52 protein-coding genes and 1 pseudogene (2 of these 53 only partly in view) are annotated in these 57,671 nt (G+C 53.8%); 22 read left to right on the top strand and 31 right to left on the bottom strand.

What is annotated here, in order from left to right:
* The 3 genes in view from IM313_RS11470 to IM313_RS11480 are tightly spaced (at most 16 nt apart) and all read right to left on the bottom strand, a layout consistent with a single transcriptional unit that may run on beyond the window.
* Positions 1–17: the 5' end (the start) of a DEAD/DEAH box helicase family protein gene (locus IM313_RS11470; RefSeq protein ID WP_192971150.1), read on the bottom strand. The gene continues 3,442 nt to the left of window position 1, outside the view; 17 of the gene's 3,459 nt are visible here — the first part of the coding sequence; it begins with the start codon at positions 15–17; the stop codon falls past the left edge of the window.
* Positions 18–33: 16 nt separating this feature from the next.
* Entirely contained in the window at positions 34–1,260 is a 1,227-nt protein-coding gene (locus IM313_RS11475) for a restriction endonuclease subunit S (protein ID WP_192971151.1), read from the bottom strand.
* Positions 1,257–2,888, bottom strand: a complete 1,632-nt coding sequence (locus IM313_RS11480) for a class I SAM-dependent DNA methyltransferase (protein WP_192971152.1) — start codon at positions 2,886–2,888, stop codon at positions 1,257–1,259. The genes IM313_RS11475 and IM313_RS11480 overlap by 4 nt, the downstream gene beginning before the upstream one ends.
* A gap of 267 nt (positions 2,889–3,155) precedes the next feature.
* Between IM313_RS11480 and IM313_RS11485 the strand changes: the two genes are divergently transcribed.
* On the top strand, positions 3,156–3,968 hold the full coding sequence (locus IM313_RS11485; RefSeq protein ID WP_192971153.1) for a LysR family transcriptional regulator: 813 nt from the start codon (positions 3,156–3,158) through the stop codon (positions 3,966–3,968).
* A gap of 301 nt (positions 3,969–4,269) precedes the next feature.
* On the opposite strand, the gene IM313_RS11490 is transcribed toward IM313_RS11485, so the two are convergent.
* Positions 4,270–5,886, bottom strand: a complete 1,617-nt coding sequence (locus IM313_RS11490) for an ABC transporter substrate-binding protein (RefSeq protein ID WP_192971154.1) — start codon at positions 5,884–5,886, stop codon at positions 4,270–4,272.
* Positions 5,887–6,071: 185 nt separating this feature from the next.
* On the opposite strand from IM313_RS11490, the gene mpaA reads away from it, so the two are divergent.
* Positions 6,072–6,785: a murein tripeptide amidase MpaA gene (gene mpaA / locus IM313_RS11495; RefSeq protein ID WP_047364989.1), complete on the top strand. Its 714-nt coding sequence runs from the start codon at positions 6,072–6,074 to the stop codon at positions 6,783–6,785.
* On the opposite strand, the gene ycjG is transcribed toward mpaA, so the two are convergent.
* Positions 6,776–7,741, bottom strand: coding sequence for an L-Ala-D/L-Glu epimerase (gene ycjG / locus IM313_RS11500; RefSeq protein WP_192971155.1), 966 nt, complete (start codon positions 7,739–7,741; stop codon positions 6,776–6,778). The genes mpaA and ycjG overlap by 10 nt on opposite strands.
* A 108-nt stretch (positions 7,742–7,849) precedes the next feature.
* On the opposite strand from ycjG, the gene tpx reads away from it, so the two are divergent.
* Both tpx and IM313_RS11510 read left to right on the top strand, forming a co-directional pair.
* Positions 7,850–8,356 (top strand): thiol peroxidase, encoded by a 507-nt coding sequence (gene tpx, locus IM313_RS11505; RefSeq protein ID WP_028013359.1) that lies wholly within the window; start codon positions 7,850–7,852, stop codon positions 8,354–8,356.
* A 275-nt stretch (positions 8,357–8,631) separates the two neighbouring features.
* The gene (locus IM313_RS11510; RefSeq protein ID WP_048959060.1) at positions 8,632–9,840 is read left to right on the top strand and encodes an aldose 1-epimerase family protein; all 1,209 of its coding nucleotides are present in this window, start codon (positions 8,632–8,634) and stop codon (positions 9,838–9,840) included.
* A 33-nt stretch (positions 9,841–9,873) separates the two neighbouring features.
* Here the strand turns inward: IM313_RS11510 and tyrR are convergent, their stop codons facing one another.
* From tyrR to IM313_RS11525, 3 genes are all read right to left on the bottom strand, one after another.
* Positions 9,874–11,415 (bottom strand): transcriptional regulator TyrR, encoded by a 1,542-nt coding sequence (gene tyrR / locus IM313_RS11515; protein ID WP_192971156.1) that lies wholly within the window; start codon positions 11,413–11,415, stop codon positions 9,874–9,876.
* A 112-nt stretch (positions 11,416–11,527) separates the two neighbouring features.
* Positions 11,528–12,580 (bottom strand): YcjF family protein, encoded by a 1,053-nt coding sequence (locus IM313_RS11520; protein WP_192971157.1) that lies wholly within the window; start codon positions 12,578–12,580, stop codon positions 11,528–11,530.
* Entirely contained in the window at positions 12,577–13,974 is a 1,398-nt protein-coding gene (locus IM313_RS11525) for a YcjX family protein (protein WP_045260646.1), read from the bottom strand. Before IM313_RS11525 ends, IM313_RS11520 begins: the two co-directional genes overlap by 4 nt.
* 155 nt (positions 13,975–14,129) lie before the next feature.
* Between IM313_RS11525 and IM313_RS11530 the strand changes: the two genes are divergently transcribed.
* Positions 14,130–15,140: a LacI family DNA-binding transcriptional regulator gene (locus IM313_RS11530; RefSeq protein WP_028013364.1), complete on the top strand. Its 1,011-nt coding sequence runs from the start codon at positions 14,130–14,132 to the stop codon at positions 15,138–15,140.
* A 33-nt stretch (positions 15,141–15,173) separates the two neighbouring features.
* Here IM313_RS11530 and IM313_RS11535 read toward each other — a convergent pair whose 3' ends face one another.
* The 15 genes and pseudogenes from IM313_RS11535 to pspA form a co-directional block, all read right to left on the bottom strand.
* Complete coding sequence (locus IM313_RS11535) at positions 15,174–16,088, bottom strand: OmpG family monomeric porin (RefSeq protein WP_192971158.1); 915 nt, start codon at positions 16,086–16,088, stop codon at positions 15,174–15,176.
* Between the two features lie 67 nt (positions 16,089–16,155).
* Positions 16,156–17,238 (bottom strand): ABC transporter ATP-binding protein, encoded by a 1,083-nt coding sequence (locus IM313_RS11540; RefSeq protein ID WP_041909689.1) that lies wholly within the window; start codon positions 17,236–17,238, stop codon positions 16,156–16,158.
* Positions 17,239–17,251: 13 nt separating this feature from the next.
* Positions 17,252–17,917, bottom strand: a complete 666-nt coding sequence (gene pgmB, locus IM313_RS11545) for a beta-phosphoglucomutase (protein ID WP_045260648.1) — start codon at positions 17,915–17,917, stop codon at positions 17,252–17,254.
* Positions 17,907–20,186 (bottom strand): glycoside hydrolase family 65 protein, encoded by a 2,280-nt coding sequence (locus tag IM313_RS11550; RefSeq protein WP_192971159.1) that lies wholly within the window; start codon positions 20,184–20,186, stop codon positions 17,907–17,909. The genes pgmB and IM313_RS11550 overlap by 11 nt, the downstream gene beginning before the upstream one ends.
* Positions 20,180–21,238 carry a Gfo/Idh/MocA family protein gene (locus tag IM313_RS11555; RefSeq protein ID WP_192971160.1) on the bottom strand — a complete coding sequence of 353 codons (1,059 nt, stop codon included), beginning with the start codon at positions 21,236–21,238 and terminating at the stop codon, positions 20,180–20,182. The genes IM313_RS11550 and IM313_RS11555 overlap by 7 nt, the downstream gene beginning before the upstream one ends.
* A gap of 11 nt (positions 21,239–21,249) precedes the next feature.
* Positions 21,250–22,038 (bottom strand): sugar phosphate isomerase/epimerase, encoded by a 789-nt coding sequence (locus IM313_RS11560; RefSeq protein WP_192971161.1) that lies wholly within the window; start codon positions 22,036–22,038, stop codon positions 21,250–21,252.
* A gap of 17 nt (positions 22,039–22,055) precedes the next feature.
* Positions 22,056–23,108, bottom strand: coding sequence for a zinc-binding alcohol dehydrogenase (locus tag IM313_RS11565; RefSeq protein ID WP_041909681.1), 1,053 nt, complete (start codon positions 23,106–23,108; stop codon positions 22,056–22,058).
* A 29-nt stretch (positions 23,109–23,137) separates the two neighbouring features.
* Positions 23,138–23,980: pseudogene (locus IM313_RS11570) on the bottom strand (carbohydrate ABC transporter permease).
* On the bottom strand, positions 23,967–24,848 hold the full coding sequence (locus IM313_RS11575; RefSeq protein WP_028013373.1) for a carbohydrate ABC transporter permease: 882 nt from the start codon (positions 24,846–24,848) through the stop codon (positions 23,967–23,969). Before IM313_RS11575 ends, IM313_RS11570 begins: the two are co-directional and overlap by 14 nt.
* A gap of 22 nt (positions 24,849–24,870) precedes the next feature.
* Positions 24,871–26,163 (bottom strand): ABC transporter substrate-binding protein, encoded by a 1,293-nt coding sequence (locus IM313_RS11580; RefSeq protein WP_041909679.1) that lies wholly within the window; start codon positions 26,161–26,163, stop codon positions 24,871–24,873.
* Between the two features lie 13 nt (positions 26,164–26,176).
* Positions 26,177–27,874, bottom strand: a complete 1,698-nt coding sequence (locus IM313_RS11585; RefSeq protein ID WP_028013375.1) for a sugar phosphorylase — start codon at positions 27,872–27,874, stop codon at positions 26,177–26,179.
* Between the two features lie 184 nt (positions 27,875–28,058).
* The gene (gene pspD, locus IM313_RS11590; protein ID WP_028013376.1) at positions 28,059–28,283 is read right to left on the bottom strand and encodes a phage shock protein PspD; all 225 of its coding nucleotides are present in this window, start codon (positions 28,281–28,283) and stop codon (positions 28,059–28,061) included.
* Between the two features lie 12 nt (positions 28,284–28,295).
* Positions 28,296–28,655 carry an envelope stress response membrane protein PspC gene (pspC, locus tag IM313_RS11595; protein WP_049001098.1) on the bottom strand — a complete coding sequence of 120 codons (360 nt, stop codon included), beginning with the start codon at positions 28,653–28,655 and terminating at the stop codon, positions 28,296–28,298.
* Positions 28,655–28,879 carry an envelope stress response membrane protein PspB gene (gene pspB / locus IM313_RS11600; protein ID WP_028013378.1) on the bottom strand — a complete coding sequence of 75 codons (225 nt, stop codon included), beginning with the start codon at positions 28,877–28,879 and terminating at the stop codon, positions 28,655–28,657. The genes pspC and pspB overlap by 1 nt, the downstream gene beginning before the upstream one ends.
* A gap of 53 nt (positions 28,880–28,932) precedes the next feature.
* Complete coding sequence (gene pspA, locus IM313_RS11605) at positions 28,933–29,601, bottom strand: phage shock protein PspA (RefSeq protein WP_028013379.1); 669 nt, start codon at positions 29,599–29,601, stop codon at positions 28,933–28,935.
* A gap of 151 nt (positions 29,602–29,752) precedes the next feature.
* Here pspA and pspF point away from each other — a divergent pair, with 151 nt between their 5' ends.
* The 7 genes from pspF to IM313_RS11640 all read left to right on the top strand — a co-directional run bounded on the left by pspF (position 29,753) and on the right by IM313_RS11640 (position 37,189).
* On the top strand, positions 29,753–30,745 hold the full coding sequence (pspF, locus tag IM313_RS11610) for a phage shock protein operon transcriptional activator (RefSeq protein ID WP_162497080.1): 993 nt from the start codon (positions 29,753–29,755) through the stop codon (positions 30,743–30,745).
* Positions 30,746–30,833: 88 nt separating this feature from the next.
* Positions 30,834–32,474: an ABC transporter substrate-binding protein SapA gene (sapA, locus tag IM313_RS11615; RefSeq protein ID WP_192971162.1), complete on the top strand. Its 1,641-nt coding sequence runs from the start codon at positions 30,834–30,836 to the stop codon at positions 32,472–32,474.
* Positions 32,471–33,436 (top strand): putrescine export ABC transporter permease SapB, encoded by a 966-nt coding sequence (gene sapB, locus IM313_RS11620; protein ID WP_028013382.1) that lies wholly within the window; start codon positions 32,471–32,473, stop codon positions 33,434–33,436. Before sapA ends, sapB begins: the two co-directional genes overlap by 4 nt.
* Entirely contained in the window at positions 33,423–34,313 is an 891-nt protein-coding gene (gene sapC, locus IM313_RS11625; RefSeq protein WP_028013383.1) for a putrescine export ABC transporter permease SapC, read from the top strand. The genes sapB and sapC overlap by 14 nt, the downstream gene beginning before the upstream one ends.
* Positions 34,313–35,305: a putrescine export ABC transporter ATP-binding protein SapD gene (gene sapD, locus IM313_RS11630; RefSeq protein ID WP_028013384.1), complete on the top strand. Its 993-nt coding sequence runs from the start codon at positions 34,313–34,315 to the stop codon at positions 35,303–35,305. The genes sapC and sapD overlap by 1 nt, the downstream gene beginning before the upstream one ends.
* 1 nt (position 35,306) lies before the next feature.
* The gene (sapF, locus tag IM313_RS11635; RefSeq protein ID WP_028013385.1) at positions 35,307–36,113 is read left to right on the top strand and encodes a putrescine export ABC transporter ATP-binding protein SapF; all 807 of its coding nucleotides are present in this window, start codon (positions 35,307–35,309) and stop codon (positions 36,111–36,113) included.
* Positions 36,114–36,274: 161 nt separating this feature from the next.
* Positions 36,275–37,189, top strand: a complete 915-nt coding sequence (locus IM313_RS11640; RefSeq protein ID WP_028013386.1) for an ATP-grasp fold amidoligase family protein — start codon at positions 36,275–36,277, stop codon at positions 37,187–37,189.
* Positions 37,190–37,203: 14 nt separating this feature from the next.
* On the opposite strand, the gene IM313_RS11645 is transcribed toward IM313_RS11640, so the two are convergent.
* Positions 37,204–38,268 (bottom strand): ATP-binding protein, encoded by a 1,065-nt coding sequence (locus tag IM313_RS11645; RefSeq protein ID WP_192971163.1) that lies wholly within the window; start codon positions 38,266–38,268, stop codon positions 37,204–37,206.
* The gene (locus IM313_RS11650; RefSeq protein WP_028013388.1) at positions 38,265–38,969 is read right to left on the bottom strand and encodes a response regulator; all 705 of its coding nucleotides are present in this window, start codon (positions 38,967–38,969) and stop codon (positions 38,265–38,267) included. The genes IM313_RS11645 and IM313_RS11650 overlap by 4 nt, the downstream gene beginning before the upstream one ends.
* A gap of 271 nt (positions 38,970–39,240) precedes the next feature.
* Between IM313_RS11650 and IM313_RS11655 the strand changes: the two genes are divergently transcribed.
* The 9 genes from IM313_RS11655 to osmB all read left to right on the top strand — a co-directional run bounded on the left by IM313_RS11655 (position 39,241) and on the right by osmB (position 50,971).
* Positions 39,241–39,627, top strand: a complete 387-nt coding sequence (locus IM313_RS11655) for a transporter (RefSeq protein ID WP_192971164.1) — start codon at positions 39,241–39,243, stop codon at positions 39,625–39,627.
* Between the two features lie 136 nt (positions 39,628–39,763).
* Positions 39,764–42,859, top strand: a complete 3,096-nt coding sequence (locus IM313_RS11660) for a multidrug efflux RND transporter permease subunit (protein WP_192971165.1) — start codon at positions 39,764–39,766, stop codon at positions 42,857–42,859.
* Positions 42,860–43,129: 270 nt separating this feature from the next.
* On the top strand, positions 43,130–43,918 hold the full coding sequence (gene fabI, locus IM313_RS11665; protein WP_003856831.1) for an enoyl-ACP reductase FabI: 789 nt from the start codon (positions 43,130–43,132) through the stop codon (positions 43,916–43,918).
* Positions 43,919–44,072: 154 nt separating this feature from the next.
* A complete protein-coding gene (locus IM313_RS11670) occupies positions 44,073–45,059 on the top strand; it encodes an oxidoreductase (RefSeq protein WP_049001084.1) in 987 nt (328 codons plus the stop codon).
* An 88-nt stretch (positions 45,060–45,147) separates the two neighbouring features.
* Complete coding sequence (locus IM313_RS11675; RefSeq protein ID WP_192971166.1) at positions 45,148–47,082, top strand: exoribonuclease II; 1,935 nt, start codon at positions 45,148–45,150, stop codon at positions 47,080–47,082.
* A gap of 320 nt (positions 47,083–47,402) precedes the next feature.
* Positions 47,403–49,394 (top strand): cyclic di-GMP phosphodiesterase, encoded by a 1,992-nt coding sequence (gene pdeR / locus IM313_RS11680; protein WP_192971167.1) that lies wholly within the window; start codon positions 47,403–47,405, stop codon positions 49,392–49,394.
* Positions 49,395–49,512: 118 nt separating this feature from the next.
* Entirely contained in the window at positions 49,513–49,695 is a 183-nt protein-coding gene (locus tag IM313_RS11685) for a hypothetical protein (protein ID WP_041909652.1), read from the top strand.
* Between the two features lie 43 nt (positions 49,696–49,738).
* A complete protein-coding gene (locus IM313_RS11690) occupies positions 49,739–50,491 on the top strand; it encodes a DNA-binding transcriptional regulator YciT (RefSeq protein ID WP_041909650.1) in 753 nt (250 codons plus the stop codon).
* Positions 50,492–50,752: 261 nt separating this feature from the next.
* Positions 50,753–50,971 (top strand): osmotically-inducible lipoprotein OsmB, encoded by a 219-nt coding sequence (gene osmB, locus IM313_RS11695; protein ID WP_008501216.1) that lies wholly within the window; start codon positions 50,753–50,755, stop codon positions 50,969–50,971.
* A gap of 104 nt (positions 50,972–51,075) precedes the next feature.
* Here osmB and yciH read toward each other — a convergent pair whose 3' ends face one another.
* From yciH to pgpB, 5 genes are all read right to left on the bottom strand, one after another.
* On the bottom strand, positions 51,076–51,402 hold the full coding sequence (yciH, locus tag IM313_RS11700) for a stress response translation initiation inhibitor YciH (protein WP_028013396.1): 327 nt from the start codon (positions 51,400–51,402) through the stop codon (positions 51,076–51,078).
* Positions 51,399–52,139 (bottom strand): orotidine-5'-phosphate decarboxylase, encoded by a 741-nt coding sequence (gene pyrF, locus IM313_RS11705; protein ID WP_028013397.1) that lies wholly within the window; start codon positions 52,137–52,139, stop codon positions 51,399–51,401. The genes yciH and pyrF overlap by 4 nt, the downstream gene beginning before the upstream one ends.
* Positions 52,140–52,324: 185 nt before the next feature.
* Entirely contained in the window at positions 52,325–53,494 is a 1,170-nt protein-coding gene (gene lapB / locus IM313_RS11710; protein ID WP_041909646.1) for a lipopolysaccharide assembly protein LapB, read from the bottom strand.
* A gap of 6 nt (positions 53,495–53,500) precedes the next feature.
* Complete coding sequence (locus IM313_RS11715) at positions 53,501–53,809, bottom strand: LapA family protein (protein WP_028013399.1); 309 nt, start codon at positions 53,807–53,809, stop codon at positions 53,501–53,503.
* A 148-nt stretch (positions 53,810–53,957) separates the two neighbouring features.
* The gene (gene pgpB, locus IM313_RS11720; protein ID WP_028013400.1) at positions 53,958–54,725 is read right to left on the bottom strand and encodes a phosphatidylglycerophosphatase B; all 768 of its coding nucleotides are present in this window, start codon (positions 54,723–54,725) and stop codon (positions 53,958–53,960) included.
* A gap of 197 nt (positions 54,726–54,922) precedes the next feature.
* Between pgpB and ribA the strand changes: the two genes are divergently transcribed.
* Entirely contained in the window at positions 54,923–55,513 is a 591-nt protein-coding gene (ribA, locus tag IM313_RS11725) for a GTP cyclohydrolase II (protein ID WP_028013401.1), read from the top strand.
* Positions 55,514–55,551: 38 nt separating this feature from the next.
* Here the strand turns inward: ribA and acnA are convergent, their stop codons facing one another.
* On the bottom strand, positions 55,552–57,671 hold the 3' portion of the coding sequence (gene acnA, locus IM313_RS11730; protein ID WP_028013402.1) for an aconitate hydratase AcnA. The gene runs 556 nt beyond the window's last position; only the last 2,120 of its 2,676 coding nucleotides appear in the window; the start codon falls outside the window, past its right edge — the gene reads right to left on this strand; the stop codon is at positions 55,552–55,554.

Here is a 57,671-nt window from a genome sequence, read left to right on the forward strand (position 1 = left end):
AAAGCAAAATTCGACATTGGGTTTCCTTGCTGATTAGGATGCTTTTTTCAGGTCTAGTTTTCCAGAGAAGGCATTTTGCATTAATGATTCAAAAATCATTTTATTTTGTTCTTTGATCTCCAGATTTTTTCTCGCTTGTAAATTTAATACATTAAGAAAAGATATAAACTTACTCTGCATTTGAATTGGAGGTAATGGAATTTCAAGTGAACGAACATTATTCGCCGAGATCGTATTCAGCCCTGAGGTTGTATTGCATATTTTATTTATCTGAACACGACCACCTTCTGAATTTATAAAGCGACTAACAAATTCAGGAACAGCTACAGCTTGATCAAAACGTACTCTAATGAGATGGTTTTGGTGGGTGCAATTCATGATGCTACCGTCCCATACGGCAGTACGACCAATCTCATCTTTATTCCCATGCCCCTCTACAACTAACATATCTCCAACTTTCAAACTAGTTCGCTCAAGTTCGACTTGAGTAACTCGTATTTTCTTAATTTCATCGAGTTTCAATTCATTTTTGTAGATATTGGCCACACGTAAATAATCAACCTCCAACGGTAAGGTTGAACGCTTGCCTGTAACCTGGAGCCCGCCTTGAACTTCGGCGATATCACCAAGGGTAACTTTAGGCCACGCCAATGGATTAGTAATAGGATCCCCAAACATTTCCAAAAATACAGCTTGTGCCATTGCGGTAAGTTCAGATTCCATTTGAATTGATTGCTTAAGCAAACCCCTCCCCTGCATGAGTATTGCAGCTATTCTCTCTTGAATTGAAACCGGAGGTAACGGGATTTCTAGTTCAAGAAATCGTTTACGATCCAAATTTGAAATATTAGTTGTCTGTTTCCCAAGCAATCGAATATCATGCTGAACCTGCCCTGAGTTAATAAATAAATATAAATAATCTGGCAAAACTTTATCCCAAACGGGTCTCAATATAGAAATGAACCCTCCAGCAGTGGCCTGGTAGTCAAGCTTTGGTACCTGCACGACTTTACCTACTAAGTTCCAACTATTGGCACTAGATATTAAGATATCACCATGTCTTAGAAAGAGTTCTTCTCTTTTAACAAGAGCCTTTGGAACAGCGATTAAATCTGATTCGTCCAGTTCCTCCTGGATATTTTTTGTTCTCATACAAACAACAGCATCAGGGTCAGATGCTTCTATCTTTTCTTCAGGTTTGAAAGTGATTCCTCTTATAAATGTAAGGACCTCACCCAACTTCACCATCGGCCAACTCACAGCATCTTCTCCAAATCTGCAATCCCCTGCTCCATCGCCTTTTGCAGGGTTTTAATCCGCTGCAAAATCACCGCCGGTGAGTCATATGTCATTTCATCGTACACCACTTCTTTATAACGGTTGATGCTGAGATCGTACTCTTTCTCTACAATCTCGCTTTTCGGTACAAAGAAGCTTTGTTCGGTACGCTGCCGGGTTAGTTCTTTATGAGCGTTTTGCCAACGCCAAAGAACATCTGGGATGTTGTTCAATTTATGGTTCAGCAATTCTGAAGGTGCCAGTGGGCCTTCAGCAACCTTTTCGTCTACCGTGTCGGCTTCGGTGATCAGCAACTGGTCTTTGACTAATGGCGTTCTCTTGTCATCCAGTGAGAAACCATCAGCCTGCATGTCATAAAACCAGACGTCATCGGTACCGCCACTGTTGGTTTTGGTAAAGAACAGTATTGCAGTGGAAACGCCCGTATAGGGTTTGAAGACGCCTGACGGCAAAGACACCACCGCTTCCAGCTTATGTTGTTCAACCAATGTTTTGCGGATTTCACGGTGTGATTTCGTCGAACCAAACAAAACACCATCCGGAACAATTACAGCAGCGCGGCCACCCGGCTGCAGCATACGCAGGATCAGCGCCAGGAACAGCAGTTCGGTTTTCTCACTTGGTTCCTTTTTCTTCTTCTCTTCGCCGTCAACTGTTTTAGCAGTTTTCTTCTCTGCCTTTTTCGGTGATTTACCCAGTGCACTCAGCAAATCCGGCGATAATTCATCATAAGCTACACTCCCCTTAAACGGTGGATTAGCCAGGATCAGAGTGAATTTGTCTTTGATATTGTCTTCGCCATAATCCATCAGACTGTCACGATATTCGACGGTCGGATTCTCAACACCATGCTGCATCAGGTTCATCGCGCCGATACGCAACATCGCCTGATCAAAGTCGTAGGCATTGAACATCTGATTATGGAAATGGCGAGCATTTTCTGGTTTTAACAGCGCATTCTTATGATGCGTTCGCACATACTCTTCTGCCGCCATCAAAAAACCGCAGGTACCAGAGGCTGGGTCACAAATCACGTCGCTCCACTCACCACCGAGTTTCGGCTCTACCATATTCACCATCATTTTGATGATATGGCGCGGTGTACGAAACTGCCCGTTAGTCCCCGCATTTTGCAGCTTACTCAACATATATTCGTAGAGATCGCCTTTAGTGTCTTGGTCATCCATCTCCAGCTTATCTACCAGATTGACCACCTTATCCAGCAACGGGGCGCTGGGGATCATAAAGATGGCATCCTTCATATGACGGGCAAAGGTACTTTGCTCACCATTAATGGTTTTGATGAACGGAAAGACCTCATCCCTTACTAAGGTAAGCATATCCTCGGGATCAATATTCTTGAATTTACTCCAGCGATAATGCTGCTTATCAGGACCAAAAATAGACTCTTGCACACCATCGCTACGTAGTATTGCTTGCCTCTCACGCTGAGTTTCAAGCTCGTCGAGACGTCTGATGAACAGCAGATAGGTGAACTGTTCAATTACCGAAATGGGATTAGCGATTCCGCCGGTCCAAAAGGTGGTCCAGATCTCATCAACCTGATTACGTAGCTTACCTGTTAACATATGATTCCCAGTGATTTTTACTTCCCCGATTCGACAATCAGGGATAACAAATAGGGTTTGGCCAAGGCCAGAGAAAGTTGACGTATTGTACCAATGAAAAGAGTTCCTTTGGCATTTTTTCCTCCGGAGCATCGAGACAGATGTAAAAATGAACTATGCGAATAACTCGCATTTTGCCGGTCAGTACGCTACTTTTACATCTACAATGATATAGTAACCAAAAGAAACTAAATTCACAGAATCTCACGCACCAAAGGACACCCCGCCATGCGTCTGAGACAACTGCGCCATTTTATAGTCGTCGCGGAAGAGAAAAGCATCAGTCGGGCAGCAGCACGCCTTTGCATTGAGCCCTCACCACTTTCACATTCAATCATAAAGCTTGAAGAACAGTTAGGAATGACGTTATTTCACAGAAACGGCGCATTACGTCTGACCCGTGCCGGAGAATCCTTTGCCCTTGAAGTTAGTAAGATGCTCCATGCTTTTGAAGAAGCCAAAACCCAGGCGCTGGCAATTGCTAATGGTTATGGCGACGTTCTGCATATCGGACTCGCCGATGGACTGACTCATCCCGTACTCATTAATCTGTTGCGTTTGTGCCGGGAACAGACACCAGATATCAGCATCGATATCATGGAAGCCAATACGCCACATCTGGTTCAGGAGCTCCTCGGCAATAATCTGGATGCCCTTTTCACTCTACATCCGGATACCCCTGCGGGCTGTCTGAGGCGACTGGCGTGGCGCGATCGCCCCTGTGTACTCCTTCCCTCCGGACATCCCCTTGTTGGATGTTGCCAGGTAAACCCAGAATTACTACAGTCATATCCGCTGATTTTGCATCATCCTGCGTGGTGCCCCGGCCCCTACACATTGCTTAATCGCTGGCTGGATGGCTTATCAGGTCCCCATCAGATTGCTGGCTATGCCGCCACGCTCGAGTCCCTGTTTTCGATGGTTTCCGCAGGTTACGGCATCGGGTTTGCGTTACAAACACGCGCTGAGCAGTTTCAAATCAAAAAATTAATCCTCCGCCCGCTGGATACCACCAGCCACGTCCCGGTCTGGTTTTACTGAGACGGAATAGTCCCGAACCTGCGGCACTTAAGCGATTTATTCATCTGGTGAGAAAAGCGCGCATCTGTGGTGCATAATGGAAATATTAATGTCTTGCAACGGATATTAATTACCGATAGTAGCGACATTCAGAGTATCAATCGCCTGATTTATATCGCAATGATATCCATTGTCCGCACAGCGACTTAATTCTGACATTTATTGTCCTTTCGGCTTCTTTATTTACCTGGCAATAATTTTTTCATCCGTATCTGTAATCGGGAGCGATGGTTACCTTGCGTTAACAGGCAACCGGTACTGATTAGTACCTTTCAATATATATCGTCCGGCTATATGCCACGTCTTCCGGGTTATTGATTGGGTAGCCCTTCACCCAAGGCTTAATCAGGCGACCGTTAGTGTACTGATAAATTGGCGCGATGGGCGCTTTCTCCATAAGGATTTTCTCCGCCATGTTGTAGTCCGCATTGCGCGCCTTCGCGGTGGTTTCCAGCGTCGCCTGCTGGACGATCTTATCGTAGGCAGGGTCATTAAAGCGGGAGATGTTGCCGCTGTGAGTGGAGGTCAGCAATGACAGGAACGTTGATGGCTCGTTGTAATCACCCACCCATGAGGCGCGGATCACATCAAAGTTGCCGGTGTTACGGCTATCAATGTAGGTTTTCCACTCCTGGTTTTGCAGTTTGACATCCACACCGAGATTTTTCTTCCACATGGAGGCCACCGCAATCGCGATTTTCTGGTGGTTTTCCGAAGTATTATACAGCAGGTTCAGCTTTAGCGGGCGCTGAGGACCGTATCCTGCAGCCTGCAGCAAGGTTTTGGCCTGGGCGTTCAGCTCCTGCTGCGACATCTGCTCAAACGGCGAGGCGTCCGGAGTGAACCCTGCCGTCACGTCTGGGGTGAAGTGCCAGGCGGGCTTCTCCCCCGTCCCTAACACCTTTTCTGCCATGATACGACGGTCGATGCTCATACTCAGCGCCAGACGAACCCGTGCATCCGCCGTCGGGCCTTTTTGGGTGTTAAAGGCATAGTAATACGTTCCCAACTGAGGCGGCGTATAAACCTGCCCCGGAATGTCCTTCATGAGCTTCTGATACATGTTTTTTGGGAACGATTCGGTAATATCAATATCCCCTGCCAGGTAGCGTTTGGTCGCCGACGATTCCTGATTAATCGGCACGAAGGTCACCTTCTGCAGTACCGTTTTGGCATTGTCCCAGTAGTGCGTATTGGGCACCACAACCAGTTTTTCATTCACCACGCGGTCCTTCAGAACGTAAGCCCCGTTCCCCACCAGCGCGCCCGGCCGCGTCCACTCTTTACCGCTTTCGACGTTAGCTTTTTGTACTGGATAAAAAGCAAAGTTCGCCGTCAGGTTGCTGAACCACGGCAGCGGTTTGTCCAGCTGAACGCGTAACGTTCTGGCGTCCACCGCCGTCACACCCAGCGTATCGGGCGCGGCTTTGCCGTCAATAATGGCCTGCGCGTTATTAATTCCCGCCAGCGCGGCAAACCAGGCAAACGGAGAGGTGGTTTTCGGGTCAACCAGACGCTGCCAGCTGTAGACAAAATCCTGGGCGGTGACAGGGGAGCCGTCGGACCATTTCGCGTCATCGCGTAAGGTAAACATCCAGACGCGGTTATCGTTGCTCTGCCAGCGTGTCGCCACGCCCGGCGTCAGCTCCCCTTTCTCATTCTGATTAACCAGGCCTTCAAAGAGATCGCGAATCACCTGAATCTCTGGCAACCCCACGGCTTTCGCCGGGTCCAGCGAAGCCGGCTCGTCTTTAATATGCCTGACCAGCTCTTGTTTTTGCGCCAGCGCAGTGCCCTGCGGCACGTCAGCTGCGAAAGAAAGTGAAGAGAGCCCGCACAGGCACAGTGCGGCAAAAAGACGCGAAACAGGATGCTTCATAAGATCCCCTTTAATGAATTCAGGTATTAAGCAGATGCGTAATTATTTGTTTCGACAAAGAGAAATGCAAATAACTTACGCCTGAATAGTGATTTAAGGCAATTCTTAGCCATTACGGAAACTATTTGATTAACAGCGGGTTTTGCACAACACTGCCAGTAGTGACTTCTTTATCAGGATTTCGTATGGCAACCACCCGACCAAGAGCGGAACGCGGCGCCTTTCCGCCGGGCGCTGAGCAATATGGCCGCTCCTTTTTAGGCGCATCGCTGATCTGGTTCCCCGCCCCCGACGCAGACCGCGAAAGCGGCTTGATTCTTGCCGGCACGCACGGGGATGAAAACTCCTCCATCGTGACGCTTTCATGTGCGCTGCGGACGCTGACGCCGTCATTACGGCGTCATCACGTGATTCTGGCGGTTAACCCGGACGGCTGCCAGCTGGGTCTTCGCGCCAATGCGCGAGGCGTTGACTTAAACCGTAATTTTCCGGCAGCAAACTGGCGCGCAGGGGAAACGGTGTATCGCTGGAACAGCTCCGCCGAGGAGCGTGATGTGGTTCTGCTAACGGGAGATAAGCCGGGCTCAGAGCCGGAAACCCAGGCGCTGTGCCAGCTAATCCATAAGATCCATCCCGCGTGGGTGGTCTCCTTCCACGATCCGCTGGCCTGTATTGAAGATCCGCGTCACTCCGAGCTTGGCGCGTGGCTGGCAGACGCTTTCGCTCTGCCGCTCGTGACCAGCGTGGGCTATGAAACGCCAGGCTCGTTCGGTAGCTGGTGCGCCGATTTGAGCCTGCCCTGCATAACCGCTGAATTCCCGCCGATCTCCTCCGACGAGGCCAGCGAAAAATACTTAAAAGCCATGGTGGATCTTTTACGCTGGCAGCCTCAGAGATGAAGCACGCCGCTGGTAAAATGGAGCGCGGGAGAGACGTCAACCGCCAGCCACGTCGGGCCGTCCAGATCGGCGAAACGGACCTGATTGACCAGCGGTAGCGCCGCGCCGATTGCCCGGGACGTACAGAGCATACAGCCCAGCATCAGTGAAAAACCTTGCGCCCGGGCTTCTGCCGCCAGGGCCAGCGCCTCTGTCAGCCCGCCGGTCTTGTCGAGCTTAATATTAATCATCTCGTAGCGGCCCTGCAGCTCGCTCAAGCTCGCGCGGGTGTGACAGCTTTCATCCGCACAAACGGGCAACGGATGGATAAAGTTCTTCAGCGCCACGTCATCTTTTGCTGGCAGAGGCTGCTCCAGCATGGCTACCCCCAGGTCGGCCAGCAGCTGACAGCGGGCGGCCAGCCCTTCAGGATGCCATGATTCATTGGCATCAACAATCAGCGTGGCTGAGGGTACCGCCGCGCGAATGGCGACCATCCGCTCGCTAATCAGACGATCGTCGAGCTTCACCTTCAGCAGCCGGGCCCCGGCGTCATAAAGCGCTTTGGCGCTGGCGGCCATCTGTTCCGGCTCGCCAATCACTACCGTTTGCGCGGTAGCCACCGATTCCGGCAGCGCCACGCCCAGCAATGCTGTCAGGGGTTGCTGCTGTTTCGCCGCCTCGAGACTCCAGAGTGCACTATCAATGGCGTTACGTGCGGCCCCGGCGGGCAAACGCTGCTGTAATGCCTCGCGCGTGAGCCCGGTTTGCAGGTCTGGCACCAGCGTCATGATATGCGCCATCACTGACGCGAGGCTTTCACCATAGCGCGGGTAAGGCGTGCACTCCCCTACGCCTTTAAAACCGTCCTCTTCGATTTCAACGACCACCACGCTGGCTTCGCTTCGGCTGCCGCGGGAGATCACAAACGGGGTATGCAATGGCCAGGCTTCTTCATAGACCTTAACACTTCTCATCACTGACTCCTTGCAGCCCGGAAAGGCGAAAAAATTTGGTTTGCCGTGTTATCCGCGGATGACATACACTAGCCCCGACGTTAACTATATGTAAACAGGAAGATATCTATGTCACAACTCGTTCATTTCCAGGGCAACCCGGTTGCTGTTGCAGGTTCCATTCCGCAGGCTGGCAGCAAAGCGCAGGCTTTTACTCTGGTGGCTAAAGATCTGTCTGACGTCACACTGGCTCAGTTTGCGGGCAAACGCAAAGTGCTGAACATTTTCCCGAGCATTGATACCGGTGTTTGCGCCGCATCCGTGCGTAAGTTCAACCAGCTGGCAACTGAAATGGACAACACCGTTGTGCTGTGCATTTCTGCTGACCTGCCGTTCGCCCAGTCTCGCTTCTGCGGTGCTGAAGGCCTGAGCAACGTTATCACCCTCTCCACCCTGCGCAGCCCGGATTTCCTCGAAAACTACGGCGTCAGCATCGCCGAAGGCCCTCTGAAAGGCCTGGCAGCACGCGCGGTACTGGTTCTTGATGAAAACGACACTGTCATCTTCAGCGAACTGGTTAATGAAATCACTACCGAGCCGGATTACACCGCCGCGCTGGAAAAGCTGAAAGCATAATCATTACTTAGCATTCTATACCGCTTTTTTAAAACCTCGCTATGGCGGGGTTTTTTATTAATTACTCGCTGAATCGTTAAAGCAACAATGAGCTTGCGTCACAAAATTAACGCAATTAAGTTTCTGGAATTCAGCAAAATAGCGATCACACCCGCATATTGATCGTTAAACAACCCTGAATTTACCCTCAGTGAGGCGCATCACATTTCCCTTATCGCCAAAACATTAGATTTGCTTACGAAGTTAAATAATCGTTTCAGCAACAAGGGATAAATATGAAAATAAAACTGGCTTTAACGCTCCTTTCGGTACTGGTTTCGGGCCATGCCGCAGCAAAAACCTGGGTGCTGACAAGCGCTGAAAGCAGCGTGGAAAAAGGAAACTGGAAGATATCCAGCGATGAGCTGAAAATTAACGATCGAACGTTCAGCATTGAGCAAAAAGTGTTGCACGGAGGCAAGCAGGAAGGCAGTAAAGTGATCGTTATTAGCAGTAAAAACGGCCTGACCATCACCTTAAGCCCGACGCGCGGGATGAACCTTCTGCATGTGGAGGGCTTTGGCACCAGGCTGGGCTGGAACTCCCCCGTTAAAGAGGTCGTTAACCCGGCGTATATTAATCTGGAAAGCCGAAACGGACTTGGCTGGCTGGAAGGTTTCAACGAGATGATGGTCCGCTGTGGCTACGAATGGACGGGGCACCCGGTCACCGCTGACGGCCAGATTTACACCCTGCATGGCAAGGCGGGGAATACACCGGCATCCCAGGTGGAGGTAGAAATTGCGGATGCTGCCCCGCATGAAATTCGTATTCGCGGTCTCATCAAAGAAAGCACCTTTAAAAAAGCGGATCTGCAAACCATGACCGAACTGCGTTACGTTCCAGGAACCAACCAGTTCAGCCTGCATGACGTTCTGACGAACCATGCCGATTACCCTCATGACTATCAGATCATCTACCATAGCAACTTCGGGGCGCCTGTCCTCGAAGAAGGCGCGCGCTTCCTTGCCCCGGCGGCAAGCGTGAGCCCGTTCAATGATTACGCGAAAGCGGGCGTTAACGACTGGCAAACCTACGCCGGGCCGACAAAAGGCTTTGATGAGATGGTCTTTAACATCAAACCGCTTGCGGACAGCAATCATGAAACCCTCGCGGCGGTGGTGAATAAAGCCGGTGACAAAGGCGCGTCAATTCAGTTTGATACCCGCCAGCTGCCCGTGCTAACCCTGTGGAAAAACACCGATACGCCAAAACAGGGCTATGTCACGGGGATTGAGCCAGGCACCAGCTACGCCTACCCCGTCACCATTGAACGCGAGCAGAAGCGGGTTAAGCAGCTGCAACCAGGTGCCAGCGCTCAGTTTGACCTGACCTATACCCTGCTACACAGCGCGCAGCAGGTGAAGGACGTCGAAAGCAGGATTGCGTCGATTCAGGGCGAGACAAAAACAGAGATCGTGACCACGCCGCTGGCGAAGGAATAAGCATTAAAAAAGCCTCTTTACAGAGGCTTTTTGTTATTCGTCACCTTTCTTATGATTCAATCCATACTCACGTAGCTTATTCGCAATCGCGGTATGCGAGACGCCAAGCCGTTTTGCCAGTTTGCGGGTGCTGGGGTAGCTGCGGTACAGCTGCGTCAGCACGGAGCGCTCGAAGCGGCTGGTGATATCATCCAGCGAGCCTTCCATCGCTTCTTCGCCTACCGATACCGTTCCGGCGTCGTAATCCGGCAACAGGATATCTTGCGGGCGCAGTTCATACCCTTCCAGCTGGGTCAGCGCGCGATAAACGGCGTTTTTAAGCTGACGAATGTTGCCCGGCCAGCCGTATCGCATTAACACCGTGCCGAGATCTGCAGACAGTTTCGGACGCGGAACGCCCTGCTCGTCGGCAAAGCGGGCCACAAACAGCTCCGTTAGCGGCATGATGTCCTGCGGACAATCGCGCAGCGGTGGAATGTTCAGCGTCAGGACGTTGAGGCGGTAATAGAGATCTTCGCGGAAAATCCCCTTTTGCACCAGTTCCACCAGGTTCTTCTGGGTGGCGCAAATGACGCGCACGTCCACATGCACTTCGTGATCCTCACCGACGCGGCGGAAGGTGCCGTCGTTCAGGAAACGCAGCAGTTTAGCCTGCATACGCGGCGACATTTCGCCGATCTCGTCCAGCAGCACGGAGCCGCCGTTGGCCTGCTCGAAGAACCCTTTCTTGCCTTCCGGCGCGTGTCCAAACAGCTCGCTTTCGACGGCATCTTCTGGAATAGAGGCACAGTTAAGCGCCAGATACGGTTTAGCCGCACGCGGGCTTGCCAGATGCACGGCGTGCGCCAGCAGATCTTTCCCGGTGCCGGTATCGCCGGTAATCAGCAGCGGCGCGGTCAGGCTGGCAAGCTTGCGCGCCTGATCAACCACGTGGCGCATTTTCGGGCTGACGGCAATAATCTGGCTGAATGCGCCAACGTCCTGGCTGGAGAGGTTTTGCAGCTGGCGCCCCATGCGTAGAGTCGAGCGCAGCATGATCACCGCCCCGGTCAATACGCGACTATTTCCTTCTCCTTTCAGATAGACCGGTGTGATCTCCATCAGGAAATTCTGCCCGTTAATCACCACATGCTCGCTGTGCGTATTCTGCGGGTTGCTGTCCAGCCAGCGCTGGAAGTTAAAACCGGGAATCAGCTGCGCGGCGTGGTGGCTGCTGAGCTTCTCCTGGTTCTGCGCGAAAAGCTGGCAGCTCGCGTGGTTAACGCGCTCGACTTTACTTTTCAGATCCAAAGAGAGGAACGGTTCGGGCATCGCTTCAAGCAGCGCGCTCAGGGCGAGGTGCTCACGTTCGGAGGGCATCCAGGGGATGGTGCGTACATCCGTAACGCCAGCGATACGGCGGATTTCCGCCATCAGGCTGCTGAAGGTGTTAAATTCAATTTCGGCAAAATTGAGGTAAATTCGCCCGACAGGATCGATCTCAATGCCACGTAAATCAATGCTACGTAAAACAAGAAGATCGAGTAATTCGCGGGTAAGACCGAGACGGTCTTCACAGAAGACTTCAAGACGCATGGGAAATTCACCGTTTTAAGCCAATAACGTTAAAATGATATGTCAGAACTCGGTGAACCGGAAGATGGCTGTCAACAAATATTGACAGCCAGCACGATTAGTGAACAATGCCTCAAGGAGACGGTTTTTTATTGAGCGTCTCTTTCAGCTGACCGATCAATTCACGCCTGAAATCCCCCAGCCGCGGCTTATCGCCATCAATCCACGGCAGCGGACGGCACACCTCCATCGCTTTGATACCCAAACGCGCCGTCAGCAAGCCCGCGCCAATGCCCTGGGCTGCACGGGCTGAAAGACGCGCCGCCAGATCCTGCGACATCCAGTCCATTCCCACTTCGCGCACCAGCTCGCTCGCGCCCGCAAAGGCGATATTGAGCAGGACCAGTTTGAACAGCCTGAGCCGGCTGTAGTAACCCAGCTCTATGCCGTAAAGGTTCGCGATACGGTTGATGAGGCGCAGGTTACGCCAGGCGATAAAGGCCATATCCACCAGCGCCAGCGGGCTGACGGCAATCATCAGCGTGGATTCCGCCGCCGAGCGGCTAATCTCACGCCGCGCCTGGGCATCCAGCACCGGCTGAACCATATGGGAATAGAGCGTGACCACCTCCCGGTCGTTCTGGGTTTCATGGATGGCGGCGTACCAGCGCTGGAGCGCCGGATGCGACTGATCGATACCGGCCTGGCTGGCCAGTTTTTCACAGAAGGCGCGGCCTTTGCCAGTGCCGTGGCTGTGGAGGAGATCCCGCGCTTCATCGCGCTCGTGCGCACGCTGTCGCAAACGCCAGAGGCGGCGCCACTCGGTGGCAACCGACCCGACGCCCGCCCCCACGATGAGCGCGCCCGCGGCACATCCTCCCAGCGCAACCCAGTCCTGGGTTTGCCAGGCGTTCATCGCCCACTGCACGCCCTGCCCGACCACGCTGACGCCAAACAGCGCCAGACCAGCGGTGACCATCTTGCGCCACAGGCTGCGTTTAGGACGTAGAGCGGCTTCCACGACCGCCTCCGCCGGACCGTCTTCGACGGTGGGATCGTCCGGCAGCGCCGGGGCGAAGTTCTGCGCCTGCGCGCCGCTGAACGTCTGCGCCGTTTTAAAGGCGTCCTGACGCTCGGGCTCAAGCGTTCCGGTAAAGTCTATGCGCGGTTTTAAGGGTTCCGTCATCGCAGTTTATCTCCAATCAAAAACTCCAGCGCCGCATCCAGACGGATGTGCGGTAACGGCCGATCGACGCTCATGGTCTGAGGGCGGAAGGCTTCAAACTGGAAGCCCTGACTCTGCCAGAAGGCCTGACCCGGCAGCCGCGCGGGGACTTCGCCGGGATAGACGGTAAGCGGCTCGCCGTCACTGAGTCGATTCCCGCGTAATGCCGGTATTTTCTCGCCGTTAAGGTCAATCAGGCCGCTTTGGGTCGCCTGCACCGATGCGAGCCCAAGACAATCCATACTGATGCCTTCAAACGCGGCGTTTTGCCAGGCGTCCTGCACCAGCTGCTGCAGCAGAGAAACCATGTTGGCGTGCTGATCGACCGTAACGTGATCGGCTTTTGTGGCCGCAAACAGCAGCTTGTCGATCACCGGTGAGAACAGACGACGAAACAGCGTCCGCTGCCCATAGTGGAAACTCTGCATCAGCTGCGTCAGCGCGAGACGCATATCGTTAAATGCCTGCGGCCCGCTGTTGAGCGGCTGCAGGCAATCCACCAGCACAATCTGGCGGTCGAAACGTAAAAAGTGGTTTTTATAAAAACCTTTGACCACCTTTTCGCAGTAGTAATTGTAACGCTCGCGCAGCATGCCGGCATTCGTGTGTTTGTCGGCCTGTGCCAGCTTCGACTCGCCTGCGCCGTCCACATCCGGCCACGGGAAGAACTGCAGCGCGGGCGCGCCTGCTAAATCACCCGGCAAGACAAAACGGCCCGGCTGGATGAAGTGCAGCCCTTCCTGTTTGCACTGATGCAGATAGTCCGTCCAGGCTTCAGCAATGGTCGCCAGACGGTTTTCATCCGCAGGTGCCAGCGGATCAAGGCCCTCGCACAGCTGTCGCCATTTCGTTGACCACTCTGCGCGTTGCCCTTGCAACAAGCCCGTCATCTGGCGGGACCAGCTGAGGTAGTCCTGCGCCAGCATCGGCAGGTCGAGCAGCCATTCGCCGGGATAATCGACGATTTCCAGATACAGGGTTGAGGTATCCTTAAAGTGACGTATCAGCGATTCATTAGAACGAAAGCGCAGCGCAAGGCGAATTTCACTGACGCCTCGCGTTGGCGTCGGCCACGCGGGCGGATCGCCGTAAAGCTGCGCCAGCCCTTCGTCGTAGGTGAAACGCGGTATGCCAAAATCACGCTGAGGAACGCGCTTAACGCCCAGCAGACGCTCCTCGCGCACGGCGCTGAGCAACGGCAGCCGCGCGCCGGCGTGCAGATTCAGCAACTGGTTTACCATCGCGGTGATGAACGCCGTCTTACCGCTGCGGCTCAGGCCGGTGACGGCCAGACGCAGATGTCGATCAACGCCGCGGTTCACCAGAGAATTGAGTTCGTTCTTAAATCGCTTCATCGCCATCCTTCATTGCCCGGAAGCCAGGAATGTATGGCTTCAGAATACAATAAATGGGGGCAGATCGTTGATTATCAATTCTTATTTATTGCTATTGCCGTTTTCTCTCCAGTAAGATGAACGACATTGCTGTCAGTCCGGAGTGAGTAAGGTGTATGTCACCCACCATCTATGATATCGCACGGGTTGCGGGCGTATCGAAATCAACCGTTTCCCGCGTTCTGAATAAACAAACGAATATTTCCCCTGAAGCGCGAGACAAAGTGCTTAAGGCGATAGACGAATTAAATTATCAGCCCAACAAACTGGCCCGCGCCCTGACCTCTTCTGGCTTTGATGCCATTATGGTTATTTCGACCCGCTCGACCAAAACTACTGCCGGTAACCCTTTTTTCTCCGATGTTCTTCACGCCATTACGGCAAAAGCGGAAGAGGAAGGGTTTGACGTTATTTTACAAACCTCGAAAAGCAGTGAGGACGATCTGCAGAAGTGCGTGGGAAAAATAAAGCAGAAGATGATCAAAGGGATCATCATGCTGAGTTCACCCGCAAACGAATCTTTTTTCACCACGCTGGACGAATACGGTGTGCCCGTAGTGGTTATTGGAAAAGTAGAAGGAAAGTTCCAGAATATTTATTCTGTTGATACGGACAATTTTCACGACAGCGCTATTCTGGTCGATTCGTTTATTAAACATGGGCGAACAAAAATTGCCTGTCTGCATGCCCCGCTCGATTATCACGTTTCTATCGATCGCCTTGCGGGTTATAAATCCAGCCTTGAGAAGCAGGGTATCGACATAAACCCGGACTGGGTCATTGATGGCGGATATACCCATGAAAGCGCGCTCCAGGCAGCCTGCAAATTACTCTCGTCTGACAACCCGCCCAATGCCGTTTTTGCTACTGACAGTATGAAATTGTTGGGTCTTTATCGTGCAGCGGATGAGTTAAATTTGATGGTTCCCGAGCAGGTTGCTATGGCAGGCTACAGCGATCCGATGCTGTCTCTCGTTTTAACCCCTGCGCCAGGCGGGTTTGATATTCCGACGAGAAAGCTCGGCGAAGAGAGCTGCAACGTGTTGTTTAAGCGTATTGCGGGTAAACCTGCGCCGCATAAGATTTTGGTTGATACCCATTTTTCGGATGCGGCGTCCTTGCGCTAAAAACCAGGGGCAATCGCCCCTGGTAAATCATGATCAGAACGCGTAGTTCACGCCGACACCTGCGTAGTGGAAGCGATCGCTCTCACCTTCATCATGGTTTTCCCATTCGTAGGCATATTCCAGCGTCATGGATAAACCGTTGTTAAAATCATAGGCGTACAGCATACCCAGACGGTTGAAATCATGTCCTTCACGCGTCGGATCGTCCTGCCAGTCCCAGTTTGACCAGCGATCGAGTCCCAGACGGGTATAAGGCGTTAACGTCGTCTGGCCTAACGAAATCGGCAGGTAGGCACGAATTTCCTGGGTAGAAAACTCGCCGTTATTACGTGAGCTGTCCATATTGAAGCCGCGCTCTAAATAATAATTTACTTTCACAGAGAACGTTTCGTTGATGGTCCAGGTAAAACCGGTTTCGGTCTCGACGCGGCTGTCAGAATAACCGGTTTTATCCAGATCGTTGGCAAACTGATACATGGCAAACCAGCCGCCAAAGCGCCAGTCGTCGGTTAATTTAATATCCCAGTCAGGCTGAACTTTGTAACGCTGCATATTAGCGCTGCCGTCTTTGGCACCGTGTTCATTTTTAAAGTGATAACCATAATTGCGGAAGCCACCGGTCAGACCGAACGTAAAATCATCGGTGCCGATAAAGCGATAGCGCAATTCAAATTCCGGGCGATCGAAATAGGTGCCACGCGTCATGCTGCTATAATCAACCGGCCCTTCCTGATACATTGCCAGAGAGATTGTCCAGGCATCCCATGTTGCATTAAACCATACGGAGGGTTCATATAATCCATCTTTATCGTCGCTCTGACCTTCGACGTTTTCAATTTCATACATGGCACCGATATTAAACGCCCACTGCTTTGCGGGTTCTGTTGCTTGCGCGCAGCTAACCCCTGCGCACAGAACGAGCGCAGCACTTCTTAGTAGAGTACTCATTAAATATTCCCTTTATAATTAACAAACAAAAAAAACCGGAAATTTGCATTTCCGGCAAACACCTTTCTTATCTAATAGCCGCTTCGGTATCGGCGTCGAAGAAATGGCACTTATTCATATCGAACTGAATGCCGATAGTATCTCCGGCTACGTAGTCATTGGCCGCGCCTGCGCGGACAACCAGTTCATGTCCGCCCACGGTGGCATAAAGCATAAATTCGGCACCGGTAAGCTCAGCGACACTGACTTTCGCCGCGATATCTTCTCCGCTGCTCTGCAGGGTAAGAATGTCTTCCGGACGGATCCCGAAGACGACCGCTTTACGCTGGTAACCTTGCGCATTCAACTCGGCCAGCTTGTCCTCAGGGATCTCCAGACGCAGCGTTTCCGTTACGAAATAGCGATCGTCGATAGCGCCACGAATGAAGTTCATTGCCGGAGAGCCAATGAACCCTGCGACAAACATATTGGCCGGCTCGTTGTATACCTGCTTCGGCGCACCCACCTGCTGAATGATGCCGTCTTTCAGGATCACGATGCGGGTCGCCATCGTCATGGCTTCCGTCTGGTCGTGCGTAACATAGATCATGGTGGTGTTAAGCTTCTGGTGCAGCTTGCTGATTTCGGCACGCATCTGCACGCGAAGCTTGGCATCGAGGTTGGATAACGGCTCATCCATCAGGAAGACGCCCGCCTCGCGCACGATCGCCCTGCCCAGCGCCACGCGCTGGCGCTGACCACCCGATAAAGCGCCAGGTTTACGCTTCAGGTATTCGCGTAGCCCTAAAATCTGCGCCGCCCAGTTCACGCGTTCTTCAATCACCGCGGGCGCTATTTTTTGCATTTTCAGGCCAAACGCCATGTTGTCGTAGACCGTCATATGCGGATAAAGCGCATAGTTCTGGAATACCATCGCGATATCACGCGATTTGGCAGGCACGTCATTCATGCATACGCCGTCGATAATCAGTTCACCCGCGCTGATCTCCTCAAGACCGGCAATCATTCGCAGCGTCGTGGATTTACCGCAGCCCGACGGACCGACGAAAACAATAAACTCTTTGTCTTCAATTTCGAGGTTGAAATCCTTAACCACGTGGACCTGGTTATCATAGATTTTCTGAATATGTTTCAGAGAAAGTTGAGCCATAATTTATTCCTTATCAATACGCCCGGGACGCCCAGAATTCTGTCAGGCATTTCCAGGTCAGTTCCCGCGTTGAATGAAGTTGTAATCCCGCATGGTTAAGGCCAGGCCCAATCCCGACCGACAGCATTCCTGCGGCGTTGATTGCTTCAACACCCGCAGCGGCATCTTCAATGCCAATCGCCTCTGCAGGACGCACGTTCAGCCCCGCACAGGCCGCAAGGAAGATCTCCGGGTCCGGCTTTGAACGGCAAATGCGGGAAGCATCAGCGCAAAAATCGAAGGCCTGATGAATGCCCAGCGCGTGCAAAATCCCTGGGGCATTGAGCGATACGGACGCCAGCCCAATCTTGACCTTCGCGGCACGGATCTCCGCCAGCACGTCGCGGATTCCCGGCAGCAGAGAATCCTGCGTCAGTGATGCCAGCGACTGGACGTAAAGCGCATTTTTTTTCGTCGCAAGCGCCAGGCACTGCTCCTCACTAAACATCCCCTCTTTTCCGCCGTGCTTCAGAATGCGCTGGAGGGAATCCATGCGGCTTATTCCCTTGAGCTGTTCGTTAAACACTTCGTCGAAGGTAATGCCAATTTCCTCCGCCACGGCACGCCAGGCCAGAAAGTGAAGATGCGCGGTATCGGTGATCACACCGTCCAAATCGAATACAACAGCCTTAAGCGTCATGTTGCCCCTCCGTGGTAGCGGTCCCATTCACGGACGCAAGAAAATCCTTATACGCGAACACTTCTCGCTCCGGGATATGGAGCGTTTTGCCCCACAGCGTCAGCGTGGCAGGCGCCGTGGTTTCAATGGTTAACACCTCGTTTTCATACGTGAAGTGCATTGCTGCGTTCCGCCACCGCAGCGGGAAAGCGAGTTTCTGCCAGTGAGCAGGCAGTTTTGGCGCGAGATGCAGTTCCCCTTCAATGATTTGCAGGCCAGCAAATCCCTGAATTGCGCCAGACCAGATCGCACCGGTTGCCGCGGCATGAATGCCCTCATCGCTGCTGTGCGGATCCTCGCCCAAATCAATGGCGATGCCATCGCGCCAGAAGGCATAGGCCCCCTGCGTATCACCGCAGCGCGCGAGCACAATCCCGTGAATGGCCTTGCTCAGGGAGGAATCATGGATCGTGCGTGGCTCATAGAACGCCAGATTGGCGGCGCATTGCCGTGGCGTAAACCGTTCTGGCAGCAGGTAGTTAAGCATCACCACATCGGCCTGCTTAAGGATCTGCATCTCGTTCACTTCCGCGCGGGAATAATCGAGCAGAATCGTCTGCTTGCCCGCTTTGGCTTTGTAACGGCTCAGATCGATGGCCGGTTTTGCCATGAAGGTATCATCCTGCGGGATCACACCGTCTGCATCGGCCTCCGGTAGCCATAAGCGCGCCAGGAACTGCGCAGCATTCTCCGTAAAACGCTCATCTTCACGCCCAAACATCGCCATAAACTGGCGCGCGCAGGCAACGTTGTGCCAGGCCAGATAGTTGGTGTAAGCGTTGTTGTTCACGTGCTCGGTGTATTCGTCCGGTCCGATCACATCATGGATTTCCAGACGACCATTGACCTCCGTTGCGCGCCCCATCCAGAACAAAGCCGTTTCCATCAGCAGCGTCAGGCCTTCGTTACGCATAAAGGCGTCATCATGCGTCGCCTGCCAGTACGCAACGACGGCCCAGGCAATATCAGCCACGATGTGATGCTCAGCAAGTGCGGAAGCCACCTTCTGGCGTACCCCGGTGCGGATGTTGATTGCCGCGAACTCCGGCGTCTCTTCCTCACCGCTTGCGGCGCTTTCCCATGGGAACAACGCGCCCGGCCAGCCGTTACGACGGGCTTTTTCCCGTGCGCCAGCCAGATTAAGCCAGCGATAGCGCAGCAGGCTGCGGGCAACCTGCGGGCGGGTAAACAGATGGAAAGGCAGCAGGAAAATTTCGGTATCCCAGAAGACGTGGCCTTTATACCCCTCTCCCGTCAGCCCCTTCGCAGCGATACTGCTTCGCTCATCATGGGCAGGCGTCATCGTGGTCAGGTGCCAGACCGCATAATCCAGCGCCATCTGATCCTGTTGCTCCGTGGAAGTCACTTCCACACGGGCGTCGCGCCAGACCTCTTTCCAGGCATACGCAGAGCTCTCACGCAGCGCCTCGTAACCTCTTGCCGCACTGACTTTGAGATCGGCCAGCGCGTTACGCGCAAAAGACTCCTGTGACAGCGCTTTATCGCTGCGATGTGTCACCCAGACGATCTTTTCAAGCGTGACAGTGTCACCCTGAGCAATGGTCAGTGAATGATGTACGCTGAGACGCCGATTTTTGGCGGTGAAACAGCTGTCACTTTTCGAGGAGAGTTGGCAAAACGCCGAAACAACAACCTCCGACGCCCGGTCCTGCGTTTCATACACCCCCTGCATATAGTGCTGATCAAAGACCCTGACCGAGAGTTCATCCAGATGCTGTCTGCCGCTGTTCGTTTGCGTCGCATCAATGCCGGTTTTCAGCACGGCATGCGTGGCGGCATCAAGAGGCGTGATCGCGAGCTGCATAGCCACTAATGGCAACTGGTCCAGCGACACAAAACGACGACTCTCCAGCCGATAGCGCTTGCCGTCGGGCGAACGCCAGACAACGTTACGATGCAGTTCGCCGTTAGCGAAGGCCAGCTCGCGCTGCCACTCAAGAATTTCCCCAGCCAGGAGGGTGAAATTGACGCCGTCCAGCTCTACATCAATACCGGTGATATCCGGCAGATTGACCAGCTCGGTGGTCTCGTTGCGCCCCGCGCGATGATACAGCCCAGCGAGATACATGCCTCTGGTCTGCTGGGTGTACTCTTCTTCATGCGCAGCGCGAATGCCCATGTAGCCATTGCCGCATGCCATGATGGAGGCGTATTTATTCAGGCTGTGTGGACAAAAGCCCGGATCGGTTAATACAGAGACGTTCAGCATAGTGTTACGCTTTCCCCTGTTTCTGCGGATTCATAAAGCGCGCCAACAAGCTGCTGAATTACCAGTCCCTGTTCTGCATCGGCAATCATCACGGGCTCTCCCAGCACGTGACGTACGAAAGCATCCATGCTGCGCAGATGGCGCTGATCGTCCGCCTCTTCGCGCTGGGTAAGGGTTTCTAAAACACCGGCTTCGTCATTGTAGATGTGCGCCGGGAACAGCGTTGCACCCGCCTTTTCACCGCAGAAAGAGACGTTCATGATTGACTGCTCGCGAATGTTAAGCGCAAAGGAGGTGTCCAGACGCAAAATGCCGCCGTTGCAGAATTCAATCGTGCCAAACAGCGCATCTTCCACGGTAAATTGCGCAGGATCCCACTCGCCAAACTGACCGGTGCTTTTACGGTTTCCCAGCCTCTGGAAGCTGTGCGCAGTCACCCGTTTGACCGCCGGGAAACCCAGGACATACATTGCGGCGTCGAGCATATGAATGCCGATATCAATCAGCGGTCCACCGCCCTGTAGCGATTTGTTGGTAAAAACGCCCCACCCCGGCACACCGCAGCGACGCAGCGCCTGCGCTGAGGTAAAGTAAATTTCACCAAGCGTTCCGTTCATTACCGCATCGCGCAGGAGTTGGGTATCCAGGGCAAAGCGATGGTGAAAATCATAGGCCAGGACTTTTCCTGCCTTGCGCGCCGCGATGCGCATCTCATCAGCCTGCTGCGGCGTCATCGCCGGGGGCTTTTCACACATCACATGGCAACCCGCCTCGAGCGCCGCCATCACGTGTTCAAAATGGAACCGGTTGGGCGAACAGACGCTCACCACATCCGGTTTTACTGCCTGCAACATCTCGTGAGCGTCCTGCCATGCCGATGGAATAGCATAACGTTCCGCGAACGCCTGTGCCTGCTCAAGGCGGCTGTCCATGACAGCCACCATTTGAACATCACTGCGCGTGGCGTAATACGAGGCATGCACTTTGTCCGCGACCTGCCCGGCGCCAATAATGGCGACGCGCAGAGGCGAAGGTGTAGAAGCACTCATCACGCTCGTCATCCTTAGCATTCACGCAAATAAGTGAGAGAGTCCTGATAAGCCTTAGCCGGATCCTCGGCGCGAACACGGCATTCATACACCACGTATCCCTGATAGTTATCGGCACGCAGCTGACCGAACAGGCTGGCGAAATCGAGGCTGCCGCTGCCCGGCTGATAGCGGTGGTTATCTGCAATGTGAACATGACCCAGCAGATCGCGGTTCTGATGCAGCGCATCCGTCAGCGAGTCTTCTTCAATGTTCATGTGATAGAAATCACCGATGATCTGCACGTGCTTCAGGCCGTTCTCTTCGATATAACGACGCGCGTCTGCCAGGGTGTTGATCATATGATCCTGGTAGCGGTTCAGCGGCTCCAGGTAGACGGTGGTGCCGGTGCGCGCGGCCACCTCATCCAGCCAGCGCAGCGAGGCGCTTATGGCTTTGCGGTCACCGTCCAGGCTGCGTGGAGAGGTCATTGGCGGCAGACGGAAGGTAAACATGCCCCAGGCAGCAGGCACGATAATGCCCTTTCCGCCGACTTCCGCCAGCGCTTCCAGAATGCGTTCGATCTGCTGTAATCCGTTCAGACGGCGTTCTTCGATGAAATCACCGATCCAGCCATCGTACCCGCCACATGCTGTCGTCACCGGCAGGCCCGTGGCTTTGATTGCGGCTTTCACTTCGTCGAGATTTTCCACCAGCAGACGGCCGTCAATTTCGTAGCCATCAAAACCCATCGCTTTGATGTACTCGAATTTTTCCATGATGTTGGTCGGGAAAAAGGCCTGGTTTTGTGTTGCGATCTTCATGATTTGCTGTCCTTAGCTTAAAAAGTGACGCCCATTTTGATACTGAGTTCCGGATGCTGATCGACATACTTCATATAGCTTTCCGGGCTGGTGGTGAAGGTCACGACCGGGTCGATCAGATCTTCACAGTTCAGATAACCGTTCATCAGCAATTCCCAGCAGGTCTCTTCGATACGCTTGCGGCTCCAGCGCGGATAGTCCGGGTTCGGTTCACTGCAGGCGCGGGAGAAGACAATCTTCGCGTTGTTAAAGTGCGCTTCGCGGCCCAGGTTGAAGCCTGCCGCAAACGGTTTGGCGAAGGCCACGTAGGAGATGGTGCCGCCGTAGGCGAGCCCGCGCAGCGCGGACTGCAATGCATCTGCAAAGCCGCTGGTTTCTATGATCACGTCCGCGCCCTGCTTGCCGGTCAGCTTTTTAATTTCCAGACCGACATCGGTACCGATTGGATTCAGGCAGTGGTCCGCGCCGTGACGGCGAGCGATCTCACAGCGGTGTTCAATCGGATCAACGCCGATAACCACTGACGCACCGGCTTTTTTCGCCAGCTGAATCGCAATCTGTCCGATGGCTCCCAGACCGACCACGACAACAAAGTCACCCACACGGACGTTGGCATCTCGCACGCCGCTCATGGCGAACTGCGCCGGATCGTAGCAAACGGCATTCTTCCAGGACGCGCCCTGCGGCATTTTACGCAGCTTATAGTTGTTCACCGCGTTAACGATGACCGTCTCCTGCAGCGGGCCGTAGCAGCAGACGCTGTCGCCGATCTGGTATTCCGTTACGTCTGCACCGCATTCAATAATGTCGCCAACGATCATGTTGCCCAGCTGGAACTTGCCAAATTCGATACCGCGCGCAGCGCCCTCTTCACGCGGCGTGAACATCTGCCACTCTGCGTTGAACTCTTCATCAATAAACGGGCTTGCCGCGCGGAAATCCACGACTTCCGTTCCGTGCTTCGGGGCGCCAAAGCGGGCGCGAATTTTCACTTCATGTGCTTCCACAGCACGGTCTTCATACTCCACCAGCGCCGCCACGCGTGGCGCTGTCGCAACTAACTTCTTCATAACTTGCTCCTGATAAAAAATTGGCCGCCTTAGCCCTTGACGCCACCGGCGGTCAAACCACTTTTAATAAAACGTTCAGAGAGTGCGTACATGATGACCACCGGAAGCGCCGTCACCAGCGATGCCGCCATCATGCGACCCCAGATATAATCTGGCGTACTAAAGAGCGTGTTCAGCCCGACCGGCAGGGTAAAGTTGCTGGCGCTGGACAGGAAAATGGAGGCAAACAGGTAGTCGTTCCATGCCACCATGAAGCACTAAACAAACACCGACACGAGACCGGAAATGGCCAGCGGCACGGTAATGCGGAAGATGATTTGCAGGCGGTTCAGACCATCCATCATCGCGGCCTCTTCTATTTCGTCCGGAATGGTGTCGAAATAGCTGCGCAGCATGAATACCGCCGTAGGCAACGTCTGGGTCACCATGGTGATGATCAGCGCCAGTTCAGTGTCGTAAATGCCGAGCGCGGTGATGATTTTGAACAGCGGCACCACCAGCAGAATCCCGGAGAACATATAGACGGTGTAGAAGCTCGCGTTGATCGTCGCGCGTCCTTTAAAACGCAGCTTGGACAAGGCGTAAGCGCCCAGCGTGCCGAGAAACACCGCAATTACCGATGACGTCAGCGACACCACCATGCTGTTGCGGAAGTAATCCACGAACGGGAAAATTAGCGGGTTAAAGATGTCAACGTAATGCTGAAGCGTCCACGCTTGCGGCAGAATAGTCGGATTCAGCGATATGGCCTCTTTCGCGCTCTTGAATGACGTCATCAGCATCACGAAGAACGGGAACAGCGTGATAATCAGAAATACCGCCAGCCCCAGATAGAAACCAATACGGCCCAGTATGCGTTTATTTGTTGCCATTGAGGTTTACCCTTTTTCTGGTCAGCAGAATGACGGCGAAGATGATCACAAACAGCACAACAGAAATGGCGGCTGCTTTGCCCAGATCGTTGAATGCAAAGGCAGTTTTATAGAGATACACGCCCAGAATATCGACCTTCGTGGTCAGCAGATAAACATCCGCAAACATGTAGAACATCCAGATGGTTCGTAGCGTCACCACCGTTGCCAGTACAGGCATGATGGCGGGCAACGTGACGATACGGAAACGCTGCCAGGCGTTGGCTCCGTCCATCTCTGCCGCTTCATACAGCGATTTATCAATGGTCTGCAAAATTGCCAGGAATGAGATAAAGGCATACGGGAAGTAGCGCCAGATGGCGAACAGCACCACCAGCACGAAGCTGCTGCCAGGGTTGTCGAACCAGAGCGGCGCCTGGTCATACAGATGCAGCAGATCGACGCCCAGATAGTTCACAATGCCGTAGCCGTTGTTGAACATGTATTTCCAGGCAAATACCAGGGAAATAGAGGGTGTCACGTAGGATAAAATCACCAGCGAACGCGCCGTCTTCCGGAGACGAAACTCACGGTTAAAGAAGATGGCGACGGCAAGCCCCAGCCCGGTGCTGCCGAGCACGACCAGCGCCGTATACCAGAACGTCATCCACAGCGAGTGCCAGAACGCAGCATCCCCCAGAATGCGGATGTAGTTATCCAGGCCAACAAACACCGCATCAATACGCGGGTTAAGCGGCAGGCGTAAGAAACTGATTTCAATATTGGAAATCATTGGCCAGGCCACCAGGCCCCCCAGCAAAATCAGGCTGGGGGCCAACAGCAGCATGGCGAAAGGCATATCTGAACGACCAGAAAACAACGTCTTCATAATTTCCTTCCGCAGAGCGCTCCTATCGTTGTGAAATCAGGTCAGTCAGTCGCGTCTGGCTCTTGCTAAGCGTTGCGCTGAGATCTTGTTTACCCACGGTGACGTTATGCACCATGGAGCTGATAATGCCGGACCCTGTCACATCGCCCATGCGCGTGAAGTTTTTGTCGCCGACAGCACCAAACACCTGTACGTTCGGGAATTGGGCGATCAGTTCATAAGGCAGTTGCCCAAACGCTTTAATCACCTCGTTGTTTTTCCAGGTATCCGTTCCTACGACCAGCGTGTTCACCGGCAGCGCCGCGCCCGGCGACATCATGACCCAGTCGGTTGCGTTTTGAGCCTGCTCCATCCACGTCACAAACTTTTCAGCCGCTTGCGTTTCTTCTTCGGTTTGTCCGCTGGTGATCGTCAACGAGGTGACCATGCCATAAACGGCAGAGGACTTTTCTGTCGGGACAACGAAGCCAAGGTTGGCAGGATTACCATCCTGGAATACCGCCGGCAGGATGTAGGTGGAATAGACGGCCATCGGTGCAGAACCGTTCATGAAGGCATCTTTGATCTCCATGACGTCGTTCGAGCCCGGCATGGTGGTCGCGGCCAGCGCTTTATAGAACGCCAGCGCTTTCGCCATTTCAGGGGTGTCAATTTCAACGTTTCCGTTGGCATCAAAAACGTTCGCGCCGCCGGAAAGTGCAAACTGGGAGAACGCCTGCTCGGTCATGACGCTTTCCGCGGTGGGCAGCGCAATACCGTAATGTTTGTTGGCCGGGTCGTTAAGCTTCTGGCTGGCTTTCAGCAGCTGTTCCCAGTTATGCGGTTCCTGAATACCCGCAGCGGCAAGCACATCTTTGTGATACCAGATGCCGGACAGCCAGGCGCTCATCGGCACCCCTGTCCAGGCTGTGCCGTCTTCAGTACGCACAACGCGCAGGATCCCGTCATAGAAGGTCTTTTCGCCTACCGCTTCAATGGCTTCACCGATAGCCTTGCGATCCAGCAGTTGTTCCTTATCCATGACTTTCGCGTAATCATGGCTGACTTCAATCACTTCAGGCAGCGCGCCCGTTCTGGCGAGCGTAATCACTTTGGTGTTGTAGGCATCTTCTTCCACCGGCACCTGCTTCACCGTAATGCCGGGGTTTTCTTTCTCGAATTTTTCGATCAGTTTCGTAATAACCGCCTGGCGCTCCTGCTCTACTGACGAGTGCATGAACTCAATGGTCACGGCAGACGCTTTATCATCTTTACAGCCTGATAACAGGGCGCACGAAACCAGTGCTGATAACAGCACAATTTTGGGCATTTTCATTTTAGGGTCCTTTTTAGTTTTCTTTAATCCACATAACCTGCCATGGATTGAGGGTCAACTCTTTACCGCTAACAGCTTGTCCTGATAGTAATTCCATACCAGTAAGCGTGTCCCCATAAACGGTATGAACGTTATTACTAAAATTAAACAGGGCTGTAATTCTCTCACCGTTTTCAGCCACGCGAACAATTTTAAGAATTTGTTCATCCAGTGATTCAAAAAATGCCTGGGCATCAGGGTGAAACGCACTTTCCCCACGACGAATCGCAATAAACTCGCTTAAACGGGAATAAATTTTATGACGAATGCTATTTTTATTATTAAGTTCGAGATCAACCTGACCGGCAGTATATTTCTTGCGGTTTATCGCGCGGTTATAGCCGAGGCGCTCGACCCCTTCATAATCGTTACGGGAGCCAAGAATACTTTGAATATACACGGCAGGTACACCCGGGAAACTTAACAGCACCGCATGCGCCAGAATAAAGCGCGCAATGCGTTCATCATCTGAACTGTTTTGCGCGCTTAACGCGTCAAGATAGGTCACATTAATTTCGTAAGGACTGCGCGTACCGTCAGGATTATTTTTCCAGTTGACCAGCGCCCCTTCCTGCTGAAGTTTCTCAACCAGTGCGAGGATTTCTGATTCCGGCAGAATGCCGCGCAGTGGGTTCAGACCGATACCGTCATGAGACGCCAGGAAATTGAACCAGGTCGTTTTTGTTGAAGGCAGCGCCAGCGATCCCGCCCACTGACAGAGAGCGTTAACATCCTGACGGTGCACAGCATGCAGCACCAGCGGCGGCAAGGAGAACTGGTAGACCATCTGAGCTTCATTTTCACCGTCACCGAAATAAGAGATATTGTCCTTATGCGGAACGTTCGTCTCAGTAATGATCACGGTACCCGGCGCCACGGCCTCGGTAATAGCACGGAAAAGCTGGATAAGGCAGTGAGTCTGTTCCAGATGGATGCAGCTTGTTCCAGGGATCTTCCACATAAATCCGACGGCGTCCAGACGGATATAACGCGCCCCTTCCGCCAGGTAATGGAGCAGCACGTCAACCATTGCAATCAGCACCTGAGGCGAGGCGAAGTTGAGATCGATCTGGTCATCGCTGAAGGTGGTCCAAAGATGACGCACGCTGCCATCATGCAGCGTAAATGGCGTCAGCAACGGTAATGCGCGAGGACGCGTCACCGCAGATAAATCAGTTTCTGGATCGACAGCAATAAAGAAATCTTCGTAGCCAGGTTTCTGCGCAAGATAATTAGCAAACCATTCACTTTTTGCTGACATATGGTTGCAGACGAAATCAAACATTAAGCTGGCAGACTGTTTTAGATCAGCAACGTCTTGCCAGGTCCCGGTTTCAGGCGCAACGTTGTGGTAATCAATAACGGAAAATCCGTCATCAGAGGACCACGGATAAAAAGGTAAAAGGTGGACATGGGAAAACGTGCGAGCAAGCCACTCATTATAAAAGCGGGTAAATACCGGCAACGCTTTCTCCCCTTTCGCGGAGAACTGATCGGCGTAGGTGATCAGAACGACATCTTTTTCATCCCAGCCTGATTTACGCTTTTCTGTAATATCAACAGCAGCTTGTTCAAGCTTTGTTAATAACACTTTAAAATGTGCTTCAGAAAATGATTCACCGTAAATATGATTGATAAGTTTTTTAATTTTTGCGTTCACATTATTTTCCATGGTAGCGGTCCCACGAAGGGCAATCTACTCCCCTGAAAAATATCTGTCAACGAACCGGGAGGCTGAAAAACGCAATTACAAAGCAGCTCTGTGCAGTAATGTGAGCTGCCGCAAAGAAAGTGAGGGAAAGGGATGAAATGTCGTTAGCCCTTCCGGGGAGAGAAAGGGCTAACGCGAGCGTGAATTATCGGGATAAGTAGCGGCGTGACAGCCGCTTTGCCGCTTTTTGCAACAGAGGTTCAAGCGCCACGGCCAGCAACATTCTGACCGGCTTGCGGGCAACAGATTTGATCGCCCAGCCCGCCACACCTGCCGGGCCGTAACGTAACGCCGTCATCAGAACCAGTTTACCTGCGATTTTCAGGCCGGGTTTTACCTTCTGACCGGCCTGTTGCCAGTTTTTCTTCATGTATATTCTCTCTTAAAGCTGACGAAAACGACTTCTCAGCGTAAAGGTATCGGATGTGACATAGCGTTCCATTTCACGTAACCGCTTCTCCCCTTCAGCCAGCAGATCGTCAACCGCATTGAGAAGATCGTTACTGGTAGGCGCGCCTTCCGCAGCCAGTTCGCCTTCCGGCATCGGGTCAAGTACAAACGACAGCACGATGTAGGCCACGAAAGTGATAAACGCCAGGCCGAAAAATATCGACAGCACCGTGACCACACGAACCAGCTTTACCGGAACGTCGAGATAATGGGCCAGCCCGGCGCAAACGCCGCGCACCATGCCCTGCTGTGGAATTCGCCACAATTTTTTGTTCAGATTCAGTCCTGACATTAACGGTCCCTCCAGTTAGGATGTTCTGCATCCAGGATTGCTTCCAGCGCCTGAATGCGATCGCGCATCTTGTTAGCCTGGTCGGTAAGCTGCGCAAGACGTTGTTGTTCGCTCTGGGATAAATCGTTCCCTGAAGAACGGTTGCTGTAGTGCAGCCATAGCCAAATCGGCAAAACAAACAGCACGAAAATCGTCAGGGGAATGGCCAGGAAAAGCGCGCTCATGTGTACTCCTTGTCGTCGGATGCTTAGCGGCACGCTCAGGTGCCGCAACATTATTATTGGTTATCTTGCTTCATTTTGGCTTTCAATGCCGCCAGCTGCTCGCTGATTTCATCGTCCGCTTTCAGATCGGCAAACTGTTGATCCAGCGACTTTTGCTTACCGATGCCGTGGCTCTCTGCTTCCGCTTCCATCTGGTCGATACGACGCTCGAATGACTCAAAACGCGCCATGGCCTCATCCAGCTTGCCACTGTCCAGCTGACGACGCACGTCGCGGGAAGAGCTTGCCGCCTGATGACGCAGGGTCAGCGCCTGCTGACGCGCGCGGGTTTCGCTCAGTTTATTTTCGAGCTCACCAATCTCTTTTTTCATGCGGGTGAGCGTGTCTTCCACCAGCGTGACTTCATGCTCCAGCGTAGCGATCATGTCCGCCAGCTTCTGCTTTTCAATTAACGCCGCGCGAGCAAGATCTTCTTTATCTTTGCGCAGGGCGAGTTCCGCCTTTTCCTGCCATTCATTGAGCTGAGCGGTGGCCTGCTCGATACGGCGCGTTAACTGCTTTTTCTCAGCCAGCGCACGGGCGGAGGTAGAACGCACTTCAACCAGCGTGTCTTCCATCTCCTGAATCATCAGGCGCACCAGCTTCTGCGGATCTTCTGCTTTCTCCAGCAGTGAGTTGATGTTGGCGTTCACGATGTCGGCAAAACGAGAAAAAATACCCATAATCAAATCCTCATAGTTCTGTTATCGGGCTATGCCCTGCTGTACTGACAATACAATTTCCGTGCCAGTTTTTTATCTTATTGATTTTACACGGCGTGATTGATTTTTATTCAGCACAGAACTATGCTGACCTGGTGAATATCGCTAAGGAGTGGTTAATTTCATCATGGCTCAATACAAAGATAACTTACTCGGCGAAGCCAACAGCTTTCTTGAGGTGCTGGAACAGGTTTCTCGCCTTGCGCCGCTCAACAAACCGGTACTCATTATCGGCGAGCGCGGCACGGGTAAGGAACTGATTGCCAACCGTCTGCACTATTTATCCGGACGCTGGGACGGCCCCTTCATTTCTCTAAACTGTGCGGCGCTGAATGAAAACCTGCTCGACACCGAGCTGTTCGGCCACGAGGCGGGCGCGTTTACCGGCGCTCAAAAGCGCCATCCGGGACGTTTTGAGCGCGCCGACGGCGGCACCCTGTTCCTTGATGAACTCGCCACCGCGCCGATGCTGGTGCAGGAAAAGCTGCTACGCGTGATTGAGTATGGTGAACTGGAGCGCGTCGGCGGCAGCCAGCCGCTGCAGGTTAACGTGCGCCTGGTCTGCGCCACCAACGCCAATCTGCCGGAGATGGTTGCGGAGGAGAAATTCCGTGCCGATCTGCTTGACCGCCTGGCCTTTGACGTCGTTCAGCTTCCGCCCCTGCGCGACAGGAGAAGCGACATCATGCTGCTTGCTCAACAATTTGCGATTCAGATGTGCCGCGAGCTCGGTCTCCCTCTTTTCCCCGGCTTCAGCGATCATGCGCGGGAGACGCTTCTGGCCTACCGCTGGCCGGGAAATATCCGCGAACTGAAGAACGTTGTGGAGCGTTCTGTTTACCGCCACGGCAGCAGCGAGACGGAGCTGGACAATATCATTATCGATCCTTTTCAGCGCAATGCGCCGCCGGTTTCCTCCCCGTCATCGTCAGGCGATACTCCCGCGCTGCCCCTTGATTTGCGCCAGTTCCAGCACGAGCAGGAGCAACAGCTGCTGGAGCAAAGCCTGAAGGCGGCGAAATATAACCAGAAACGCGCGGCCGAACTCCTGGGCCTGACCTACCATCAGTTACGGGCATTGCTTAAAAAGCATCAAATGCGCTGACAATATCGGCACTTACCCGCAGACATTTTTACGAAGCAGGCGTAAGTGCGATACACTTTGCAGATCGAACCTAAAAACCTTAAAAATTATGCGTCTGGTTTTATCGTCCTTTTTTGCACTCGGTCTGTTCAGCGGCCTGGCGTTTGCTGCGCCCGGGCAGTCTACGCAGCCTGACATTCGTGACAGCGGCTTCGTCTATTGCGTAAGTGGCCAGGTGGACACCTTCAACCCGCAAAAAGCGGGCAGCGGGCTGATTGTGGATACGCTCGCCGCGCAGCTTTACGACCGTCTGCTTGATGTCGACCCGTACACCTATCGCCTGGTGCCTGAACTTGCGGAAAGCTGGGAAGTCCTGGATAACGGTGCAACCTACCGTTTTCGCCTGCGCGATGATGTCGCGTTTCAGCGTACGCCGTGGTTTACCCCTACGCGCAAGCTGAACGCGGATGACGTGGTCTTCACCTTCCAGCGTATCTTTAACCGTAACCACCCGTGGCATAACGTTAACGGGGATAATTTCCCCTATTTCGACAGCCTGCAGTTTGCCGACACCGTTAAAAGCGTGCGCAAGCTGGACAGCCGGACGGTTGAATTTACGCTGACGCGCCCGGATGCCTCCTTCCTCTGGCACCTGGCGACCCACTATGCGTCCGTTATGTCCGCCGAATACGCGGCGAAGCTGACGAAAAAAGATCGTCAGGAGCTGCTCGACCGCCAGCCGGTGGGTACCGGTCCATTCCAGCTGGCCGAATACCGAGCGGGGCAATATATTCGCCTGCAGCGCCACGAACATTTCTGGCGCGGTACGCCGCTGATGCCGCAGGTGGTGATCGATCTCGGGTCTGGCGGAACGGGACGGCTCTCGAAACTGCTCACCGGGGAATGCGACGTGCTCGCCTGGCCCGCTGCCAGCCAGCTCACCATTCTGCGCGACGATCCGCGTCTGCGTCTGACGTTACGCCCGGGGATGAACATCGCTTATCTGGCCTTTAACACCGATAAGCCGCCGCTGAACAATCCTGCCGTACGTCACGCTCTGGCGCTGGCGATCAACAACCAGCGTCTGATGCAGTCGATCTACTACGGCACGGCGGAAACCGCCGCCTCAATTTTACCGCGCGCCTCGTGGGCCTACGACGGTGAGGCTAAAATTACGGAATACAATCCGGCAAAAGCGCGTGAACAACTGAAAGCGCTGGGCGCGGAAAACCTGACGCTCCAGCTTTGGGTGCCCACCAGCTCCCAGGCGTGGAACCCGAGCCCGCTGAAAACCGCTGAACTGCTGCAGGCGGATATGGCGCAGGTGGGCGTCAAGGTGATCATCGTACCGGTTGAGGGCCGTTTCCAGGAGGCGCGCCTGATGGATATGAATCACGACCTCACCCTGACAGGCTGGGCTACTGACAGTAACGATCCGGACAGCTTCTTCCGGCCGCTGCTGAGCTGTGCTGCGATAAATTCGCAGACCAACTACGCCCACTGGTGTAACCGGGAGTTCGACGCCGTGCTGCAAAAAGCGCTCTCTTCCCAACAGCTGGCCTCGCGCATTGACGCTTACGATGAAGCGCAAAAGATACTCGCTCAGGAACTGCCGGTGCTTCCGCTGGCCTCTTCCCTGCGCCTTCAGGCCTACCGCTATGATATTAAAGGCCTGGTGCTGAGCCCGTTCGGCAACGCCTCGTTCGCCGGCGTATCGCGTGAAAAAGAACAAGAGGTGAAAAAACCATGATTATTTTTACCTTGCGTCGGCTCCTTTTACTGCTGGTGACGCTCTTTTTCCTGAACTTTGTCGGCTTCAGCCTGAGCTATTTCACACCCCACGCCCCTCTACAGGGCTCGTCGCTGTGGGATGCCTGGCTGTTCTGGTTTAACGGGCTGCTGCACTGGGATTTCGGCGTGTCGAGCATCAACGGGCAGCTTATCTCCGATCAGCTAAAAGAGGTTTTCCCGGCCACGATGGAGCTGTGCATTCTGGCCTTCGGCTTTGCCCTGATGGTAGGTATTCCCGTGGGCATGCTGGCCGGGATCTACCGCAACAAATGGCAGGATAAGTTTATCAGCGCCCTTGCCCTGCTCGGCTTCTCTATCCCGGTATTCTGGCTGGCGCTGCTGCTGACGCTGTTCTTCTCGCTGACGATGGGTTGGCTACCGGTCTCTGGCCGTTTTGACCTGCTCTATACGGTTAAAACGGTAACGGGTTTTGCCATCATTGACGCCTGGCTGTCCGATTCCGTCTGGCGCCATGAGATGATCGTCAGCGCCCTGCGTCATATGGTACTGCCGGTGCTGACGCTGGCGGTTGCGCCGACAACCGAGGTGATCCGTCTGATGCGCCTGAGCACCATCGAGGTGTTTGAGCAGAACTATGTCAAAGCTGCCGCCACGCGCGGATTGTCGCGCCTGACCATACTGCGCCGCAACGTCCTGCACAACGCTCTGCCGCCGGTAATTCCGCGCCTGGGGCTGCAGTTTTCCACCATGCTTACGCTGGCCATGATCACCGAGATGGTCTTTAGCTGGCCCGGGCTGGGACGCTGGCTGATTAACGCCATCCGTCAGCAGGATTATGCTGCTATCTCAGCGGGTGTGATGGTGATTGGTTCGCTGGTCATTATTGTTAACGTGTTGTCCGATATTTTGGGTGCGATGGCTAACCCATTGAAGCATAAGGAATGGTATGCCTTACGATAACGTTTACAGTGAAAAGCGCACGCCCGGTGCGCTGCGTACCGTGTGGCGAAAGTTCTATGGTGACACCACGGCAATGATCGGCCTTTATGGCTGCGCCGGTCTGGTATTGCTTTGCCTCTTTGGTTCGTGGTTTGCGCCTTATGGCATTGATCAGCAGTTCCTTGGCTATCAGCTGCTACCGCCTTCCTGGTCACGCTACGGCGAAGTCTCATTCTTCCTCGGCACTGACGATCTCGGACGCGACGTATTGAGCCGTCTGTTAAGCGGGGCAGCCCCGACGGTGGGCGGCGCGTTTGTCGTGACGCTCGCGGCGACGCTCTGTGGACTGGCGCTCGGTATTTTCGCGGGCTCCACGCATGGCCTGCGCTCGGCGGTGCTGAACCACATTCTGGACACGCTGCTGTCGATTCCGTCTCTGCTGCTGGCAATCATTGTGGTTGCCTTTGCCGGTCCGCATCTGTCGCATGCCATGTTCGCCGTCTGGCTGGCTATCCTCCCCCGCATCGTGCGCTCGGTTTACAGCATGGTGCATGACGAGCTGGAAAAAGAGTATGTCGTTGCGGCCCGTCTGGACGGCGCGACGACCTTCAATATTCTGTGGTTTGCCGTTCTGCCAAACATCGCCGCCGGGCTGGTCACCGAGATCACCCGCGCGCTGTCGATGGCGATTCTGGACATCGCTGCGCTCGGGTTCCTCGACCTCGGTGCGCAGCTGCCGTCCCCTGAATGGGGTGCGATGCTCGGTGACGCGCTGGAGCTAATCTACGTGGCGCCGTGGACGGTTATGCTGCCGGGGGCGGCGATTATGGTAAGCGTGTTGCTGATCAACCTGCTGGGCGATGGTATTCGCCGTGCAATTAACGCGGGGGTGCAATAATGCCGCTTCTTGATATTCGCAACCTCACCATTGAATTCAAAACCGGTGAAGGCTGGGTTAAAGCCGTCGATCGCATCAGCATTACTCTCGCCGAGGGCGAGATTCGCGGGCTGGTGGGTGAATCTGGTTCGGGAAAAAGCCTGATCGCCAAAGCGATCTGCGGCGTGGCGAAAGACAACTGGCGCGTGACCGCCGACCGCATGCGGTTCGACGATATAGACCTGCTGCGCCTCTCCCCGCGCGAGCGTCGCAAGCTGGTCGGCCATAACGTCTCGATGATTTTCCAGGAGCCACAGTCCTGCCTCGATCCGTCCGAGCGCGTAGGCAAACAGCTGATGCAGAACATTCCCGGCTGGACTTATAAAGGCCGCTGGTGGCAGCGTTTCGGCTGGCGCAAGCGCCGCGCCATTGAGCTATTACACCGCGTCGGGATCAAAGACCATAAAGACGCGATGCGCAGCTTCCCGTATGAGCTGACCGACGGTGAATGCCAGAAGGTGATGATTGCCATCGCCCTGGCTAATCAGCCGCGTTTGCTGATTGCGGATGAACCCACCAACGCGATGGAGCCGACCACCCAGGCACAAATTTTCCGCCTGCTGTCGCGCCTGAACCAGAACAATAACACCACCATTTTGCTGATCAGCCATGACCTGCAAATGCTCAGCAAATGGGCGGATAAAATTGACGTAATGTACTGCGGGCAAACGGTCGAAACTGCCCCGAGTGAGGAGCTGATCGCCGCGCCGCACCATCCATATACGCAGGCGCTTATCCGCGCCATTCCTGATTTTGGCAGCGCCATGCCGCACAAGAGCCGTCTGAATACCCTGCCCGGAGCGATTCCGCTGCTGGAATCGTTGCCGATAGGCTGTCGTCTGGGGCCGCGTTGTCCGTATGCTCAGCGTAAATGTATCGAGACGCCGCGCCTGACCGGCGCCAAAAATCATCTTTACGCCTGTCATTTCCCGCTGAACATGGAGAGAGAGTGAAATGGTCGAAACCTTGCTGGAAGTCCGCAATCTGAGTAAGACCTTTCGCTATCGCACGGGGCTGTTTCATCGTCAGACTGTCGAAGCGGTTAAGCCGCTGAGTTTTACCCTGCGTGAAAAACAGACGCTGGCGATCATCGGCGAAAACGGCTCCGGCAAATCCACGCTGGCGAAAATGCTTGCCGGCATGGTCGAGCCCACTGCTGGAGAAGTGTTGATTGACGATCATCCTCTGCAGTTTGGCGATTACTCTTTCCGCAGCCAGCGCATCCGCATGATCTTCCAGGATCCGTCTACCTCGCTTAATCCACGCCAGCGCATTTCGCAGATCCTTGATTTCCCTCTGCGTCTGAATACCGAACTGGAGCCAGAGGCGCGCCGCAAGCGTATCTTCGAAACACTGCGTATGGTTGGGCTGTTACCGGATCACGAAAGCTACTACCCGCATATGCTGGCTCCCGGTCAGAAACAGCGTCTGGGTCTGGCCCGCGCGTTGATTCTGCGCCCGAAAGTGATCGTTGCAGACGAAGCGCTTGCCTCGCTGGATATGTCGATGCGTTCGCAGCTGATTAACCTGATGCTCGAATTACAGGAAAAGCAGGGTATCTCCTACATCTACGTCACCCAGCATCTGGGGATGATGAAGCACATCAGCGATCAGGTAATGGTCATGCACCAGGGGGAAGTCGTCGAGCGCGGCAGCACGGCGGATGTGATGGCCTCCCCGCTTCATGAGCTGACGAAAAGGCTAATTGCCGGGCATTTCGGTGAAGCATTGACCGCCGATGCGTGGAGAAAAGACCGTTAAGCGCGGCGGTGAACACGGATTGCTCCGCTCAAATAAGGATTAAATAGCCTGCGTGCGCTATTTAATCCTTTTATTTTTTGTCTCCATCCCTGCTCCATATTTTAAGCAATATCCATCAATAGTTCTTCTCCAGAATACCGGGACATTACGGAGGAGAAGAAATGAACACCACCACATATGTTCTAAAATATACGGAGTATCTCATCAGAAAATGCCGTTCATATTTCATGACGGACCTCAATTTTCATACTGCAAAACTCAAAAAGACATCAGGCATAACCCCTGACATTAAATCACCCACTACGTTGAGTGAAAAAATATGTCATCGTCTGGTCTATGACCATAATAATCTCTACACAATGCTTGCCGATAAACTCGCCGTCCGCGAATACGTTGCGTCCAGAACAACGCGAGTAAAAGCGGTGCCATTGATTGGTGTATACCGCAGGTTTTCGCATATCGATTTTTCAACACTGCCCGATCAATTCGTCCTTAAGTGCAATCATGACAGTGGAAGCACAATAATCTGTACAAACAAAGACCAGTTCAATTACCGGCAGGCCCGAAAAAAGCTCACTCTCGCATTAAAGAAGAATTTGTATTACACCACGCGCGAGTGGCAGTACAAAAATATTACACCCGTTATACTGTGTGAGCCCTATGTCGATCTTTTCAATAATGCGGACAGGAACAGCACGCCGGAAATGCTGAGAATTCACTGTTTTCACGGCGTCGCACACTATGTTGAGGCCGATTTTACAGATGACCACGGCAGAGAGTTTATCAACGTTTACGACCGACACTGGAATTTACAGCCCTTCCAGATGGAATATCCTAATACGCCGGTCGCGCCCGGCGAGCCGAAATTGTTCCGTGAGGCTCTGCTGGCCGCTCAGGAGCTGGCGAAGGGTCTTGACTACTGCCGCGTTGACCTCATGTTGAAAAGCGATGAAATTTACTTCAGTGAAATAACCTTAAGCCCAAAACGGGGCAAATTGCGAATTACCCCTCTGGAATGGGATACAAAGTTAGGCGATATATGGCAGTTGCCGCTATCGGCGGGCAGGCCAGGCTGACCTGCCGCCAGGGCTCAGGCATCGGGCCAGGTCAGTTTGAACAGGGAGTGGTTTTGCTTCGATAAGGTATACGTTACATCGCCACCATGAGCCAGCATGATGGCTTTTACCACCGATAAGCCTAAACCACATCCTTCGGGATTAACATCTCTGGCACCTTTATCCCGCTGGAAAGGTTGAAATAAGAAATCATGAAATTCCCTGGGAATGCCCGGCCCGCCATCCTCAATAAGGATATAATTGCCTTTATCAGAGACGCCATTTTTTACGATGAGTTTTTGCGAAGTTGAATAATGTAATGCGTTGTCAAACAGAACGGCCAGACACTGATTGATGCGCAACGGATCGAACACGCATCGCTGTTCACTCAACTCTGTTTTAATCACAAACTGATTGTGCTTGAACTCGGGCATGAAAGTATCAAGCGCATCCTGGATTGTGCCTTTGAGGTCCGTTCTGGATTTATACAGCGTATAACCCGCCCCGCCGTCAGAGCTGATCACCCGAAGATCTTCAATCAAACGGGTTAACCCCTCAGTCTGCTTGAGAAGATTATTAAAAAGCAGCGGATCCGGCTCAAAAACGCCGTCAACCAGCCCCTGAAGCCGTCCGCGTAAAATCGTGACCGGGGTTCTCAGCTCATGGGCAATGGCGGCATTCCAGGATTTCCTCTGAATATCCAGCGTCTGGAGTTTTTCCGCCATTTCATTGAAATCCGTAACCAGATGATTGACCTCTCCCAGACGGGAGCTGGCGCAATAAGCACGGGCATCCAACTGGCCCTGAGAAATTTTTCTCAGGCTGGACGCTACCGCGTTTAACGGGGTGAGTATTCGTGAAGAAAGTTTTATCGTTAAAAATATCGCGATTATCAGACTGATTGTTGTCGCGGTCCCAATCCACACCCAGTCCCACATCGTCATTTGCTCGTCATCGCCCGCAACGGCACCGCCGGGGAGGTGATCGAGAATAAAAGAGTAAAAAAACCAGGAGCCCAGCACCGCAATGGCAATGATCATAAACGTCAGCAGCAGCATATACGTTAGGATCTGCCGACTCAGGACAGAATCTCTGTTCATTTTTTCTCCCCGAGCCGATAGCCCATCCCCCTGATGCTCTCAGGAACGCCATAAAGGCCTGCAAGCTCCAGCTTTTTACGTAGCTTGCTCATATGGCTGTCTACCGTTCTGTCGAGCGTATCGCCTTCCGGCAGACACGCGTTAAGTAACTCTTCCCGGGAACAGACCTTTCGCGGGTATCTCACCAGGTAAGTAAGAAGTTTAAATTCCGTCGTCGTTAATACCGGGGAGACTACCTCTTCGCCCACGGTGACCTCAACGTAGAAATCGTCCGGGTAGACCGTAATAAAAGGCGTCCTGAGAGGCACGGCACCCGCCTGCTGGAGAGCGGGTCTGGTTCTGCGCAGCACGGCTTCAACCCGCGCGACCACTTCGGAAGGGTTGAAAGGTTTGATGACGTAATCATCCGCGCCAAGCCTGAGCCCCATCAGCTTATCCACGTCCTGATCGAGTGCGGACACCATAATGACGGGCACAGAACTTTCCTGACGGAGCGTCGTGAGTACGCTCCAGCCATCGCATACGGGCAGATGGATATCCAGCAATATAAGATCCGGTTTATGGAGCCGATTAAGCGCTATCGCCTGCTCGCCCTGCCGGGCTCTCAGCGTTTTCATCCCAGAACGCTCTAAGTAACTCATCAGTATATCGGCAATTTCGTTTTCATCTTCAACAACAAGGATTAGAGTATTTTTGTTCATTTTATCTCCGCGGGTGAAATCCCTTTGAGCACGCTATCAGATATCTTTAGCACAATAAGACACAGGCTCCGGGAAAAAGTGCCGTGGCCGCGAAAATTTCCTGGATTAATTTAAGTGCCCGGCAATTTCTCCATACAGCCTACACATTCAGTCAATAAAGACTCGACAATGTCAGTCCACAATAGTTATTCGGAGTTAAACCGTCTTTCGTTTAACGTGGTAAATACCCCTGTCGCTTAAAGGCTTTCTGAATTTGGCTGAGATAATGAGCATGGAACTTTCGAAATACTTCTCTCCTAAAAAAATCGGCATATTTTCTCTCTTCCTGCTGCTATCGTGGGGATTACTTTATACCTGGCTGGTATTGATGCATATAATGGATGAGAAAGTCGCCGCAACGCTACTCTCTTCCCCCATGATCTATGGCTGCATTGCCTTGTCGGTTGTCTCTCTGATAATACAAAACAAAGCAGGCGCGTTCACTGAATTACTTCTCATCGCCTTCTGGCTAATGGTGATTTTTGTTTATCTCATTATTACGTTCACTGTGCTGCTGAACGTTACGCCAGATTTCAACGATTTGGTGTTTTACTATGAGTGTTATTTAATTCTCTTTTTTGGCGGTTCACCGTTGTACCTCATCGTGAGAATGATTTAAACAACCGCGTTGTTTCGCTCCACGCTCTCTCCATAAACCGCCCATGTCCGCTAAACAGGCGAGTTGTAGACTCTCCATCACACCATCTTGAACAAAATAACTCACTGAAAGAGTCACGTATCTGGAAGTTAAATTAATGCCTCATTTCTTTATTGAACGTCCCATTTTCGCCTGGGTCGTGGCGCTTTTTATCGTCCTGGCGGGTGTATTATCTATCCCCCGGCTGCCGGTTGCGCAGTATCCGGCGGTGGCACCGCCTGGGATTATTATTTCTGTCACCTACCCGGGTGCCAGCCCCGATATTATGAATACGTCGGTGGTGTCGTTACTTGAGCGCGAAATATCTGGCGTCGATAATTTGCTTTACTTCGAATCATCCAGTGACACAACCGGTTCTGCGTCTATTACCGTGACGTTTAAGCCCGGCACGGACATCAAGCTGGCGCAGATGGACCTTCAGAACCAGATTAAAATTGTGGAGCCGCGTTTGCCACAGGCGGTAAGGCAAAATGGCATCAACGTCGAGGCGGCCAATTCCGGTTTTTTAATGATGGTGGGGCTCAAGTCCGCCACCGGTAAATTTGAGGAAGCCGATTTAAGCGATTACTTTGCCCGGCATGTAAGCGACGAGCTTCGCCGCGTACCTGGAGTAGGGAAAATTCAGCTGTTTGGTGGCGAAAAAGCGCTGCGCATCTGGCTGGACCCGATGAAGCTTCATAGCTACGGACTTTCGGTTAGCGATGTGCTTACCGCCGTTGGCCAGCAAAATGCCCTTGTTTCGCCCGGCAAAACGGGAGATGAACCGGCATCTGAAGGGCAAGGCGTAACGTATCCGATCACCGTGAAGGGGCAACTCACTTCCGTAGAGGCTTTCAGGAATATTACTCTGAAATCAGAGGCGTCCGGCGCAAGGCTGAAGCTGTCCGACGTCGCGCGCATTGAGTCCGGCCTGCAAAGCTACGCTTTCGGTATCCGCGAAAATGGGGTTCCCGCAACGGCTGCGGCAGTCCAGCTATCGCCTGGCGCCAATGCGATGAGCACGGCTGCAGGCGTACGCGCACGCATCGACGAACTTTCTCAGGTGTTGCCGGAAGGAATGACGTTTACGGTTCCCTTCGATACCGCGCCTTTTGTGAAGCTCTCCATCATGAAGGTGGTGCAGACATTTGTGGAAGCGATGGTTCTGGTCTTCCTCGTAATGCTGCTGTTTCTGCATAAAATACGCTGTACGCTTATCCCGGCGATTGTTGCCCCCGTCGCACTGCTTGGCACCTTCACGGTGATGCTATTGAGTGGATACTCCATCAATATTCTGACCATGTTCGGCATGGTTCTGGCGATAGGGATTATCGTAGATGACGCCATTGTGGTCGTGGAGAACGTTGAGCGCCTGATGGAAGAAAAACAACTCTCTCCGCGCGACGCGACCCGGGAGGCCATGAAAGAAATCACGCCGGCAATTATCGGGATCACGCTGGTGCTTACCGCCGTCTTTATTCCCATGGGTTTCGCCGAAGGATCCGTCGGGATTATTTATCGACAATTTTGTATTTCCATGGCTGTCTCCATACTGTTATCGGCATTTCTTGCCCTCACGCTTACCCCCGCGCTATGCGCGACGCTACTTAAGCCTCACAGCGCAGCAAGGCACGTTGGTGGCAGGTTCGCGGCAGGGTTTAACGCCCGCTTTCGTACCCTCACGACGTGGTACGAATCCTGGCTGGGCGCGGTGCTGAGACGTACCGGGCGTATGCTGCTGCTGTACGTTGCGCTATGTGCTGCCCTATGTTTGGGGCTTTCTTCGCTGCCCTCGTCCTTTCTTCCGGATGAAGATCAGGGCTATTTTATGTCCTCAATTCAGCTGCCTTCCGATGCCACAATGCAGCGCACCCTGAGAGTGGTTAAAAAATTTGAAGAGGAAATTGCGGCCCGGCCGGATATTGAAAGCAACATTATGATTCTGGGATTTGGGTTTTCAGGCTCGGGACCGAATTCGGCCATGGCCTTCACCACGCTGAAGGACTGGAAAGATCGGCAGGGTACGACCGCACAGAATGAAGCCGACCATATACAGGCCAGCATGGCTAACGTCTCTGATGCCGTCACGATGAGCCTTCTCCCGCCGGCCATTTCGGATATGGGCACCTCCTCGGGCTTCACCTGGTACGTGCAGGACAGAGCGGGACTGGGCTACGAGGCGTTAAAGAGAGCGGCCGATGCGCTGGTTGTGAAAGCTAATCAACGTCCTGAACTGAGTGACGTGTATATAGACGGTCTGCCGGAAGGAACAAGCCTGGCCCTTCAGATTGACCGGGAAAAAGCGGAAGCGCTGGGCGTTTCATTTGATGAAATCAACCAGACGCTCTCGGTCACCATGGGATCGAACTACGTTAATGACTACACGAACAAGGGCCGTGTTCAGCAGGTCATTATTCAGGCCGACGCCCCTTACCGCATGCAGCCTGAGCAGATCCTGAAATTATCGGTAAAAAACCGTATGGGGCAGATGGTGCCAGTATCTACGTTTGCGACGCTTTCCTGGAACGTTGCGCCGCAGCAGTTGACGCGTTATCAGGGATATTCTGCTATCCGCATTACCGGCAGTGCGGCCCCAGGCAAATCCAGCGGCACTGCAATGAAGGCCATGGAGACGTTGTCACGGGATTTACCGCAGGGGATGGCCGGCGAGTGGGCCGGGAGCTCATTGCAGGAGAGAAAATCCGAATCTCAGCTCCCGGGTCTGATCGTTCTGTCGATACTGGTCGTGTTCATGGTGCTCGCCGCCCTGTATGAGAGCTGGTCAATTCCCTTTGCGGTCATGCTGGTCGTTCCCCTGGGGCTTATCGGTGCGGTAGTTGCCGTCTCCGTTGCGGGCATGACGAATGATGTTTTCTTTAAGGTCGGTCTTATCACCCTGATAGGCCTGTCCGCCAAGAACGCTATTCTGATTGTCGAGTTTGCAAGGCAGCTCCACCGGGAAGGACAACCCCTGCTGGCGGCTACGATACAGGCCGCAAGCCAGCGTCTGCGCCCTATTCTGATGACATCGTTAGCCTTTACGTTAGGCGTGGTGCCATTGATGCTGGCGCGTGGCGCGAGTGACAGCACGCAGCACGCTATCGGCACCGGGGTGTTTGGCGGCATGATCAGCGGCACGCTTCTCGCGATCTTTTTCGTCCCGGTATTCTTTATTGTCGTTGCGCGTTTCGTCGAAAACGCCAGGAAAGTGTGAATACCGCTGACGAATCGCGGAACCTTGCTGGTTGGATGAGGCGAAGCTGCTGCCGGGTGATATACTGGACGAATGCTGAAATTTTGAGCCCCCGCCAGCCCGCGCCTCACCTTTTGGGGCATTCCTCTTCGGAGATCGACGAGAAATATCGTGACACAAGGGGCCGTGAGTGGGCTATAATTTCGAGCTAATTTCGAATGATTTTGAAATACTGCCTGTAACGCTATGAATTACAAGGCAAAATAAGCAATGAATATAAGGATTAAAGCTATGGGTTTTCTTTCCGGTAAGCGCATTCTGGTGACTGGCGTTGCCAGCAAACTGTCCATCGCATACGGCATCGCACAGGCAATGCATCGCGAAGGCGCTGAGCTGGCGTTCACCTACCAGAACGACAAGCTGAAAGGCCGTGTTGAAGAGTTTGCCGCGCAGCTGGGTTCCAGCATTGTTCTGGAATGTGACGTTGCACAAGACGAAAGCATCGACGGCATGTTTGCTGAACTGGCAAAAGCATGGCCGAAATTCGACGGTTTCGTTCACTCCATCGGCTTCGCTCCTGGCGACCAGCTGGACGGCGACTACGTGAACGCGGTAACCCGTGATGGCTTTAAAATCGCGCACGACATCAGCTCCTACAGCTTCGTTGCAATGGCGAAATCTTGCCGCGCAATGCTGAACCCGGGCGCAGCGCTGCTGACCCTGTCCTACCTGGGCGCAGAGCGTGCTATCCCTAACTACAACGTTATGGGCCTGGCGAAAGCCTCTCTGGAAGCCAACGTCCGCTACATGGCGAACGCAATGGGTCCAGAAGGCGTGCGCGTTAACGCCATCTCTGCTGGCCCTATCCGCACCCTGGCGGCGTCCGGCATCAAAGATTTCCGTAAAATGCTGGCACACTGCGAAGCGGTTACCCCGATTCGTCGTACCGTTACCATTGAAGATGTGGGTAACTCTGCTGCATTCCTGTGCTCTGACCTTTCCGCAGGTATCTCCGGCGAAGTGGTTCACGTTGACGGCGGCTTCAACATCGCTGCAATGAACGAGCTGGAAATTAAATAAGCTGTGGCTCTCTTCCCGCACGGGAAGAGAGCTTTCCCCCTCCGCACTCCCCTTCGTTATTCCGTTCTGCTATTTGTTATCACCTAACAATATTTTTCCCTTTATCTGCCTTACGCCAGGATATTGATCGCCATTTTGAGATCAAGGAACGCCCATGGAACAACGCCGTTTTTCCGGCAAAGGCCACTGGTATCACGAAACCCAGTCTAACCACGCGCAGCCGGATGTGCTGCCCCTGGTGCCCGAAGCCGCTAACGTCGACGATCGTTTTTTGCTCGATTTAGCCCTGCCAGATGAGATTGTCGCCGCCTGTACCGGCTGGCTCGCTCCTGCCAGATCCTTATGTCACCAGCTGTTCCCGCTCTCACTTCCCGTAAACCGCCTGCGAACGCTTAGCGCCTACGATCGGTTAAGTACCGCGCTGACGGTGGCGCAGGCCTGCGGCGTTCAGCGGCTGTGCAACCACTACGCCGCCCTCCTCGCCCCGCTGCCGGGCCCTGACTCCTCCCGCGAAAGTAACCGACGGCTGGCGCAAATCACGCAGTACGCCCGCCAGCTCGCCAGCTCACCTGACGTCATTGATGATAAGGCGCGAAACCAGCTTGATGAGGTAGGTCTGTCTATCTATGACGTTGTGGTAATTAACCAGATAATCGGCTTTATCGGTTTTCAGGCGCGCGTGGTCGCCGTCTTTCAGGCGCTGCTCGGCCATCCCGTCCGCTGGCTGCCTGGCCATCATATTCAGCCGCACACCCTGCCAACGTCCTCCGACGCGTGGATCTCGCTTCTGCCCGTGGTCGAGCTTCGCTATGCCAGTGCGCATCAGCTTGAGTCCCTCTCCCGCTGGCAGGCAGAGCCCACGCTTGAGGCGCTGACGCCGGTCCTGTGCCATGAACCGACCTTGCTCGATCTGATGGGGGAGATCCTGATAAACAGCCGGGAAACGGTTTCGCTGCCTCCTCCGGCGCTTTCGGCAGCAGCCGAATTGCTGACACGCTCGCCGGACCGCTTCAGCGCCGCACAATTTACCCCGCTCACGGAAGAAGGACTTACTGCCGTTCAGGCGATCAACCTGCTCAGCCAATGCGCGCTGGAGGGCTGGATCAATCGACTAAAAGTCGCGTCCGGCAAAGCGGAATAACCACACTCTTTCCCCAAAGAGCGCTTGCTGTAGCAGTGAGAATCGCGTAAAACTGTCAGCCGCTCAATGGCTACGAAAATAGAACATTATGTTTCAGGACAACCCGCTGCTAGCGCAGCTTAAACAGCAACTGCATTCCCAGACGCCGCGTGCAGAAGGGGTCGTGAAAGCCACGGAAAAGGGCTTTGGCTTCCTTGAAGTTGACGCGCAGAAAAGCTACTTCATTCCGCCACCGCAGATGAAGAAAGTGATGCATGGCGATCGCGTCATGGCCGTCATCCATACCGAGAAGGAACGTGAATCCGCCGAGCCGGAAGAACTGATCGAGCCGTTCCTGACCCGCTTTGTGGGCAAAGTGCAGAGAAAGGACGATCGTCTTTCTGTCGTGCCGGATCACCCCCTGCTGAAAGATGCCATTCCCTGCCGCGCCGCCCGCGGCGTTGAGCATGATTTTAAAGAAGGTGACTGGGCCGTAGCAGAAATGCGCCGTCATCCTCTGAAAGGCGACCGCGGTTTCTATGCTGAACTGACCCAGTTCATCACCTTTGGCGACGACCATTTCGTCCCGTGGTGGGTCACGCTGGCGCGCCATAATCTTGAAAAAGAAGCGCCGAACGGCGTGGCAACTGAGATGCAGGATGAAGGCCTGGCGCGCCGCGATCTTACCGCGCTGGAGTTTGTCACCATCGACAGCGCCAGCACAGAAGATATGGACGATGCGCTCTACGCTGAAGAGGGCGCCGATGGCAAACTGCATTTGACCGTCGCCATTGCCGATCCAACCGCCTGGATTGTGGAAGGCAGCAAGCTGGACGAAACGGCGAAAATCCGCGCGTTCACCAACTACCTGCCGGGCTTTAACATCCCGATGCTGCCGCGCGAACTGTCTGACGACCTCTGCTCGCTGCGCCCAAATGAGGTGCGCCCGGTTCTCGCCTGCCGCATGACCATTGCCGCAGATGGCACGATTGAAGACGATATCGAATTCTTTGCCGCCACCATCGAATCCAAAGCCAAGCTGGCCTATGACAATGTCTCCGACTGGCTGGAAAACACCGGCAGCTGGAAACCTGAATCCGATGCTATCGCAGCACAGATTCGTCTGCTGCACCGCATCTGCCTGAACCGCGGCGAGTGGCGCAAGACTCACGCCCTGGTCTTCAAGGATCGCCCGGATTATCGTTTTGTTCTCGGTGAAAAAGGCGAAGTGCTGGATATCGTGGCCGAGCCGCGACGCATTGCTAACCGCATCGTCGAAGAAGCGATGATTTCCGCCAACATCTGTGCCGCGCGCGTGCTGCGCGACAGGCTGGGCTTCGGTATTTACAACGTTCATACCGGATTCGATCCGGCCAATACCGAAGCGCTCGCGGCCCTGCTGAAGAATCACGATGTGCATGTTGATCCGGAAGAAGTGCTGACACTGCCGGGCTTCTGCAAGCTTCGCCGCGAGCTGGACGCTCAGCCGTCCGGTTTCCTGGATAGCCGTATTCGCCGCTTCCAGTCCTTCGCGGAAATCAGCACCGAGCCAGGCCCGCACTTTGGCCTCGGTCTGGAAGCCTACGCCACCTGGACCTCCCCGATCCGTAAGTATGGCGATATGGTTAACCACCGCCTGCTGAAAGCGATTATTAAGGGCGAAACCATTGCCCGTCCTCAGGACGACACCACCCTACAGATGGCCGAGCGTCGCCGTCTGAACCGCATGGCGGAACGTGACGTTGGAGACTGGCTATACGCGCGCTTCCTGCAGGATAAAGCCGGTACCGATACCCGCTTCGCGGCAGAAATTATTGATATCAGCCGCGGGGGAATGCGCGTACGTCTGGTGGATAACGGTGCGGTCGCCTTTATCCCTGCCCCGTTCCTGCACGCCGTTCGTGACGAACTGGTCTGCAGTCAGGAAAGCGGCACCGTGCAAATTAAAGGCGAGACGGTTTACAAAGTCACTGACGTGATTGATGTAACTATCGCTGAAGTTCGCATGGAAACCCGCAGTATTATTGCGCGCCCTGTCGCCTGATAACCTGCTCAATTGTCGGTCATTTCCGTTCAGAAAGGCCGACAATTTTCTCCCTGTCTTTCCCCCCGCAAAAGCATCATTTTTCTTACTTTTTCCGCCCCAGCCCGCCCAAAATAGCCATAATTATCTACAGTTAAAGAGTGCTGCCCTGTTCGGGCACGTGGATTTTATACGCTCAGCATTTTTATATGCCTGATGCGTTTTATTATAAAAAAGCTGCGAAAAACAATGCCTTCACTGCGGCTTTGCCGCTATTTTCAACGGAAAAGTCGACGACTAATGAATAATTTGTTCGCTAATGCGTCGCGGCGGGAGAAATCATGATCGACGAACTTGAGCAAAATTTGCTGTTTCGTTACATGGGTACTCACAGCCCGTGGTGGCGATTGTCGGCTGACAGCAACGTTCTGCACCTTGCCGCCAGCGAAAATGCTGACGTGACTCAGGAGATCGTACTGGATGATGAACAGGCCGCACAGATCCGTCAGCTAACGGTAATGACCACCAGCATTTCCCTGAACCTCTCTCTTTACGGCGAGCAAGTTCCCGTCCATCTTGTCGGACGCAAAATCACCCGAAACGAGTGGGCCGGAACGGCTTCCGCCTGGAACGATACGCCCTCCGTGGCACGCGATCTGGCTCAGGGACTCTCCTTTGCGGAACAGGTTGTTTCTGAAGCGAATTCCGTCATTGTCATTCTCGATCAAAACGGCAATATCCAGCGCTTTAACCGCCTGAGCGAAGAGTATACCGGTCTGAAAGAACATGAAGTCATTGGTCAGAACGTGTTTGAACTGTTCATGAGCCGCAGCGAAGCGGCAGCCTCGAAGCGCAACATTGCGGGTTTCTTTCGCAACGGCAGCTCCTACGAAGTCGAACGCTGGATTAAAACGCGAAAAGGGCAACGCTTGTTTCTGTTCAGAAATAAATTCGTTCACAGCGGCAGCGGTAAAAATGAAATTTTCCTTATCTGCTCCGGGACCGACATTACCGAAGAACGACGGGCACAGGAGCGCCTGCGCGTGCTGGCCAATACCGATACCATCACCGGCCTGCCCAACCGCAATGCGATCCATGAGCTGATTTCAGACGCCATCAATAGCCGCGGCGACACGCAGGTTGGCGTGGTGTACCTCGACCTCGATAACTTCAAAAAGGTTAACGATGCCTACGGGCATATGTTCGGCGATCAGCTCCTGCAGGCGGTTGCACTTGCCCTTCTGAGTTGTCTGGATGAGGGGCAGGTTTTAGCGCGGCTCGGCGGCGATGAGTTTATCGTTATGGCCACCAATACCTCTCAGGGCTCGCTGGAAGCGATGGCGTCGCGTATTCTGACCCGCCTGCGCCAGCCGTTCAGAATCGGTCTGATTGAGGTTTACACCGGTTGCTCCCTGGGGATCGCCCTCGCGCCGCAGCACGGGAACGATCGGGAAAGCGTGATTCGCAATGCCGACATCGCCATGTACACCGCCAAGGAGAATGGCCGTGGCAAATTCTGCGTCTTCTCCCCCGAGATGAACCAGCGCGTGTTTGAGTACCTGTGGCTGGACACCAACCTGCGTAAAGCGCTGGATAACGATCAGCTCCTGATCCACTACCAGCCGAAAATGACCTGGCGCGGCGAAGTCCGAAGCCTTGAAGCTCTGGTCCGCTGGCAGTCGCCCGAGCGCGGGCTGATCCCCCCTCTGGAATTTATCTCTTATGCCGAGGAGTCCGGTTTGATTGTGCCGCTGGGTCGCTGGGTGATGCTTGATGTGGTTCGCCAGGTGGCAAAATGGCGTGACAAGGGAATTAACCTGCGCGTGGCCGTGAACGTCTCTGCACGTCAGCTGGCCGACCAGACGATTTTCAGCGAGCTAAAGCAGGCGCTTAAGGATCTGCATTTTGAGTACTGCCCTATCGACGTTGAGTTAACCGAAAGCTGTCTTATCGAAAACGAAGAGCTGGCGCTCTCGGTGATCCAGCAATTCAGTCGGCTCGGGGCACAAATTCATCTGGACGATTTCGGTACCGGCTACTCTTCCCTTTCCCAGCTGGCGCGTTTTCCTATTGATGCCATTAAACTCGATCAGGCTTTTGTCAGAGATATTCATAAGCACTCTGTCTCCCAGTCTTTGGTACGCGCCATTGTCGCAGTGGCGCAGGCGTTAAACCTGCAGGTGATTGCCGAAGGGGTGGAAAACGCAAAAGAAGATGCCTTTCTGACCAAAAACGGCGTCAACGAACGGCAGGGTTTTCTTTTCGCTAAGCCGATGCCCGCTGCCGCATTCGAGCGCTGGCTAAAACGATATCAAGCGCGACAACAACGTTAACGTCATACAGAGGTTCACTTTCGTATAGGTAATTTCGTTATGGCGTTTTTTCCCTTCTCTTTTGAACCTATTTTCTGCATCATTGAAATTATTAACTTTTCGCTCCTGGGGAGAGATGATGTCTACTATTGATCCACAAGCTGTAGCACAACGTATTGATACCGTGCTGGATATACTGGTGGCGGGTGATTATCACTCTGCAATCCGTAATCTCGAGATCCTGAAGTCTGAACTTCTCGCTCAGGATGGCGCTGACAATGCCCCCGAAAACCGACAGCCTAAAGCGCCGTGGGAAGTCTAAACCCACTGTCTCAGACCTCGTTTCGCTTTATTAATTGGATGCTATGAATTCCCGACAACAACTCATTTTGCAGATGGTCATCGATCAGGGGCGCGTAAGCGTCGTTGAGCTGGCTAAAACCACCGGCGTTTCAGAAGTGACCATCCGTCAGGATCTTAATCTGCTGGAAAAACAGAGCTACCTGCGCCGTGCGCATGGCTATGCCGTGCCGCTGGACAGCGACGACGTTGAGACGCGCATGATGAATAACTACGCGCTTAAACGAGAACTGGCAGAATTTGCCGCATCGCTGGTAAACCCTGGCGAGACGGTCTTTATTGAAAACGGCAGCAGCAACGCTCTTCTGGCACGTACGCTCGCCGAACAAAAAGACGTTACCATCATCACCGTCAGCAGCTATATCGCCCATTTGCTCAAAGAGACGCGCTGTGAGGTGATTTTGCTGGGCGGCATTTACCAGAAAAAAAGTGAGAGCATGGTAGGCCCGCTAACCCGGCAGTATGTCCAGCAGGTTCATTTCAGTAAGGCGTTTATCGGTATTGACGGCTGGCAGCCGGAGACAGGCTTCACCGGCCGGGATATGATGCGATCTGACGTTGTGAATGCCGTTCTGGAAAAAGAGTGTGAAGCCATTGTGCTGACCGACAGCTCTAAATTTGGCGCCGTCCATCCTTACACCATGGGTCCAGCCTCACGCTTTAGCCGCGTAATTACCGACGAAAGGTTAAGCGACGAACATCGTAATAAACTGGAAGATGACGGTCTCATTGTCGATATTATTAAAACGCCCGCCTGAGTCCCTTTGCGCCCGTATTCCGGGCGCATATGCCCCCTTCGTCTGAGAGGATTCCTATCCATCCTTTAAGAGTTTTTACCTGTTTAACCTGCCGTAAAGTCGTAAAATTAATGTTAGCGATATAACAGGAAGTGACTATCACCTGCGTGATTACGTAACGCCTGCGCGACCAGCTTTCACGGAAAAAAGAATTGAGTATTCATTTTGACTATACTTAATGTGTACATCTTTCCGTGAATCGATAATTCAGGAGAAAGTATTATGACCTTAACCAGCAAAAAATTAGCCGCCGCTGTTCTGGCAATCACTGTAGCAATGTCCCTGAGCGCGTGCTCTAACTGGTCTAAACGTGACCGTAACACCGCAATTGGCGCCGGTGCTGGTGCGCTCGGTGGTGCAGTATTAACGGATGGTAGTACGCTGGGTACATTAGGCGGCGCTGCTGTCGGTGGTATTATCGGTCACCAGGTTGGCAAATAATTATTCTATCAGCCTTCCCGTTAAGGCGATTTAGCATCGCATTTCAGGTCTGACTAACGCACGTATATAACACGAGCCACGGCATTTGCCGTGGCTTATTTATTTTAGCCGCCTGCCAGTTTAACTTTCATGCCTTTGGCTTCAAGGAGCGATTTAATTAAATCGCGTTTATCACCCTGAATTTCGATAATGCCGTCCTTCACGGCGCCGCCGCAGCCACATTTCTTCTTCAACTCTGCTGCCAGCTTGTTCAGCTCCGCATCATCCATATCAATCCCGGAGATCAGGCAGACCCCCTTTCCTTTTCGCCCGCTGGTCTGACGCTGGATACGAACAATACCGTCACCTTTCGGACGTTCTGCTTTCGTTTTCGGTTCGTCTATGCGCCCGCTTTCCGTCGAGTAGACCAGCCGACTGTTGGAATCAGTCATTGCGCCCCCTTTTTCAGTGATGCGTTAATAGCCTTAAGCGTCTCCGCCGGGTTCACAGACTGCGTCACCGGCCGGCCGATAACCATGTAGTCAACGCCTGCTGCCAACGCCTGCTCAGGCGTCATAATGCGTCGCTGATCGCCCACGTCGCTGCCAGCAGGACGAATGCCTGGCGTGACCAGTTTAAAATCTTTGCCCAACTCTGACTTAAAGCGTACCGCTTCCTGCGCGGAGCAAACGACGCCATCGAGACCACAGCTCTGCGTCAGACGCGCGAGACGCTCGGCGTGCCCGGCAGGTGACAACGTCACGCCGAGGTCGCGCAAGTCGCTGTCGTCCATGCTGGTCAGCACGGTAACCGCAATCAGTAATGGCGCATCGTTGCCGAACGGCAGGAGTGCTTCGCGAGCGGCTGTCATCATTCTCGCCCCGCCCGACGCGTGGACGTTGACCATCCATACACCCAGTTCCGCAGCGGCGGCAACCGCGTGCGCCGTGGTGTTCGGGATATCATGGAATTTGAGATCGAGGAAGACATCGAAACCACGCTGCTGCAGATCGCGGACGATTTGCGGTCCAAACAGCGTGAACATCTCTTTACCAACTTTCAGACGACAATCGCGAGGATCGATACCGTCGACAAAGGCCAGCGCTGCGTCACGCTTATTGTAATCAAGCGCAACAACAACAGGAGAATCCGTAATAACGCGGGAAGTGGAGGAAGTAACAGACGTCATGACCAGCCCTTTTCGTCTATGGGCGCGCAGCGGCGCGGAACAGATAAACGGCCTGCATTCTACCTGCCGTCGCCGCAAATTGACAGAATCCATTTATGCCCCTGCCAGGCCAGCAAGCCGCACGGTGTTGAGAAAACGGAAAAGCCATCAGTATGTTGTAACTAAAATGAAGGCTTTTAAAAAAATTACTGCCCATCCAGGCCGCGAATTGGCTTGATGGTGGACCAGGCCCGGCAGGACGGACAATGCCAGTAGAGCGTGTAGGCGGTAAAACCACACTTCTGGCAACGGTAGCGCGGCTTGCTGCGCACCTGCTCGCCAACCATGTCGCGCAGCACCATCAGACTCTCTTTCGCGCGCCCTTCTTCCGCATCGTTCAGATGGTAGTCCATCAGCTTGTGGAATACGCGCATCGTGGGATGACGTTGCAGCTGACGGGTAATATAAACCTGTGCGGTGTCGCTCCCCTCATACTGCTCAACCACGTCAGAGAGCATCAGCTCAGCGGTCGCGCCGGTATTCTCTTCCACGCAACGACGCAGAAATGCCACCCACTCTTCCTGCTTGTCCAGCTGCTGATAGCAGGTTTGCAGCATTTCAAGCGTTTCGCTGACCAGCTCTTTGTCCTGGTCAATCACCCGCATCAGGCTTTCAACGGCTTTAGCGTAGTCGCCGCTGGCCATAAAAACGCGCCCCATCATGATAGAGATACGCGCGCTATTGCGGTCTGCGGCGGCGCCTTTCTTGAGCAACGCCATGGCTTTGTCCATGTCGTCGTTGCCCATCTGCTGAAGGGCAAGCTCGCAGTAGAAATGCGCAATTTCAACGCGCTGCTTGTCTTTGCCCAGCTTCACCAGACGTTCGGCCGTATCAATGGCTTTCTGCCAGTCGCTGGTGGCCTGGTAAATCTGCAGTAACTGCTGCAACGCGCCGATACGGAAATCCGTTTCATCCACCAGCTGTGTGAACATATCTTCAGCGCGATCGTACAGCCCCGCGGCCATATAGTCTCGGCCCAGCTGTTGTACCGCCAGGAGACGTTGTTCGTAGGTCAGGGAGGCGCTTTCCATCAGGGTCTGGTGGATACGGATAGCGCGGTCAACTTCGCCGCGCGAGCGGAACAGGTTACCGAGAGTGAGGTGGGCTTCGACGGTCCCCGTATCCTCTTTCAGCATATCGAGGAACAGGTCTACCGCTTTGTCCTGCTGATTGCTCAGGAGGAAGTTCACCCCCGCAACGTAGTCACGGGAGAGTCGGTTAGCCTCATCCTGTTTCGTTTGTTGCGCACTTCTGCGGCCCATATACCAGCCATAGGCTGCGGCTACAGGCAAAAGCAGAAACAACAACTCCAGCATAGTCGATTATTCCTTCACGACCGGCACACCTGAACTTTCCGGCATGTCGGACGCAGGCGCAATGTGCTGTTCAAGTCGTTTAATTTTACGTTCAGCGCGCGCAAGAGAAACACGAACTTTCAACCAGAAAAGACCGCAAACCAGCCAGCCGATGGCAAAGCCTGCAGCAAATAAGACCGCCAGCAGGCTGGAGACCCGATACTCACCCTGCGCCAGCAGATAGTTAAACGTCACCTGTTGATCGTTTTGTGCACCCAATGTGACTGAAATGACAAAAATCGCCAATACCAGTAAGAAAATGAGTAAATATTTCACATTACTTCCCGTTATGTGGTTCAAGCGAATAAAGTGTGTTCAACTCACCGCAATCAGCCTTATAAACTACCATTTTAGCGACGGGCGCGAAACGGAAAAAGTAACGCGCACGTCATGGATTTATGGGCAAAATGCACAATATCAACCGTCAGGCGTCGCTTTGCTCCCTTTCGGCGATCTCTTCTTTCTCTTCAGGTGGTGGCGTGAGCGGGCCGCAGAACCGTTCTGCAAGCCAGGTTGCCAGCGTCACCAGCATCCAGGAGATCAGCGTAGCGACCACCAGATCCCGCGGCCAGTGCATTCCCAGCAGCAAGCGGCTGCCCATCACCCCTGTCGCCCAAACCAGTAAAATCGCGATGGTCATAGTGCGACGTCGAGGCCAAAGCAGCCCAACGCCCAGCAACGCCCAGCTGGCTGCAAACATCGTATGGCCGGAGGGAAACGCGAATCCCGTCTCTTTTTGCCAGTGCTTACGCAGGAACTTTGGAATATCTTCCTGTTCTGAAAGCTGTTCTTTCACCAGCGCGCCGCGATCTTTACGCTTTAAATTGTAGAACTCATCCACCGGAACATGGTGCGCTTTTTCCAGCCAGACGACAAAAGGTCTTGGCTCCTGAACGTGATCCTTCACCCAGGACTTCACGCCCTGTCCAATAACGATCGCGCCACCGAGGATAGCAAAGAGCATCAACGCCGCGCGCAGTCTAAAGCGCAGGCACCACAAGAACCAGCCGCAGAGGATAACGTGGGTAATAATTCCCCACGGCTGCGTGACCGTCTCAGTTACCCAGTATAACGTTTTCAGCCACGTGGCATTCTGCCCCGGCTGCCACATCCAGCCGGAGACCCACACGGCCAAAGGCATAATCAGTAAAATGGCCGCGCCTGCTGCCGTACGTCTGGCGATTGAAAGCATGTCTTCTCCTTTTTCGCTAAGCCTCACAATCATAACTGAAATTCATTCGATGGGTGGATATGTCGGATCGTGCGTTTAACGTTCATATAGCATGGCGCCCATTAGGCGAACGTGCTGAGCTTGTGGCAAAATGGACAAATACAGAAAGCAAAACAGGCGCAAGGCACGAAACGTGTCAGCCTACTCTGGAGAATCACATGCAGCTTAAACGTGTGGCAGAAGCCAAACTGCCAACCCCATGGGGCGATTTCCTGATGGTGGGGTTTGAAGAACTGGCAACCGGACAGGATCATGTCGCGCTGGTCTACGGCGACATTTCAGGGCAGACGCCGGTGCTGTCCCGCGTCCATTCGGAGTGTCTGACCGGCGACGCGTTGTTCAGCCTGCGCTGTGATTGCGGTTTCCAGCTCGAAGCTGCCCTTACCCATATTGCCGAAGAAGGCCGCGGCGTGCTGCTCTATCACCGTCAGGAAGGTCGTAACATTGGTCTGCTGAATAAAATCCGCGCTTATGCGCTGCAGGACCAGGGCTACGATACGGTGGAAGCCAACCACCAGCTCGGTTTTGCCGCCGATGAACGTGATTTCACCCTCTGCGCCGATATGTTCAAGCTGCTGGGCGTGGACGAGGTTCGCCTGCTGACCAATAATCCCAAAAAGGTGGAAATCCTCACCGAAGCCGGGATCAACATCGTCGAGCGTGTACCGCTGATTGTCGGCCGCAACCCGAAAAATGCCCACTATCTCGATACCAAGGCGGCTAAAATGGGCCATCTTCTGAAAGAGTGAAAGTAAAAAGCCCGGCACAGATGCCGGGCTTTTTTATATCAATCCAGCATTTTACGAATCACATAATGTAAAATGCCGTCGTTCTGGTAGTAGGTCAGTTCGGTTGCAGTATCAATACGACACCGGCATTCCAGTACCTCGCTTTTCCCGTCTGCTCGCGTAAGCTTCACCGGCACCGTTTTGCCCGGCTGCAGGTTTTGCAGGCCGCTAATATCAATCTGCTCTTCCCCCGTCAGGCCCAGCGTTTTGCGCGTGACGCCCTGCGGGAACTCAAGCGGCAGGATCCCCATGCCAATCAGGTTCGAGCGGTGAATACGTTCAAACGACTCGGCGATGACCACGCGAACGCCAAGCAGTCGCGGACCTTTCGCCGCCCAGTCACGACTGGAGCCGGAACCGTACTCTTTCCCGGCGATCACCGCCAGCGGCGTACCTTCCTGCTGATATTTGACGGCTGCGTCATAAATCGACACGACTTCCGTCCCCGGAAGATGGCGCGTCATCCCCCCTTCCACGCCCGGAACCATTTCGTTACGAATGCGGATGTTGGCAAACGTCCCGCGCATCATCACTTCATGGTTACCGCGGCGCGATCCGTAGGAGTTAAAATCGCGGCGCTCCACGCCCCGGCTTTGCAGATAACGGCCCGCCGGGCTGTCGGCTTTGATGCTCCCCGCCGGAGAGATATGGTCAGTGGTGACGGAATCTCCCAGCATCGCCAGTATGCGCGCCCCGTGAATATCCTGAAGTGGTGCAGGCTCGGCCAGCATTTCATCAAAGAACGGCGACAGGCGGATATAGGTGGAATCGTCCTGCCAGTCATAGGTGTCCGAGCCCACAACGTTGATGGCTTTCCATTCCGGCGTGCCTTCAAACACTTCCGCATACTCTTTGCGGAACATCTCGGTGGAGACCTTTTCAACGGCCATCGCAATTTCACGTGAGGATGGCCAGATATCTTTCAGATAGACCGGCTCATTCTTGCGGTCGTGACCAATAGGATCGGTAGCCAGGTTGATATTCATGTTCCCGGCGAGCGCGTAGGCCACCACCAGCGGCGGCGAAGCGAGCCAGTTGGTTTTCACCAGCGGATGAATACGTCCTTCAAAGTTACGGTTACCGGAAAGGACTGCGCCAACCGTCAGATCGCCCTGCTTGATCGCCGTTTCAATAGGTTCAGGCAGCGGGCCGGAGTTACCGATGCAGGTGGTACAACCATAGCCCACGAGGTTAAAGCCCAGCTCATCAAGATACGGCGTTAGCCTGGCCTGCGCCAGGTAATCCGAGACCACTTTGGAGCCCGGTGCCAGGGAGGCTTTGACCCAGGGCTGTGGTTTCAGTCCCAGCTCAACCGCTTTTTTAGCCAGCAGGCCGGCAGCCATTAATACGCTGGGGTTTGAGGTGTTGGTGCAGGAGGTAATGGCGGCTATGACAACCGCGCCGTCCGGGAGCTGATACTGATGTCCGTTCAGAACATAGTCGATTGGGCGATGGTCCTTCTTCGCCACGTTAACTTCCAGCTCGTTGCTTGCGGCAAACGCTTTTGGCACGTCGCTTAACGCTACGCGATCCTGCGGACGTTTCGGACCGGCGAGGCTCGCCTCAACGCTTCCCATGTCAAGCGCAAGCGTGCTGGTAAATACCGGCTCATCCCCCGGATTGCGCCACATGCCCTGCGCTTTGGTGTACGCCTCCACCAGCGCCACCTGCTCTTCGCTGCGTCCGCTCAGGCGCATGTACTCCAGCGTGACGTCATCAATGGGGAAAAATCCGCAGGTTGCACCATATTCTGGCGCCATGTTGGCGATGGTCGCGCGGTCAGCCAGCGGCAGCGAATCCAGCCCGTCACCGTAAAATTCAACAAATTTTCCCACTACACCATGCTTACGCAGCATCTGGGTAACGGTGAGCACCAGATCGGTGGCGGTAATGCCTTCAGACAGCTTCCCGGTGAGCTTAAAGCCCACAACATCAGGGATAAGCATGGAGACCGGCTGACCGAGCATGGCGGCTTCCGCTTCGATACCGCCGACACCCCAGCCCAGCACGCCGAGGCCGTTAATCATGGTGGTGTGGGAATCTGTACCCACCAGCGTGTCCGGATAAGCCACCCACTCTTTGTCCTGCAATTCACTCCAGACGGCTTTACCGAGATATT

Origin of the sequence: Enterobacter cloacae complex sp. P2B (assembly GCF_014895985.1) — a bacterium.
Lineage (GTDB): Bacteria > Pseudomonadota > Gammaproteobacteria > Enterobacterales > Enterobacteriaceae > Enterobacter > Enterobacter bugandensis.

What these genes read in the sequence shown, in the direction of transcription:
- IM313_RS11480 (WP_192971152.1), bottom strand. Translation starts at nt 2,888, where the DNA reads ATGTTAACAGGTAAGCTACGTAATCAGGTTGATGAGATCTGGACCACC.
- IM313_RS11485 (WP_192971153.1), top strand. Translation starts at nt 3,156, where the DNA reads ATGCGTCTGAGACAACTGCGCCATTTTATAGTCGTCGCGGAAGAGAAA.
- IM313_RS11490 (WP_192971154.1), bottom strand. Translation starts at nt 5,886, where the DNA reads ATGAAGCATCCTGTTTCGCGTCTTTTTGCCGCACTGTGCCTGTGCGGG.
- mpaA (WP_047364989.1), top strand. Translation starts at nt 6,072, where the DNA reads ATGGCAACCACCCGACCAAGAGCGGAACGCGGCGCCTTTCCGCCGGGC.
- ycjG (WP_192971155.1), bottom strand. Translation starts at nt 7,741, where the DNA reads ATGAGAAGTGTTAAGGTCTATGAAGAAGCCTGGCCATTGCATACCCCG.
- tpx (WP_028013359.1), top strand. Translation starts at nt 7,850, where the DNA reads ATGTCACAACTCGTTCATTTCCAGGGCAACCCGGTTGCTGTTGCAGGT.
- IM313_RS11510 (WP_048959060.1), top strand. Translation starts at nt 8,632, where the DNA reads ATGAAAATAAAACTGGCTTTAACGCTCCTTTCGGTACTGGTTTCGGGC.
- tyrR (WP_192971156.1), bottom strand. Translation starts at nt 11,415, where the DNA reads ATGCGTCTTGAAGTCTTCTGTGAAGACCGTCTCGGTCTTACCCGCGAA.
- IM313_RS11520 (WP_192971157.1), bottom strand. Translation starts at nt 12,580, where the DNA reads ATGACGGAACCCTTAAAACCGCGCATAGACTTTACCGGAACGCTTGAG.
- IM313_RS11525 (WP_045260646.1), bottom strand. Translation starts at nt 13,974, where the DNA reads ATGAAGCGATTTAAGAACGAACTCAATTCTCTGGTGAACCGCGGCGTT.
- IM313_RS11530 (WP_028013364.1), top strand. Translation starts at nt 14,130, where the DNA reads ATGTCACCCACCATCTATGATATCGCACGGGTTGCGGGCGTATCGAAA.
- IM313_RS11535 (WP_192971158.1), bottom strand. Translation starts at nt 16,088, where the DNA reads ATGAGTACTCTACTAAGAAGTGCTGCGCTCGTTCTGTGCGCAGGGGTT.
- IM313_RS11540 (WP_041909689.1), bottom strand. Translation starts at nt 17,238, where the DNA reads ATGGCTCAACTTTCTCTGAAACATATTCAGAAAATCTATGATAACCAG.
- pgmB (WP_045260648.1), bottom strand. Translation starts at nt 17,917, where the DNA reads ATGACGCTTAAGGCTGTTGTATTCGATTTGGACGGTGTGATCACCGAT.
- IM313_RS11550 (WP_192971159.1), bottom strand. Translation starts at nt 20,186, where the DNA reads ATGCTGAACGTCTCTGTATTAACCGATCCGGGCTTTTGTCCACACAGC.
- IM313_RS11560 (WP_192971161.1), bottom strand. Translation starts at nt 22,038, where the DNA reads ATGAAGATCGCAACACAAAACCAGGCCTTTTTCCCGACCAACATCATG.
- IM313_RS11565 (WP_041909681.1), bottom strand. Translation starts at nt 23,108, where the DNA reads ATGAAGAAGTTAGTTGCGACAGCGCCACGCGTGGCGGCGCTGGTGGAG.
- IM313_RS11575 (WP_028013373.1), bottom strand. Translation starts at nt 24,848, where the DNA reads ATGAAGACGTTGTTTTCTGGTCGTTCAGATATGCCTTTCGCCATGCTG.
- IM313_RS11580 (WP_041909679.1), bottom strand. Translation starts at nt 26,163, where the DNA reads ATGAAAATGCCCAAAATTGTGCTGTTATCAGCACTGGTTTCGTGCGCC.
- IM313_RS11585 (WP_028013375.1), bottom strand. Translation starts at nt 27,874, where the DNA reads ATGGAAAATAATGTGAACGCAAAAATTAAAAAACTTATCAATCATATT.
- pspD (WP_028013376.1), bottom strand. Translation starts at nt 28,283, where the DNA reads ATGAAGAAAAACTGGCAACAGGCCGGTCAGAAGGTAAAACCCGGCCTG.
- pspC (WP_049001098.1), bottom strand. Translation starts at nt 28,655, where the DNA reads ATGTCAGGACTGAATCTGAACAAAAAATTGTGGCGAATTCCACAGCAG.
- pspB (WP_028013378.1), bottom strand. Translation starts at nt 28,879, where the DNA reads ATGAGCGCGCTTTTCCTGGCCATTCCCCTGACGATTTTCGTGCTGTTT.
- pspA (WP_028013379.1), bottom strand. Translation starts at nt 29,601, where the DNA reads ATGGGTATTTTTTCTCGTTTTGCCGACATCGTGAACGCCAACATCAAC.
- sapA (WP_192971162.1), top strand. Translation starts at nt 30,834, where the DNA reads ATGCGTCTGGTTTTATCGTCCTTTTTTGCACTCGGTCTGTTCAGCGGC.
- sapB (WP_028013382.1), top strand. Translation starts at nt 32,471, where the DNA reads ATGATTATTTTTACCTTGCGTCGGCTCCTTTTACTGCTGGTGACGCTC.
- sapC (WP_028013383.1), top strand. Translation starts at nt 33,423, where the DNA reads ATGCCTTACGATAACGTTTACAGTGAAAAGCGCACGCCCGGTGCGCTG.
- sapD (WP_028013384.1), top strand. Translation starts at nt 34,313, where the DNA reads ATGCCGCTTCTTGATATTCGCAACCTCACCATTGAATTCAAAACCGGT.
- sapF (WP_028013385.1), top strand. Translation starts at nt 35,307, where the DNA reads ATGGTCGAAACCTTGCTGGAAGTCCGCAATCTGAGTAAGACCTTTCGC.
- IM313_RS11640 (WP_028013386.1), top strand. Translation starts at nt 36,275, where the DNA reads ATGAACACCACCACATATGTTCTAAAATATACGGAGTATCTCATCAGA.
- IM313_RS11645 (WP_192971163.1), bottom strand. Translation starts at nt 38,268, where the DNA reads ATGAACAGAGATTCTGTCCTGAGTCGGCAGATCCTAACGTATATGCTG.
- IM313_RS11650 (WP_028013388.1), bottom strand. Translation starts at nt 38,969, where the DNA reads ATGAACAAAAATACTCTAATCCTTGTTGTTGAAGATGAAAACGAAATT.
- IM313_RS11655 (WP_192971164.1), top strand. Translation starts at nt 39,241, where the DNA reads ATGGAACTTTCGAAATACTTCTCTCCTAAAAAAATCGGCATATTTTCT.
- IM313_RS11660 (WP_192971165.1), top strand. Translation starts at nt 39,764, where the DNA reads ATGCCTCATTTCTTTATTGAACGTCCCATTTTCGCCTGGGTCGTGGCG.
- fabI (WP_003856831.1), top strand. Translation starts at nt 43,130, where the DNA reads ATGGGTTTTCTTTCCGGTAAGCGCATTCTGGTGACTGGCGTTGCCAGC.
- IM313_RS11670 (WP_049001084.1), top strand. Translation starts at nt 44,073, where the DNA reads ATGGAACAACGCCGTTTTTCCGGCAAAGGCCACTGGTATCACGAAACC.
- IM313_RS11675 (WP_192971166.1), top strand. Translation starts at nt 45,148, where the DNA reads ATGTTTCAGGACAACCCGCTGCTAGCGCAGCTTAAACAGCAACTGCAT.
- pdeR (WP_192971167.1), top strand. Translation starts at nt 47,403, where the DNA reads ATGATCGACGAACTTGAGCAAAATTTGCTGTTTCGTTACATGGGTACT.
- IM313_RS11685 (WP_041909652.1), top strand. Translation starts at nt 49,513, where the DNA reads ATGTCTACTATTGATCCACAAGCTGTAGCACAACGTATTGATACCGTG.
- IM313_RS11690 (WP_041909650.1), top strand. Translation starts at nt 49,739, where the DNA reads ATGAATTCCCGACAACAACTCATTTTGCAGATGGTCATCGATCAGGGG.
- osmB (WP_008501216.1), top strand. Translation starts at nt 50,753, where the DNA reads ATGACCTTAACCAGCAAAAAATTAGCCGCCGCTGTTCTGGCAATCACT.
- yciH (WP_028013396.1), bottom strand. Translation starts at nt 51,402, where the DNA reads ATGACTGATTCCAACAGTCGGCTGGTCTACTCGACGGAAAGCGGGCGC.
- pyrF (WP_028013397.1), bottom strand. Translation starts at nt 52,139, where the DNA reads ATGACGTCTGTTACTTCCTCCACTTCCCGCGTTATTACGGATTCTCCT.
- lapB (WP_041909646.1), bottom strand. Translation starts at nt 53,494, where the DNA reads ATGCTGGAGTTGTTGTTTCTGCTTTTGCCTGTAGCCGCAGCCTATGGC.
- pgpB (WP_028013400.1), bottom strand. Translation starts at nt 54,725, where the DNA reads ATGCTTTCAATCGCCAGACGTACGGCAGCAGGCGCGGCCATTTTACTG.
- ribA (WP_028013401.1), top strand. Translation starts at nt 54,923, where the DNA reads ATGCAGCTTAAACGTGTGGCAGAAGCCAAACTGCCAACCCCATGGGGC.